The sequence below is a fragment of the Motilimonas eburnea genome (assembly GCF_021295345.1).
GTDB classification, from domain to species: domain Bacteria; phylum Pseudomonadota; class Gammaproteobacteria; order Enterobacterales; family CBDFNC01; genus Motilimonas; species Motilimonas eburnea.
In genome coordinates this window covers 1-57,671 of record NZ_JAIMJB010000010.1, presented here as the reverse complement: position 1 = coordinate 57,671, position 57,671 = coordinate 1, and the positions used below count along the sequence as shown (strand labels likewise).

General features: G+C 46.6%; 51 protein-coding genes (1 of these 51 running past the window's edge). 26 read left to right on the top strand and 25 right to left on the bottom strand.

Translation table 11 applies throughout. From position 1 onward, the window contains the following. The 3 genes from ftsA to lpxC all read left to right on the top strand — a co-directional run. Positions 1-965, top strand: partial view of a cell division protein FtsA gene (gene ftsA, locus K6Y21_RS11395; protein WP_233071974.1) — the 3' portion only. Its footprint begins 292 nt before the window's first position; the window shows 965 of its 1,257 coding nt (coding positions 293-1,257); its start codon lies off the left edge, out of view; it ends in the stop codon at positions 963-965. Positions 966-1,003: 38 nt separating this feature from the next. Further along, positions 1,004-2,176 (top strand): cell division protein FtsZ, encoded by a 1,173-nt coding sequence (gene ftsZ / locus K6Y21_RS11390; protein WP_233071973.1) that lies wholly within the window; start codon positions 1,004-1,006, stop codon positions 2,174-2,176. 166 nt (positions 2,177-2,342) lie between these two features. Continuing rightward, entirely contained in the window at positions 2,343-3,257 is a 915-nt protein-coding gene (gene lpxC, locus K6Y21_RS11385) for a UDP-3-O-acyl-N-acetylglucosamine deacetylase (RefSeq protein ID WP_233071972.1), read from the top strand. Positions 3,258-3,434: 177 nt separating this feature from the next. On the opposite strand, the gene K6Y21_RS11380 is transcribed toward lpxC, so the two are convergent. After that, positions 3,435-3,920 (bottom strand): DUF721 domain-containing protein, encoded by a 486-nt coding sequence (locus K6Y21_RS11380; protein ID WP_233071971.1) that lies wholly within the window; start codon positions 3,918-3,920, stop codon positions 3,435-3,437. A gap of 30 nt (positions 3,921-3,950) precedes the next feature. Between K6Y21_RS11380 and K6Y21_RS11375 the strand changes: the two genes are divergently transcribed. The 6 genes from K6Y21_RS11375 to yacG all read left to right on the top strand — a co-directional run bounded on the left by K6Y21_RS11375 (position 3,951) and on the right by yacG (position 9,790). Next, a complete protein-coding gene (locus K6Y21_RS11375) occupies positions 3,951-4,874 on the top strand; it encodes a M23 family metallopeptidase (RefSeq protein ID WP_233071970.1) in 924 nt (307 codons plus the stop codon). 91 nt (positions 4,875-4,965) lie between these two features. Beyond that, a complete protein-coding gene (gene secA, locus K6Y21_RS11370) occupies positions 4,966-7,710 on the top strand; it encodes a preprotein translocase subunit SecA (RefSeq protein WP_233071969.1) in 2,745 nt (914 codons plus the stop codon). Positions 7,711-7,784: 74 nt separating this feature from the next. Beyond that, positions 7,785-8,177 carry an 8-oxo-dGTP diphosphatase MutT gene (gene mutT / locus K6Y21_RS11365; RefSeq protein WP_233072082.1) on the top strand — a complete coding sequence of 131 codons (393 nt, stop codon included), beginning with the start codon at positions 7,785-7,787 and terminating at the stop codon, positions 8,175-8,177. Beyond that, positions 8,177-8,779 (top strand): dephospho-CoA kinase, encoded by a 603-nt coding sequence (gene coaE / locus K6Y21_RS11360; RefSeq protein ID WP_233071968.1) that lies wholly within the window; start codon positions 8,177-8,179, stop codon positions 8,777-8,779. The genes mutT and coaE overlap by 1 nt, the downstream gene beginning before the upstream one ends. 79 nt (positions 8,780-8,858) lie before the next feature. Then, the gene (gene zapD, locus K6Y21_RS11355; protein ID WP_233071967.1) at positions 8,859-9,584 is read left to right on the top strand and encodes a cell division protein ZapD; all 726 of its coding nucleotides are present in this window, start codon (positions 8,859-8,861) and stop codon (positions 9,582-9,584) included. An 11-nt stretch (positions 9,585-9,595) separates the two neighbouring features. Further along, entirely contained in the window at positions 9,596-9,790 is a 195-nt protein-coding gene (gene yacG / locus K6Y21_RS11350; protein ID WP_233071966.1) for a DNA gyrase inhibitor YacG, read from the top strand. 90 nt (positions 9,791-9,880) lie between these two features. On the opposite strand, the gene K6Y21_RS11345 is transcribed toward yacG, so the two are convergent. The 6 genes from K6Y21_RS11345 to K6Y21_RS11320 form a co-directional block, all read right to left on the bottom strand. Next, positions 9,881-10,765, bottom strand: a complete 885-nt coding sequence (locus K6Y21_RS11345; RefSeq protein ID WP_285229740.1) for a prepilin peptidase — start codon at positions 10,763-10,765, stop codon at positions 9,881-9,883. A gap of 38 nt (positions 10,766-10,803) precedes the next feature. Next, a complete protein-coding gene (locus K6Y21_RS11340; protein ID WP_233071965.1) occupies positions 10,804-12,042 on the bottom strand; it encodes a type II secretion system F family protein in 1,239 nt (412 codons plus the stop codon). A gap of 75 nt (positions 12,043-12,117) precedes the next feature. Further along, on the bottom strand, positions 12,118-13,821 hold the full coding sequence (pilB, locus tag K6Y21_RS11335; RefSeq protein ID WP_233071964.1) for a type IV-A pilus assembly ATPase PilB: 1,704 nt from the start codon (positions 13,819-13,821) through the stop codon (positions 12,118-12,120). Positions 13,822-13,845: 24 nt separating this feature from the next. Beyond that, entirely contained in the window at positions 13,846-14,256 is a 411-nt protein-coding gene (locus tag K6Y21_RS21270; protein ID WP_285229739.1) for a pilin, read from the bottom strand. A gap of 595 nt (positions 14,257-14,851) precedes the next feature. Then, positions 14,852-15,694 carry a carboxylating nicotinate-nucleotide diphosphorylase gene (gene nadC, locus K6Y21_RS11325; RefSeq protein WP_233071963.1) on the bottom strand — a complete coding sequence of 281 codons (843 nt, stop codon included), beginning with the start codon at positions 15,692-15,694 and terminating at the stop codon, positions 14,852-14,854. Between the two features lie 33 nt (positions 15,695-15,727). Next, positions 15,728-16,243, bottom strand: a complete 516-nt coding sequence (locus K6Y21_RS11320; protein WP_233071962.1) for a retropepsin-like aspartic protease family protein — start codon at positions 16,241-16,243, stop codon at positions 15,728-15,730. Between the two features lie 97 nt (positions 16,244-16,340). Between K6Y21_RS11320 and ampD the strand changes: the two genes are divergently transcribed. From ampD to lpdA, 5 genes are all read left to right on the top strand, one after another. Then, positions 16,341-16,889, top strand: a complete 549-nt coding sequence (gene ampD / locus K6Y21_RS11315; RefSeq protein WP_233071961.1) for a 1,6-anhydro-N-acetylmuramyl-L-alanine amidase AmpD — start codon at positions 16,341-16,343, stop codon at positions 16,887-16,889. Positions 16,890-17,246: 357 nt separating this feature from the next. After that, positions 17,247-18,014, top strand: a complete 768-nt coding sequence (gene pdhR, locus K6Y21_RS11310) for a pyruvate dehydrogenase complex transcriptional repressor PdhR (protein ID WP_233071960.1) — start codon at positions 17,247-17,249, stop codon at positions 18,012-18,014. A 92-nt stretch (positions 18,015-18,106) separates the two neighbouring features. Further along, positions 18,107-20,770, top strand: coding sequence for a pyruvate dehydrogenase (acetyl-transferring), homodimeric type (gene aceE / locus K6Y21_RS11305; RefSeq protein ID WP_233071959.1), 2,664 nt, complete (start codon positions 18,107-18,109; stop codon positions 20,768-20,770). 17 nt (positions 20,771-20,787) lie between these two features. Continuing rightward, complete coding sequence (gene aceF, locus K6Y21_RS11300) at positions 20,788-22,737, top strand: pyruvate dehydrogenase complex dihydrolipoyllysine-residue acetyltransferase (RefSeq protein ID WP_233071958.1); 1,950 nt, start codon at positions 20,788-20,790, stop codon at positions 22,735-22,737. A gap of 109 nt (positions 22,738-22,846) precedes the next feature. Further along, positions 22,847-24,274, top strand: coding sequence for a dihydrolipoyl dehydrogenase (gene lpdA, locus K6Y21_RS11295; RefSeq protein ID WP_233071957.1), 1,428 nt, complete (start codon positions 22,847-22,849; stop codon positions 24,272-24,274). A gap of 48 nt (positions 24,275-24,322) precedes the next feature. On the opposite strand, the gene K6Y21_RS11290 is transcribed toward lpdA, so the two are convergent. The 5 genes from K6Y21_RS11290 to K6Y21_RS11270 all read right to left on the bottom strand — a co-directional run bounded on the left by K6Y21_RS11290 (position 24,323) and on the right by K6Y21_RS11270 (position 30,779). Beyond that, complete coding sequence (locus K6Y21_RS11290) at positions 24,323-25,711, bottom strand: O-antigen ligase family protein (RefSeq protein WP_233071956.1); 1,389 nt, start codon at positions 25,709-25,711, stop codon at positions 24,323-24,325. Further along, entirely contained in the window at positions 25,704-27,188 is a 1,485-nt protein-coding gene (locus tag K6Y21_RS11285) for a lipopolysaccharide biosynthesis protein (protein WP_233071955.1), read from the bottom strand. The genes K6Y21_RS11290 and K6Y21_RS11285 overlap by 8 nt, the downstream gene beginning before the upstream one ends. Then, entirely contained in the window at positions 27,175-28,332 is a 1,158-nt protein-coding gene (locus K6Y21_RS11280) for a glycosyltransferase family 4 protein (RefSeq protein WP_233071954.1), read from the bottom strand. Before K6Y21_RS11280 ends, K6Y21_RS11285 begins: the two co-directional genes overlap by 14 nt. Next, on the bottom strand, positions 28,329-29,627 hold the full coding sequence (locus K6Y21_RS11275) for a glycosyltransferase family 4 protein (RefSeq protein ID WP_233071953.1): 1,299 nt from the start codon (positions 29,625-29,627) through the stop codon (positions 28,329-28,331). The genes K6Y21_RS11280 and K6Y21_RS11275 overlap by 4 nt, the downstream gene beginning before the upstream one ends. 135 nt (positions 29,628-29,762) lie before the next feature. Beyond that, positions 29,763-30,779, bottom strand: a complete 1,017-nt coding sequence (locus K6Y21_RS11270; RefSeq protein WP_233071952.1) for a glycosyltransferase family 4 protein — start codon at positions 30,777-30,779, stop codon at positions 29,763-29,765. A gap of 196 nt (positions 30,780-30,975) precedes the next feature. Here K6Y21_RS11270 and K6Y21_RS11265 point away from each other — a divergent pair, with 196 nt between their 5' ends. From K6Y21_RS11265 to K6Y21_RS11255, 3 genes are all read left to right on the top strand, one after another. Beyond that, positions 30,976-33,018 carry a hypothetical protein gene (locus K6Y21_RS11265; protein ID WP_233071951.1) on the top strand — a complete coding sequence of 681 codons (2,043 nt, stop codon included), beginning with the start codon at positions 30,976-30,978 and terminating at the stop codon, positions 33,016-33,018. 82 nt (positions 33,019-33,100) lie between these two features. After that, on the top strand, positions 33,101-34,255 hold the full coding sequence (locus K6Y21_RS11260) for a GGDEF domain-containing protein (RefSeq protein WP_233071950.1): 1,155 nt from the start codon (positions 33,101-33,103) through the stop codon (positions 34,253-34,255). A 99-nt stretch (positions 34,256-34,354) separates the two neighbouring features. Next, positions 34,355-34,885, top strand: coding sequence for a chloramphenicol phosphotransferase CPT family protein (locus tag K6Y21_RS11255; RefSeq protein ID WP_233071949.1), 531 nt, complete (start codon positions 34,355-34,357; stop codon positions 34,883-34,885). Here the strand turns inward: K6Y21_RS11255 and K6Y21_RS11250 are convergent. Then, entirely contained in the window at positions 34,882-35,742 is an 861-nt protein-coding gene (locus K6Y21_RS11250; RefSeq protein WP_233071948.1) for a helix-turn-helix domain-containing protein, read from the bottom strand. The genes K6Y21_RS11255 and K6Y21_RS11250 overlap by 4 nt on opposite strands. A 101-nt stretch (positions 35,743-35,843) precedes the next feature. Between K6Y21_RS11250 and K6Y21_RS11245 the strand changes: the two genes are divergently transcribed. Next, positions 35,844-37,238 carry an MATE family efflux transporter gene (locus tag K6Y21_RS11245; protein ID WP_233071947.1) on the top strand — a complete coding sequence of 465 codons (1,395 nt, stop codon included), beginning with the start codon at positions 35,844-35,846 and terminating at the stop codon, positions 37,236-37,238. A 100-nt stretch (positions 37,239-37,338) separates the two neighbouring features. On the opposite strand, the gene K6Y21_RS11240 is transcribed toward K6Y21_RS11245, so the two are convergent. The 3 genes from K6Y21_RS11240 to K6Y21_RS11230 all read right to left on the bottom strand — a co-directional run bounded on the left by K6Y21_RS11240 (position 37,339) and on the right by K6Y21_RS11230 (position 40,357). Continuing rightward, positions 37,339-38,889: a cryptochrome/photolyase family protein gene (locus K6Y21_RS11240; RefSeq protein WP_233071946.1), complete on the bottom strand. Its 1,551-nt coding sequence runs from the start codon at positions 38,887-38,889 to the stop codon at positions 37,339-37,341. 69 nt (positions 38,890-38,958) lie between these two features. Further along, the gene (locus tag K6Y21_RS11235) at positions 38,959-39,705 is read right to left on the bottom strand and encodes a DUF4397 domain-containing protein (RefSeq protein ID WP_233071945.1); all 747 of its coding nucleotides are present in this window, start codon (positions 39,703-39,705) and stop codon (positions 38,959-38,961) included. A gap of 115 nt (positions 39,706-39,820) precedes the next feature. Further along, positions 39,821-40,357: a DUF3124 domain-containing protein gene (locus tag K6Y21_RS11230; RefSeq protein ID WP_233071944.1), complete on the bottom strand. Its 537-nt coding sequence runs from the start codon at positions 40,355-40,357 to the stop codon at positions 39,821-39,823. 253 nt (positions 40,358-40,610) lie between these two features. On the opposite strand from K6Y21_RS11230, the gene K6Y21_RS11225 reads away from it, so the two are divergent. The 5 genes from K6Y21_RS11225 (at position 40,611) to K6Y21_RS11205 (ending at position 46,132) form a co-directional block, all read left to right on the top strand. Then, positions 40,611-41,183 (top strand): anthranilate synthase component II, encoded by a 573-nt coding sequence (locus K6Y21_RS11225; protein ID WP_233071943.1) that lies wholly within the window; start codon positions 40,611-40,613, stop codon positions 41,181-41,183. Between the two features lie 252 nt (positions 41,184-41,435). After that, positions 41,436-42,653: an aspartate aminotransferase family protein gene (locus K6Y21_RS11220; RefSeq protein ID WP_233071942.1), complete on the top strand. Its 1,218-nt coding sequence runs from the start codon at positions 41,436-41,438 to the stop codon at positions 42,651-42,653. Between the two features lie 86 nt (positions 42,654-42,739). Then, complete coding sequence (gene astA, locus K6Y21_RS11215; RefSeq protein WP_233071941.1) at positions 42,740-43,756, top strand: arginine N-succinyltransferase; 1,017 nt, start codon at positions 42,740-42,742, stop codon at positions 43,754-43,756. Positions 43,757-43,816: 60 nt separating this feature from the next. Further along, positions 43,817-45,274, top strand: coding sequence for a succinylglutamate-semialdehyde dehydrogenase (gene astD / locus K6Y21_RS11210; RefSeq protein WP_233071940.1), 1,458 nt, complete (start codon positions 43,817-43,819; stop codon positions 45,272-45,274). A gap of 51 nt (positions 45,275-45,325) precedes the next feature. Next, positions 45,326-46,132, top strand: a complete 807-nt coding sequence (locus K6Y21_RS11205; RefSeq protein WP_233071939.1) for a DUF1338 domain-containing protein — start codon at positions 45,326-45,328, stop codon at positions 46,130-46,132. Between the two features lie 225 nt (positions 46,133-46,357). On the opposite strand, the gene K6Y21_RS11200 is transcribed toward K6Y21_RS11205, so the two are convergent. After that, positions 46,358-47,716, bottom strand: coding sequence for an aminotransferase-like domain-containing protein (locus tag K6Y21_RS11200; protein WP_233071938.1), 1,359 nt, complete (start codon positions 47,714-47,716; stop codon positions 46,358-46,360). A gap of 126 nt (positions 47,717-47,842) precedes the next feature. Here K6Y21_RS11200 and K6Y21_RS11195 point away from each other — a divergent pair, with 126 nt between their 5' ends. After that, positions 47,843-48,709, top strand: a complete 867-nt coding sequence (locus tag K6Y21_RS11195; RefSeq protein WP_233071937.1) for an NAD(P)-dependent oxidoreductase — start codon at positions 47,843-47,845, stop codon at positions 48,707-48,709. Position 48,710: 1 nt separating this feature from the next. On the opposite strand, the gene msrA is transcribed toward K6Y21_RS11195, so the two are convergent. Continuing rightward, the gene (msrA, locus tag K6Y21_RS11190) at positions 48,711-49,340 is read right to left on the bottom strand and encodes a peptide-methionine (S)-S-oxide reductase MsrA (protein WP_233071936.1); all 630 of its coding nucleotides are present in this window, start codon (positions 49,338-49,340) and stop codon (positions 48,711-48,713) included. A gap of 227 nt (positions 49,341-49,567) precedes the next feature. Here msrA and glpX point away from each other — a divergent pair, with 227 nt between their 5' ends. Further along, positions 49,568-50,578: a class II fructose-bisphosphatase gene (glpX, locus tag K6Y21_RS11185; protein ID WP_233071935.1), complete on the top strand. Its 1,011-nt coding sequence runs from the start codon at positions 49,568-49,570 to the stop codon at positions 50,576-50,578. Between the two features lie 76 nt (positions 50,579-50,654). On the opposite strand, the gene K6Y21_RS11180 is transcribed toward glpX, so the two are convergent. The 4 genes from K6Y21_RS11180 to K6Y21_RS11165 all read right to left on the bottom strand — a co-directional run bounded on the left by K6Y21_RS11180 (position 50,655) and on the right by K6Y21_RS11165 (position 53,565). Beyond that, a complete protein-coding gene (locus K6Y21_RS11180) occupies positions 50,655-51,269 on the bottom strand; it encodes a LysR substrate-binding domain-containing protein (protein ID WP_349629492.1) in 615 nt (204 codons plus the stop codon). Positions 51,270-51,288: 19 nt separating this feature from the next. Beyond that, positions 51,289-51,576: a helix-turn-helix domain-containing protein gene (locus K6Y21_RS11175; protein WP_233071933.1), complete on the bottom strand. Its 288-nt coding sequence runs from the start codon at positions 51,574-51,576 to the stop codon at positions 51,289-51,291. Continuing rightward, positions 51,569-52,489, bottom strand: a complete 921-nt coding sequence (locus tag K6Y21_RS11170; protein WP_233071932.1) for a LysR family transcriptional regulator — start codon at positions 52,487-52,489, stop codon at positions 51,569-51,571. Before K6Y21_RS11170 ends, K6Y21_RS11175 begins: the two co-directional genes overlap by 8 nt. A gap of 116 nt (positions 52,490-52,605) precedes the next feature. Next, positions 52,606-53,565: an OmpA family protein gene (locus K6Y21_RS11165; RefSeq protein ID WP_233071931.1), complete on the bottom strand. Its 960-nt coding sequence runs from the start codon at positions 53,563-53,565 to the stop codon at positions 52,606-52,608. Positions 53,566-53,887: 322 nt separating this feature from the next. Here K6Y21_RS11165 and K6Y21_RS11160 point away from each other — a divergent pair, with 322 nt between their 5' ends. Next, complete coding sequence (locus K6Y21_RS11160; protein ID WP_233071930.1) at positions 53,888-55,219, top strand: TraB/GumN family protein; 1,332 nt, start codon at positions 53,888-53,890, stop codon at positions 55,217-55,219. 67 nt (positions 55,220-55,286) lie between these two features. Here the strand turns inward: K6Y21_RS11160 and K6Y21_RS11155 are convergent, their stop codons facing one another. The 3 genes from K6Y21_RS11155 to K6Y21_RS11145 all read right to left on the bottom strand — a co-directional run bounded on the left by K6Y21_RS11155 (position 55,287) and on the right by K6Y21_RS11145 (position 57,168). Further along, positions 55,287-56,093, bottom strand: a complete 807-nt coding sequence (locus K6Y21_RS11155) for a DsbA family protein (protein ID WP_233071929.1) — start codon at positions 56,091-56,093, stop codon at positions 55,287-55,289. A 142-nt stretch (positions 56,094-56,235) separates the two neighbouring features. Next, positions 56,236-56,658, bottom strand: coding sequence for a hypothetical protein (locus K6Y21_RS11150; protein ID WP_233071928.1), 423 nt, complete (start codon positions 56,656-56,658; stop codon positions 56,236-56,238). 150 nt (positions 56,659-56,808) lie between these two features. Further along, positions 56,809-57,168: a HEPN domain-containing protein gene (locus tag K6Y21_RS11145; protein ID WP_233071927.1), complete on the bottom strand. Its 360-nt coding sequence runs from the start codon at positions 57,166-57,168 to the stop codon at positions 56,809-56,811. Positions 57,169-57,671 lie beyond the last annotated feature (503 nt).

Here is a 57,671-nt window from a genome sequence, read left to right as displayed (position 1 = left end):
CGATTTCTGATGAAGAAGTGACCCAAGATGATGTCGATAACGTGATCCACACCGCGAAGTCGGTTCGGATCCGTGATGAACATAGGATCTTGCATGTATTAGCCCAAGAGTTTGCCATTGACTACCAAGAAGGCATTAAAAACCCCGTTGGTTTATCGGGCGTAAGAATGCAAGCCAAAGTACATCTGATCACCTGCCACAACGACATGGCAAAAAATATTGTCAAGGCGGTTGAACGATGTGACTTAAAAGTTGACCAACTTATTTTTTCTGCCTTGGCATCGAGTTATGCGGTGCTAACCGAGGATGAAAAAGAGCTGGGTGTGTGCGTGGTCGATATTGGTGGTGGCACCATGGATTTAGCGGTATTCACAGGCGGTGCTTTGCGTCATACCGCCGTGATTCCTTATGCGGGTAATGCTGTTACCAGTGATATCGCATACGCATTCGGTACGCCACCGTCGGATGCGGAAGAGGTCAAGGTTAAATATGGCTGTGCCATGGGCTCGTTGGTCAGTCGTGAAGACACCATCGAAGTACCCAGTGTTGGCGGGCGCCCTGCGCGTAGCTTACAGCGCCAAACCTTAGCCGAGGTGATTGAACCTCGTTACAGTGAGCTGCTGGGTTTAGTTAAACAAGAGCTAGACAAGTTACAAGAGAAATTAAAAAAGCAAGGTGTGAAGCACCAACTTGCTGCAGGTGTTGTGTTGACAGGTGGCGCAGCGCAAATTGAAGGGCTAGTTGAAACGGCTGAAGTGACGTTTCAGTCTCAGGTCAGAATTGGTAAGCCCCTAAATGTAAAAGGCTTAACAGAATACGTAGACTCACCCGTGTATTCAACCGTGGTGGGGCTATTGCAATATCAAAGAGCAAACCAGATAACAACATGGCAAGAGAAAGAACAAAGCCATGGTATTGGCTCACTAGCCAAGCGGGTTCATAGCTGGTTTAAAGGCGAGTTTTAAATTTTTTGCGAACAGGCAAAGCAAACGGAGAGAAAGTTATGTTTGAGATAATGGACAGTCATGCTGACGAAGCTGTCATCAAAGTGGTCGGCGTAGGTGGCGGCGGTGGTAACGCTGTTGAGCATATGTTGACGCAAAATATTGAGGGTGTTGAATTTATTTCGGTAAACACCGATGCCCAAGCATTGCGTAACTCCAATGCGGGCACCACCTTACAAATTGGCTCTGGCATCACTAAAGGGCTGGGTGCTGGTGCTAATCCAGAGGTAGGACGTGAAGCCGCCTTAGAAGACCGTGAAGCCATTAAAGAATTACTTGAAGGCTCTGATATGGTGTTTATCGCAGCCGGAATGGGCGGTGGTACAGGTACGGGTGCAGCGCCTGTGGTGGCCAGCATAGCAAAAGAGCTGGGTATCCTCACGGTAGCAGTGGTCACTAAACCTTTTGCTTTTGAAGGCAAAAAGCGCTTGAGCTACGCTGAGCAAGGGATTGAACAATTAGCCACCGAAGTGGACTCGTTAATCACCATTCCAAACGACAAACTGCTGAAAGTACTCGGTCGTGGTGTGAGCTTATTGGATGCGTTTAAAGCCGCTAACAACGTACTATTTGGCGCAGTACAAGGTATTGCTGAGCTGATCACGCGTACGGGTCTTATTAACGTTGACTTTGCCGACGTACGTACGGTGATGAAAGAAATGGGCACCGCCATGATGGGCACGGGTGTGGCTAAAGGTGATGACCGCGCCGAAGAAGCCGCCGATGCTGCCATTTCTAGCCCATTACTTGAAGATGTCGACTTAGCGGGCGCTCGCGGTATCCTAGTCAATATTACGGCTGGCTTTGATATCACCATTGAAGAGTTTGAAACCGTGGGTAATGCCGTTCGTACCTTTGCCTCTGAAAATGCGACCGTGGTAGTAGGTGCCGTGATTGACCCTGAAATGTCAGATGAGCTACGTGTGACGGTTGTTGCCACCGGTATTGGCGGTGAGCGCAAGCCAGACATTACTTTGGTAAACCCAAAACCCGCAGTGCGTGAAACCGTGGGTAATACAGCTGTAGTGAATGAGCCAGCGGTTGCTCCGGCCCCGCAGCCTGCGCAAGCGACGGCACCAGCTGAAGAGCCAAAAGCGAAGCCAGCTGCCGAAGCAAAATCTGAGATAGATTATTTAGATATTCCCGCGTTTTTGAGAAAACAAGCGGACTAAATTATCATCTTATTTGGAAATTCTGTGACATGTGTTAGCATGTTAGGCCATAGTGCGTGAAAAACAGTCTGATTTCGTGTAGGTGTTTTCACATATAGCCGTCATTAATAAATGCTCGTAATATGCGAGTGTGACTTTCTGACAGTGTTGAAATACGGATGACTCAATGATTAAACAAAGAACAATTAAACAAAGTGTAGAAGCCACTGGTATTGGTTTGCATTCAGGTAATAAGGTCACCATGACTTTACGACCAGCGCCTGCTAATACCGGTATTGTTTATCGCCGTGTCGATCTTGACCCTGTGGTAAGCATTAAAGCGACTGCGCAAGCTGTGCAAGAAAGCATGCTTTGTACTTGTTTGGTAAACGAGTCAGGCGAAAAGATTTCAACGGTTGAGCACTTAAGTGCTGCACTCGCGGGTCTAGGTATCGACAATATTGTGATCGATGTTGACGCACCAGAAATTCCGATCATGGATGGCAGTGCCAGTCCGTTTGTATTTTTACTGCAGTCAGCCGGTATTGAAGAGTTAGGTGCAGCCAAGAAATTTATCCGTATCAAACAGCCTGTTCGCGTAGAAGATGGGGATAAATGGGCTGAGTTGAACCCAACCAAAAAAGGGTTTCGCTTAGACTTTGAAATCGACTTTGCTCACCCAGTCATTGAAGGCCAAAACCAGCATATCGTCAGTGACTTTTCTGGTCCTTGGTTTTTGAAGCAAATCAGCCGCGCGCGTACCTTTGGGTTTATGCGTGATGTGGAATATTTGCAGTCGAATAACTTAGCGCTGGGCGCAAGTTTAGATAATGCGATCGGCTTAGACGATTACCGTGTACTTAATGAAGATGGCCTGCGTTACGAGGATGAATTTGTTAAGCATAAGGTACTTGACGCTATCGGCGACCTTTATCTTAGCGGTTACACGATTTTAGGTGAGCTTAAAGCCTACAAAACGGGCCATGCACTCAACAATAAACTATTGTGTGCGCTGTTAGCAGATGAAAACGCTTGGGAAATGGTGAGCTTTGAAGAGCAAGCTGAGCAAGCCGTCACTTATCTGTCGCCCTTGTTGGCCTAAACATCGCCTTTAAAATTAGGAACACGTGTAAATCGTCATCGCGCGTTAATCGTTAAACGAATGGTTATCGTGAATTAAACACAGGGTTTACTGATTGGTTTACACCTGCTCTGTGAGGCAATTCATTTGCTAACACAGCGGTACTGATATGGCTTAGCCATGGCTTAGCCTTTCGTGCTAGTCATCATTGTTTGCACTGGCTTTTCTCTCTGTTGCCAGTGCAGCCAATCTTTCGAGTTTTTCTTTTAAACTTCCCGATGCATGTTCCGCCGCACTTAATATATAGCTAGCCGATGTGTTAGATATAATGCGTGGGTTTGCTTTAAAAGTGGTCGTAGGTGGATGAGATGGAGTTGTTTTATGCGCTAAAGCAGGATTAATTTTTGCCTCAATACTCACAAGGGACGGTAAGTGTTGGCGTAGTTCAGACAAAATATCTGAACGTTTTTGATTGAATCGCGTTAGCCACACAGCACTTGGCAAGGCGATGAATAGGGTCCCAGTTCTGAAATTTGCGATCTTACCATGTTTTATCTGGTGTCGTTCCAGCACGCTTTGTAGTACCCTGTCGAGCGCTGATAATTGATCAGCGCGTTCTTTTAATTTTCTGAAATTAACATCAGAGGCTAATTGAGTCAGCGCACAAGGATGATTTTTACGCATCTTAGTTAGGTCTAATCGAGTAGTATAAGCATGAGTGTAACAGTTATTTACGCCGGTCAAAAACATCGGCATAGCATAGTCATTAAACTAAAGTGGATTTGGTTTTTATTAGTACTATTTGCTTTTATAACCGCCATGGTTGGTCATCGCCTTTATGACGGTTATTCTGCCACGATAATGCAATATAAGATCGCCAGTATTACCGGTAATTTAAGTAAAGAAAACGAGCAGCTAAAGCGGCTGAAACAGCAATCGGACCAGCAGTTAGTGCTATTGGCCACAAAGGTGGGCGAATTGCAAGCGCAAGTGAGCCGCTTAAATGCATTAGGCGGGCGTTTGGCAGAGCAAGCCGAATTAGAAGATGGTGAGTTCGATTTTTCTCAGCCTATGCCGATGGGCGGGCCGGTAGCTGACAATGATTTAGTCTTGAGTGTTGACCTTAACACCTTGACACAGCAGATTGAAGAAGTGGCATTTGAAATAAAAAGTAACGAAGAACAAATGCAACTACTTGAATCTGTGATGATGAATCACCATATCTCCAATGACAGAATGGTCCATGGGATGCCTGTGAAAGGCAAAGGCTATATCACGTCCCTGTTCGGTGTTCGTAGCGACCCCTTTACTGGCCGTGCGCGCTACCATAAAGGCGTTGATATTGCAGGGCGAAACGGTATGCCCATTACTGCAACCGCGGCCGGCATTGTTACTTGGGCTGGTACAAAAACGGGTTATGGTAAATTAGTTGAGATAAATCATGGTGATGGATATACGACTCGGTATGCTCACGCTAAAGCAGTGAATGTCTCTGAAGGAGACGTGGTTACCCGAGGACAAACCATTGCCTTAATGGGCACCACAGGGCGTTCAACGGGGCCTCATGTGCATTATGAAGTGTTAATTGACGGTAAGCAGGTTAACCCCCGCAAGTACATTTACCGCAAAGCTGGCTAACGACCCGAATGCCGGCTTGATACCCATTTAAAATAACTTAACTTGCCAAGGATTGAGCAAGCTTTAATAAAATTTACGCGAGAGTTGATAGATGTTTAACAAAATAATAACCAAAATTATCGGCAGTAGAAACGACAGACTTATTAAAAAATTAGGTAAAGTTGTTAAACAGATCAATGGTCTAGAAGCGGAGCTTGAGGCCTTAACTGATGCTGAGTTAAAAGCTAAAACTCAAGAGTTTAAAGAGGCTTATCAGCAAGGTAAAAGCCTAGATGATATCTTGCCAGAAGCGTTTGCAGTGGTCAGAGAAGGCTCCAAACGAGTGTTTGGTATGCGCCATTTTGACGTTCAGTTATTGGGCGGCATGATTTTACACGATAACAAAATTGCCGAGATGCGCACCGGTGAAGGTAAAACCTTAACCGCTACCTTACCAGCTTACCTTAATGCGATCACCGGCAAGGGCGTGCACGTTATTACCGTGAACGACTATCTAGCCAAACGTGACGCCGAGTGGAACCAGCGTTTATTTGAGTTCTTAGGGTTAACAGTAGGCATTAACTTATCGGGCATGAATCCAGAAGAAAAACGCGCTGCCTACGCTGCTGACATCACCTATGGTACCAATAACGAGTTTGGCTTTGATTACTTGCGCGATAACATGGCGTTTGAGCCACAAGCGCGCACGCAACGTGAACTGTACTATGCGATTGTCGATGAGGTGGATTCTATCCTAATCGATGAAGCGCGTACGCCTTTGATCATTTCAGGCCCAACAGAAGGCAACCAAGAGCTTTACCAACAAATTGATAAGGTGATCCCGCTACTTGAAAAGCAGGATAAAGAAGACACCGAAGAATACGTTGGCGAAGGTGATTACACGGTTGATGAAAAGAGCAAGCAGGTATTTTTAACCGAGCGCGGCCAAATCAAAGTGGAAGAAATTCTGCAAGAGCGCGGTATTTTAGCTCAAGAAGAATCACTGTTCTCAGCATCAAGCATTTCTATCTTACACCATGTTAATGCGGCCTTACGCGCTCATACCTTGTTTGAGAAAAACGTCGATTACATCGTTAACCCTGACAATGAAATTGTGATTGTTGATGAACACACTGGCCGTACCATGCCAGGTCGTCGTTGGTCTGAAGGCTTACATCAAGCGGTAGAAGCAAAAGAAGGCGTTAAGATTCAAAATGAAAACCAGACTCTGGCTTCCATTACCTTCCAAAACTACTTCCGTTTATACGATAAATTAGCGGGTATGACAGGTACGGCTGATACCGAAGCGTTTGAATTCCAAAGCATTTACGGTCTAGAAACCGTGGTGACACCAACCAATAAACCTATGATACGTAAAGACATGGGTGATTTGGTATACCTGACAACCATGGAAAAATACGAAGCCATCATTGAAGATATTAAGGATTGCGTAGCCCGTAAGCAGCCAGTGCTTGTGGGTACGGTATCCATTGAGAGCTCTGAGATCTTATCTAAGTTATTAAACAAGGCCAAGATAAAACACCAAGTGCTTAATGCTAAGTTTCATGAAAAAGAAGCGGATATTGTGGCGCAAGCGGGTACGCCAGGTGCGGTGACCATAGCGACCAACATGGCGGGCCGTGGTACCGATATCGTGCTGGGTGGTAACTTACAAATGCGTTTAGATGATGCCGAAGAAAAAGGGGCAACACCTGAGCAGCTAGACGAAATTAAAGCCGAATGGCAAAAAGTGCATGATGCCGTGCTAGAAGCGGGCGGCTTGCATATTATCGGTACCGAGCGCCACGAATCTCGACGTATCGATAACCAGTTGCGAGGCCGTTCAGGTCGTCAAGGCGATCCGGGCTCGAGCCGATTCTACTTGTCGATGGAAGATCCGTTAATGCGTATTTTCGCTTCCGACAAAGTGTCTAATATGATGAAGAAGCTGGGCATGGAAAATGGTGAAGCCATTGAACATCCTTGGGTTTCTCGTGCTATTGAGAACGCACAGCGCAAGGTTGAAGGCCGTAACTTTGATATGCGTAAATCGCTACTTGAATTTGATGACGTGGCGAACGACCAGCGTAAAGTTATCTATGAGCAGCGCAATGACTTGATGGACAGTGGCGATATTTCTGAAACCATCGAAGTGATTTGGGCAGACGTGGTCAACAACACCATAGATCAGTACATTCCACCTCAGTCCCTTGAAGAAATGTGGCAAATTGCTGACCTTGAAGCGCGCTTAAAGAACGATTTTGCCTTAGATCTGCCACTGCAAAAATGGCTGGATGATGATGACAAGATGGATGAAGAGAGGCTGCGTGAACAGATCCTAGATCAGTCTCGATTAGCTTATGCTGCTAAGCAAGAAGTGGTAGGCAAAGAAGTCATTCAAAACTTTGAAAAGGCCGTTATGCTGCAAACCCTTGATGGTTTATGGAAAGAGCACCTAGCGGCCATGGATCACCTTCGCCAAGGTATTCACCTGCGTAGTTATGGCCAGAAAAACCCGAAACAAGAATACAAGCGTGAATCTTTCGAGCTGTTTACGGAAATGCTTGAAAACCTCAAGCATGACGTGGTCGCTATCTTAGCTAAGGTGCAGGTTCAAACTCAAAATGACGTCAATGCGGTCGAAGAGCAGCGTCGTCGTGAAGCACAAGCGCAGCAAGAAGCTCAAGCATTCCAGCATGCCAGTGCGCAAAGCCAACTGGTCGATGCGGTCGCCGAAGAACAAGCCGAACAAGGTGCTGAAACCTTCGTGCGAGACCAACCTAAGGTTGGCCGTAACGAGCCTTGTCCCTGTGGTTCGGGTAAAAAATACAAACAGTGTCACGGTAAATTAAGCTAATCCCCCTCTATGGAGCACCATAATTGGTGCTCCTTAACCTCTACACAGAATTGCTCCCGAACATTTTAATCAATATGAAACGCATTCACGTTGCCGCCGGCATTATTATCAATTCACATCAGCAAGTGCTCATAAGTCGCCGTTTGGACCATCAACATCAAGGTGGCAAATGGGAATTCCCTGGTGGCAAGGTAGAAGCAGGTGAAACACCAGAGCAGGCCTTGATCCGAGAGTTAAAGGAAGAGGTGGCTATATCTGTCGAGCAAGCCAGGCATTATCAATCGATTAGCTTTGATTACCCCGATAAACAAGTGTTGCTCGACTTTATGCTCAGTCAATCATTCAGTGGTGAGGCGAAGGGGCTAGAAGGACAAGAGGTAAGATGGGTTGCTATCTGCGAGCTAGACCAATATATCTTTCCCGATGCTAATCAGCCTATCGTGACACAGCTGATGGCTGATTTTTAATGCAGATTATTGGCTTAACGGGTGGTATCGGAAGCGGTAAATCGGCCGCTGCCAAGTGTTTTAAGGCGTTAGGAATCCAAGTCGTTGATGCCGATGTTGTCGCTCGAGAAGTAGTAGAGCCCGATTCAACTAGCGGTGCACTCGCGCAGATCACCGCGCATTTTGGTCAACAGATATTGACGGATGCGGGTGAATTAGATCGAGCCAAACTGCGTCAGTTAATCTTTGCTGATGCGTCAGAAAAGCAATGGTTAAATGCCTTGTTGCACCCTTTGATACGACAATCGCTGTTAGCTCAGCTAGAGGCTTGCCAAGGGCCTTACGCCATTCTGGAAGCCCCGCTGTTAATCGAGAATCAGTTACAACAATATATTAGCAAGTTAGTTGTGGTCGATGTACCCGAGGCCCTACAGTTAAGTCGTGCTATGAGCCGAGATAACAATAGCGAAGCCCAAATTCGCTCGATCATGGCAGCGCAAGTGACACGCAGTGTTCGTCTTGCAGAGGCGGACTTTGTGTTGGATAACTCAGGTGATCTCGGCCAGCTAGCGCAACAAGTGACAGCGTTACATCAGCAACTGTGTAATATGAAACTAAATTAATACAGATCAGGCTCAACATTTTGTCATATAAGCGCTACACTCTGTGCTTTGATATCATCGCTAGGTTTTTTATCTCTAAATGGTCATTTTTGAACACCCACTAAATGAAAAAAGCAGAAGCTACCTGCGTCTTGAGTACATTTTTGAGCAAATAGCAAAAAGTCGCCATTTAACCGCACCCAGTGATCCCGAAGCCTTCTTTAAGGGGATCCTTGATTTGCATGAGTTGATGGAACGCTGTGAGGTGCGTAGTGATCTAACCAAAGACTTAGAAAAGCACCTTGCCTCGGTGAATCATTGGGCCACAATTCCAGGTGTGGATCTAAGCCGCATTAATTTGTTACAGCAGCAGTTAAATCAGTTTATTTATCAGTTACCGAGATTAAGTCGCATAACACAAACCTTAAAAGAGGACCGCTTTTTGTCTGCTGTGCGCCAGCGTTTTTCGATACCGGGTGGCCTGTGCAGTTTCGACTTACCTCAGCTTTATTTCTGGCTTAATTTAACAGAGCAAGAAAAGGCGGCAGATTGTAAACGTTGGCTGGCCGACTTTCAGCCGTTAATTGGCGCATTGCAGCTGAACCTAAAGTTATGTCGTGACAGCAGTCACTTTAATTCCGTTGTCGCAAAGAATGGCTTTTATCAAGATATTGCCGAAAATGCAGACATGATCCGCATTAAGATTGCCCCAACCTTGGGCTTTTACCCAACGGTCAGTGGCCATAAAACCCGATATGCAATCCGCTTTTTGCCCCATGGTGATGAGCAAGCACAAGATGTTCCCTTTCAAATTGCCAGTTGTTAAAGGTTGTTACAATGAGCATAACCAAAGTAAATTGCCCAACATGTCAAGCAGAAGTGATTTGGCAGCCTGAATCGCAATTTCGCCCTTTTTGCAGTGAGCGTTGCAAGCTAATTGATTTAGGTGAATGGGCCGATGAAGAAAAACGCATAGCGGGTGAGCCCGCATTCGCCCCAGAAAAACAAGATCAGTGGGAGCAGGATTTGTAGAGCCTGCTCTTGTAGGAACAGCAGTAATTCAGCGATAAATATTAAGACCAAATCGCCGCATGACTGGGGCTCCTACGGGCCCCAATCAACTCACAAAATAAACGAAAAATACAAATCAATCAGCTGTTGCCCATAAACCAAATACAACCAACCGGCACCGGCTAGATAAGGGCCAAAAGGGATCCCTTGATCTCTGCCATTTTTCGCCAAGACCATCAAGGCTATGCCAGCGATAGCGCCAACAAAGGAAGACAATAAGATAATCACCGGCAGCGACATCCAGCCAAACCAAGCGCCTAACGCAGCTAGCAACTTAAAGTCGCCGTAGCCCATGCCTTCCTTACCCGTGAGCAATTTAAATGCCCAGTAAATGCTCCATAAGCTTAAATAGCCGGCAGCTGCGCCTAATACGGCACTTTGCAAATCGGTAAAGGTGCCAAACACGTTTGCCAGAAGGCCCAGCCACAGCAGTGGCAAGGTGAGTTGGTCGGGTAGTAGCATAGTATCGAGGTCGATAAAGGTCATCGCCACTAAAAACCAAGTCAGGGTAAGGGCAAGCATTAAAGGCCAGCCAAAAGGCACCACAAACGCGACTGCCACCGACATCAAGCCTGTTAATAGCTCCACACTTGGGTAGCGTGCAGAAATCGGATTAGCACATTCACTGCATTTACCCTTTAACACTAGCCAGCTGATCACAGGGATGTTTTCAATGGCCGTGATTTTATGGCCGCATTTTGGGCAGGCTGAACGAGGCACAATCAAATTATACCGAGATTCAGCGGTCCCACTTGCGGGGGCTTTTAGCTCATCAGTAAGTAATACGCGACACTCAGACTGCCAATCTTTTTGCATCATAATGGGCAAGCGGTGGATCACCACATTTAGAAATGAGCCTACCATTAAGCCTAGCACCCCTGCAAACACAATAATGGAGGCGGGGTAGGCCTCCATTAGTAATATGACATCTTGCATTAACGCCGATTACCTTTTAATTAAATGCTTAAACACGGTTAACCCACCACTGAGCCAAGGCTAAAGATAGGTAAGTACATGGCAATAACCAGACCACCGACAACCACACCTAACACGACCATGATCATCGGCTCAATTAAGCTGGTTAAGGCATCCACGGCATCATCCACTTCACGCTCATAAATATCGGCTACCTTAGTGAGCATGCCATCTAAATCACCCGATTCTTCGCCGATCATTATCATTTGCGTAACCATATCTGGAAATACGCCGGTGGTACGCATTGCAATGTGCATTTGCATCCCCGCGATAACTTCGTTTCGAACATTTAATATTGCACTTCTGTAAACATAGTTACCCGATGCGCCAGCAGCAGATAAGAGTGCATCGATTAAGGGGATACCCGCAGCAAAGGTGGTTGATAAGGTGCGGGCAAAGCGTGCCATGGCACTTTTATGAAGAATATTACTAATGACTGGTACTTTTAGTACAAATTTGTCAGTGTTATCACGCACACTTTCTGATTTCATATGCGCTTTTCTAAAGAGGAATACAGCAACGGCAATAATAGCAAACATGATATACCACCATTGCTGCAGTAAGTGAGATATGCCAATTACTAATTGTGTAAATGCAGGTAGTTCAGCACCAAAACCATTAAAGATATCTTCAAATTGGGGGATAACAAAAAGTAATAAAATACAAGTAACCGTAATGGCAACAAATACTACCATTGCCGGATAAAACATAGCTTTTTTGATTTTTGACTTTAATGCTTCCGCTTTTTCTTTATAAACCGCGATCCGATCGAATAGGGTTTCAAGTGCACCAGATTGCTCACCAGCTTGTACTAAGTCACAATAAAGATCGTCAAAATATTTCGGATGCTTCCTTAATGAATCAGATAATGGAGTTCCAGTCTCAACTTCCGCAGATATTTGTCCAATAAGGTCTCGTATCGTAGGTTTTTCGTTGCTTTTACCTATCATCTGTAGGCTTTGCACTAATGGCACCCCTGCTTGTAGCATGGTTGCAATTTGCCGCGATATCACGGCAATGTCCATAGGTTTAATGGCTTTACCTATGTTGCTCAAAAATGAATCATTCTTTTTATTTATCTTCGTAATGCTGACACCTTGTCGACGCATTTCGGCTTTCAATTGGAGTGCCGATTCGGCCTGCATTTCACCCGAGACTTTTTTACCCTTACGGTTAACCCCGCTCCATTTAAAGGTAAAAATCTTTGGCGCATTTTTCGCTTTGCTTACTACAGCCATAAATAATCCTTGTTAAGCTTATGCGGTACATAAAGCCTAAGTATAAATTGGGTTTAACTTGTTGGCTAAAAAAGACTAATTATTGGTGACCCGGGTCACTTCCGATAAGCTAGTCACACCTTCCACGGCTTTAATTAGGGCGGATTGCCTTAAGGTGTGCATACCTTCTTTTTGCGCAATATCATTTAGCTGCATGGCATTGGCGTTATCTAAGATGGCGCGGCTAATTGCTTCAGTCATCACCATGACTTCATAGATACCCACTCGGCCTTTATAGCCATCGGTGCACTTATCACAACCTACTGCTTTATAGGTTGTTAGCCCCTTAGCAACCTGAGCTTGGGTAAAACCTAGCTCTAATAGCTCACTAGCAGGAATCTGTTCGGGAACCTTACAGTGTTCACACAAGCGACGCGCTAGACGCTGCGCCATAATTAAGGTCACCGAGCTCGCGACGTTAAACGCGGGCACGCCCATGTTAAGAAGGCGAGTTAGGGTTTCTGAGGCCGAGTTGGTATGTAAGGTAGATAATACCAAGTGACCGGTTTGCGCGGCTTTAATGCCGATTTCGGCGGTTTCCAAGTCACGGATCTCACCCACCATCACGATATCGGGATCTTGACGTAAAAACGAGCGCAGCGCACTGGCAAAGGTTAAGCCCGCTTTTGGGTTAACCTGGACCTGGTTAATCCCCTCAAGGTTAATTTCAACAGGGTCTTCGGCGGTAGAAATATTGCGCTCAGCCGTGTTTAAGATATTTAAACCGGTGTAGAGAGACACTGTTTTACCCGAGCCAGTTGGGCCAGTAATTAAGATCATACCTTGGGGTTTACTGATGGCATCGAGGTACTGTTTTTTTTGCTTTTCACTGTAACCCAGCGCATGAATATCGAGTTTAGCTGCGGAGCTATCCAAAATACGCATTACAATCTTTTCACCCCACATGGTGGGTAGGGTAGACACACGCATATCCATGGATTTGTTTTTTGATAGCTTTAGCTTAATCCGGCCATCCTGGGGAATGCGGCGCTCGGCAATGTCGAGTTTTGACATCACTTTTAAACGAGCAGAGAAACGGTTGGTTAAGTTAACCGGTGGCGTGGCCACTTCCGTTAAAATACCATCGATACGCAAACGTACTCGGTATTTTTTCTCATAAGGCTCAAAGTGTATATCCGATGCGCCTTTGCGTATGGCGTCGGAAAGAATTTTATTAATGTACTTAACTATCGGGGCGTCATCATCGCCCATATTTTGCGCTTCATCGAGGCGAGATTCGCTGTCATCAACGTCGATATCGCCGATTTCACTTTCATCGAGATCGCCTAGGGCCGAAGTATCATCCTCGGTCAACTTTTCTATCGCCTTTTGCAACTTATCTTCTTCAACCAGCAAGGCCTCGGTATGCATGGCAAAGCTAAAGCCAAAGTCTTCCAGGGCACCCACATTAGTGGGATCTGACATGGCGATATATAAGGTGTGCCCTTGGGTATAAATCGGTAGCGCGTGATGCTTTTCGATTAGTTTTTCATTGATAAATTTGTCGGGAATATCTTCTAATTGAAAAGAATCAAGGTCGAGTAAGGGGATGCCGTACTCAGCCTCACAAAAGTCGGCTAACTCTTTAGAACTAATAATTTTGTTATGTACTAAATGAGTAACTAGAGGCTGCTTTTCGGATTTCGCACTAACTAAAAAGGACTGGGCTTTTTCTTTGGGAAAAAAGCCACGAGCGGCTAGATTAGCTAAAAGACCGCTCGTAGACGTATTAATAGACATTAACTATTTCACTTAGCCTAAGTATTAGCTACAGCCATCGATATAGTCACCACAGCTAGGAATGGTTGATGTAATAGTCCAATCAAGAACTGCACCATTGATAACGCCTGTGTATGTTACTGTCTCAGCTGCACCTGCAAAAGTTGTATTAACAACAATGACACCATCGGTTACGCTTGCAACAGGAGCTGCAGCAGGAGGAATGTCATTCTGGCTTTCAGAACAGCCTGTTAATGTTCCTAGTGTGTTGTAGCAAATACCAACAGCCGTTTTATAACCACTAATTCCAGCTATGTCTGAGGTTACTTGCGCGCGGTTAGTGTAGGTTTGATACGCAGGCAACGCAATCGCAGCCAAAATACCGATGATCGCAACCACGATCAATAATTCGATTAGGGTAAAACCCTGTTGTAGTTTGTTCATTTGCTTGTTCATAAAGGACTTCCTTCACTTACGGTTTTTATTAGGGATAAGGGTAGGTAAGTGGAGTTTATTTAAGGCTCCATTACCTGTGTTGTAACATCTCAAGAAAATTGATCTGGCACAAGTTAGCTAGATCATGTTTTCACACTTAAACTTTAGAACACGGTGGCGCATTTCACACTTTCCAAAGATAAACTTGATTAAGTTTCGGTTTACTCTGTTAAGGCAATCACACCTTGTTGTTCTTTTTGCTTATCGGCAATCCGTTTAAGCTGCGCCAATGAATTCAAGGAATCGATTATTTACGAGGTAAATAGCGTTAACTTGTTTCATTTCTGCTGTGTTGATTGTTAGCAACGCAGCGATTCTAATGAAAGGCTCACCTTTTTATCAAGCTATTTTGTGCCCAGATGACAAAATTGCGACTTAGGGCTGCAAAATTTACATATTGATATATATAGGGAAAAAGTGTGGGCCCCTTCGCTGATGGGGTGTAGGAACTGTGGAGCAGCAGCCATGCAGAGATTTAGTCTCAGCATTTATCGCTGCATTACTGCAGCTCCCACAAACTGCAGTATCTATTTCAAAAAGATACAGCCACCAGGGCTTAGCCGATCAAACGCATTGACAAGTCAACGGCTTTGACATGCTTGGTCAGGGCGCCAACCGAGATACAATCCACGCCGGTTTCGGCGTAGCTGGCGATGGTGGTTAAATCCACATTACCCGACACTTCCAGTTTGGTTGCTGTGGTGTTCATCGCGACGGCTTGTTGCATCATAGGGATTGTGAAGTTATCTAGCATCACTACGTCGGCTTGGGCGTCTAGCGCTTGCTGTAGTTCGTCTAGGTTTTCGACTTCGACTTCGACCTTTACTCCCGGATTAAGTTTGCGCGCCTCACTCACGGCTTGGGCTATGCCGCCGCAGGCCATGATGTGGTTTTCTTTTATAAGGTAAGCATCAAATAAGCCGATGCGATGATTGGTGCCGCCGCCGCAGGTAACGGCGTATTTTGATGCATTGCGCAGGCCCGGTAAGGTTTTGCGGGTATCAAGCAATTTACATTTAGTGTGGGCAATTTTGCTTGAATACTCAAAGGTTGCAGTGGCAATGCCTGATAGAGTTTGAATAAAGTTTAACGCGCTGCGCTCACCCGTTAATAAGGTGCGAGCTGGGCCGCTTAGGTAACAAATCACTTTGTTTGGCGCTAGCATATCGCCATCGTTAACCTGCCAATCAATCGTGACCGTGTCACCCAGTTGTTTAAACACTTCATCAGCCCAAGCTTTACCGCAAAAAACGGCCTGCTCGCGACTAATAATACTAGCTTTAGCTTGGGTATCTGCGGCAATTAAGTTGGCGGTAATATCGCCTTGCTCTGCGCTTAGGCCATTTAAATCTTCGTTAAGGGCGAGGGTAACGCTATGGGCGATGTCTTGCTGGTTCATGCTGAGTCCTGTGGCGGCGATGTTATGAAGCGACTAGTAAAAACTTAAGGTTAGCTGGTTGCCTTGTTGCACCATTTTAAATTGCTTTAACACGTTCATGCCTAGCAAAATGGTGTCATCCTTCATATATGGGTTAATTTGAGCGCGCAGATCGTACAATGTCAGTGGCCCTAAGCTCAAGCTTTTAATCATGGTTGCATAGACCTCGATATTGCCATTGGCGGTGCTTACCCAGCTGGCATAGCCTTGCTGTAAACCTAACTGCTGTGCAAGATGGGCTGGGATAACGGTGGAGGTCGCTCCCGTGTCGAGCATAAAGGTCATGGCTTGGCCATTAATCATTCCTGTTACCACATAGTGAGCTTGGCGATTTTGCACTAAGGTGATGCTTTGGCTTTTGCCTTGGCTTAGCTGGGTTAGGTCTTGATTGGGATTGTATTGATTGGCTAACTTGGTATTAAAATATTGCACCAGCAGGGCACCAAGGCAAAGCCAAGCGATCAACCACATCCATTTACTGATATTTTTTGTCGGGCTAGGAGCGTTCATCTTTCACCTGAAATCGTTGCCAACAGCTTAATTAACATTTGGCTTATCATAACACGCTTTGCGACTTTCAGGGTTGATGCAATTTATAGGGAACAAAATGAAATACACGATAAATCAACAAGGTGACATTGACGAGGCGCGTCAAGTGCCATCTCCTTTTTGTGATCCTAGGCCCCTTGGACAGGATATTTCCTTATTGGTGATCCATTCTATTAGCTTACCACCAGCGCAATACGGCGGCCCTTACATTGACCAGCTATTTACCGGTCAGCTTAACCCGGCTGAACATCCTTATTTTGGAATGATTCATCAGTTTAAAGTATCGGCTCATGCGCTTATTCGCCGTGATGGCGAGTTAGTTCAGTATGTGCCGTTAACTAAGCGGGCTTGGCACGCGGGGGTATCAAGTTTTCAAGGGCGAGAGAAATGCAATGACTTTTCTATTGGTATTGAATTAGAAGGCACGGATGACAGCGCCTTTACTGATGCTCAATACCAGACCTTAACTGAGCTAACGCAAGCCATTATGATGAGATTTCCACAAATAACATCAGATCGTATTACTGGCCACAGTGATATCGCACCGGGTCGTAAGAGCGACCCCGGAACCGGGTTTGATTGGAAAAAATATTTGGCTAAGTTGTAAGCGTCCTAGTCATCCGTAGGAGCAGCAGTTATTTGTGGGAGCCCCAGTGATGGGGCGATTTTATCTCACTATTTATCGCTGCATGACTGCAGCTCCCACAGATTGCGGCTCCCACAAACAGCGGTTACAAGAAAACCACCTTTTTAACAAAGTTGTCAAAATGTGTTGCTAGGGTTGATAGAATGTAACGTAAAGTGCATTGGTCTGACCATTTTGTCCTGTTTTGCCTTCAAACAGCCCAAATCCTTTGATCAGGATCAGCTTTTTGGTGGACAAAATGTTAGAGCTTTGCTATTTTTTGCGCCAAATGAAATTGGTAATACCAATTGCTCTAAACATGAGCTTGAACGAGAAAGCATGGCCTATCAAAAAATTAAACAGCCAAAAATTGCCGATGTCATCGAAGCGCAATTAGAAAGCATGATTCTGGAAGGGAGTCTCAACCCCGGCCAGAAGCTGCCGCCTGAGCGTGAATTGGCAAAGCAGTTTGATGTTTCTAGGCCATCATTGCGTGAGGCAATCCAGCGTCTTGAAGCGCGGGGGCTGCTCACAAGGCGTCATGGCGGCGGTACTTTTGTCGGGGCTGAGTTACGTCAAGGGTTAACCGACCCGCTGTATGAATTACTCAACTCCACACCCGAATCGCAATATGATTTGCTTGAATTTCGTCATGCCCTTGAAGGTATTTCGGCATTCTATGCCGCATTGCGTGGTACCGAGGCCGACTTCTCGCAAATTCGCCAAGCCTTTGCTGACATCGAACAAGTACAGCAACAAGGCCAAGACTTAGAAGTGGAAGCTAAGGTGGTCGTGGCCTTTTATTTAGCCATCGTCGAGTCATCCCACAACTTGGTTTTAATGCATTTAATGCGTGGCTTGCTACCTTTGTTAGAGCAAAATGTATTACACAATTTACAACAACTTCAGCGTAAGCCCGAGATAGCAAAAGCCATCAGTGAGCACCGCCGAATGTTGTTGGATGCCATTTTGGGCAAAGCGCCTAAAAAAGCCAGAGACGCATCGGATCGTCATCTGGTTTTTATTGAAGAAACCCTGCTGGAAATCAGCCGTGAAGAAAACCGCCTTGAGCGCTCTTTACGTCGAGTTCAGCAGCCAAAAGAATAACTGGGTGTTAATTAGCCTAGCAAGGCTACAACACTTTCGTTTGTACGTGCCAAAGCAGTCACGTTATCGTGAATAACATATAGGAAACTGCCATGTCAGATATCCAGAAGCAAGATCTCGATCCACAGGAAACTGCGGAATGGTTAGAGGCTTTAGAAGCGGTCATTTCAGAAGAAGGTGCTGAGCGTGCTCACTACCTACTTGAAAAACTTGCTGATAAAACACGTCGTAGCGGTGGTCATTTACCGTTTGATGCGACCACAGCATACGTTAACACCATTCCACCGGGTCAAGAGCCGCATATGCCGGGTGACATGGTATTAGAGCGTCGCATTCGCGCCATCGTGCGCTGGAATGCATTAGCTATGGTGTTACGTGCATCGAAAAAAGACTTAGACCTAGGTGGTCACATCTCAAGCTTTGCCTCTTCGGCAACCTTATACGATGTAGGTTTTAACCACTTCTTCCGTGGTCCAAATGAGCAAGACGGTGGTGACTTAGTTTACTTCCAAGGACATATTTCTCCGGGTATCTACTCGCGTGCTTTCCTAGAAGGTCGCTTGACCGAAGAGCAGCTTGACCATTTCCGTCAGGAAGTAGACGGCAAGGGCTTACCTTCATACCCACACCCTAAATTAATGCCTGATTTCTGGCAGTTCCCAACGGTATCCATGGGCCTAGGTCCTATCTCTGCGATTTACCAAGCGCGTTTCCTAAAATACCTAACGGATCGCGGCATTAAAGACTGTTCACAGCAACGCGTTTATTGTTACCTAGGTGACGGTGAGTGTGATGAGCCAGAATCATTAGGTGCCATCGGCATGGCGGCTCGTGAAGGTCTAGATAACCTATGTTTCGTTATCAACTGTAACCTACAACGTCTAGATGGCCCGGTACGTGGTAACTCTAAGATCATCCAAGAGCTTGAAGGCACCTTCCGCGGCGCAGGCTGGGAAGTGATCAAGGTTATCTGGGGTCGCTACTGGGATCCGCTATTGGCCCAAGACAAGTCAGGTAAACTACTGCAGTTAATGGAAGAAACCGTTGACGGTGAATACCAAAACTTCAAGGCTAAAGGCGGCGCTTACACCCGTGAGCACTTCTTTGGTAAACACCCTGAAACCGCAGAAATGGTTGCTAACATGTCAGATGAAGACATCTGGCGTCTAAACCGTGGTGGTCACGATCCATACAAGGTTTACGCAGCTTACAAAAAAGCCGCAGAAACTAAAGGCCGTCCAACGGTTATTCTAGCGAAAACCGTTAAAGGTTACGGCATGGGCGCAGCGGGTGAAGGTAAAAACATCGCTCACGGCGTGAAGAAAATGGACATCGAGGCGATCAAACACTATCGCGATCGTTTTAACATTCCAATTTCTGATGAAGATCTACCGAATATTCCTTACTACAATCCAGGCCCAGATTCGGAAGAAGTGCGCTACATGAAGGCGCGTCGCGAAGCACTAAAAGGCTTCTTGCCACAGCGTCGCATTAATTCTGATATCGACATGCCAACGCCGCCATTAAACGCATTTGATGCGGTATTAAAAGGCTCTAATGGTCGTGAAATTTCAACCACCATGGCGTTTGTGCGTATCCTAACCGTGCTGCTTAAAGATAAGCAAATCGGTAAGCGTATCGTACCGATTATTCCTGATGAAGCGCGTACCTTTGGTATGGAAGGCCTATTCCGTCAAGTGGGTATCTACTCGCGTCAAGGTCAGAAGTACACGCCACAAGATAAAGACCAAGTGGCTTACTACAAAGAAGACATCAAGGGTCAAGTACTACAAGAAGGCATCAACGAGCTAGGCGCGAAAGCGGATTGGTTAGCGGCGGCAACGTCTTACAGCACCAACAACAGCCCGATGATCCCATTCTACATCTACTACTCTATGTTTGGTTTCCAACGTGTTGGTGACATGGCATGGCTAGCAGGTGACCAACAAGCACGTGGTTTCGTGATTGGTGGTACGGCAGGTCGTACTACCCTAAACGGTGAAGGTCTACAGCACGAAGACGGTCATTCGCACATTCAAGCCAACGTGATCCCGAACTGTATCACTTACGATCCAACTTACGGTTATGAGCTTGCTGTTGTGGTTCAAGACGGCATGAAGCGCATGTACGAAGACAATGAAAACATTTATTACTACCTCACAGTAATGAATGAAAACTACGAGCAACCTGCCATGCCAGAAGGTGCGGAAGAGGGTATTCGTAAAGGTATCTACAAGCTAGATGAAGTGAAAGGTCAAGGTAAAGCTAAGATCCAACTTCTAAGCTCAGGTACCATCATGCTACAAGTGCGCGAAGCAGCACGTATCCTAGCCGAAGATTACGGCGTAGATGCAACGGTATTTAGTGCAACATCTTTCAACGAACTAGCGCGTGACGGTCAAGCGGTTGAGCGTGAAAACATGCTAAACCCGCTGGCTGAAGAAAAAGTACCTTACATTACTAGCGTACTTGAAGCAGGCGTACCAACTGTAGCGGCAACCGACTACATGAAGGCATATGCTGATCAAGTTCGCGCTTACGTACCTGGCTCATACAAGGTGCTTGGTACCGACGGCTTCGGCCGCAGTGACAGCCGTGAGAACTTACGTCGTCACTTTGAAGTTAACGCTTCTTATGTGGTTGTAGCGGCACTGACTGAGCTAGCTAAACAAGGTAGCATCGAGAAGTCGGCTGTGGCTGACGCTATCGCTAAGTACAACATTGATGTTAACAAAGTTAACCCACTGCACGCATAACAATAGGTAATAAGAGAATGTCTGATATTAAAGAAATTCTGGTTCCTGACATTGGCGCAGACGAAGTCGATGTAACCGAGATTCTAGTCGCCGTGGGTGACACCATCGAAGAAGAGCAAGGTTTGATTTCAGTTGAAGGCGACAAGGCTTCAATGGAAGTGCCTGCGCCATTTGGTGGCGTGGTTAAAGAAATCAAAGTCGCGGTGGGTGATAAAGTGTCTGAAGGCACCCTAATCATTACTGTAGAAGCGGCGGGCGGTGTCGCGGCACCGGCTGTTGAACCTGTTGCGGCTGAAACGCCAGCTCCGGTTGCTGCTTCGCCAGCGGCTCCTGCGGGTGCTAGCGAGCTACGCGAAATCACCGTGCCAGATATTGGCGCGGATGAAGTTGACGTCACTGAAATTCTAGTGGCTGTGGGCGACACCGTAGAAGAAGAGCAAGGTTTGATTTCTGTTGAAGGCGATAAGGCCTCAATGGAAGTACCGGCTCCTTTTGGCGGCGTCGTGAAAGAAATCAAAGTTGCAGTTGGCGACAAGGTTTCTGAAGGCACTTTAATCGTTGTTGTTGAGTCGGGCGCAGCTGCACCTGCTACTCCGGCCGCGGCTCCAGCTCCTGTTGCTGAGGCTACACCAGCCCCTGCGGCAGCGGCACCAGCGGCTGCATCAAGCACAGCGCTAAAAGAAGTCACAGTGCCAGATATCGGTGGTGATGAAGTTGAAGTGACTGAAGTATTGGTTGCGGTTGGCGATACCATCGAAGAAGAAGCGGGTTTAATTACCGTTGAAGGCGATAAAGCGTCAATGGAAGTGCCAGCACCGTTTGCGGGTGTGGTTAAAGAGTTAAAAATTAATGTCGGTGACAAGGTATCTGAAGGCACCTTAGTGGCTGTGGTTGAAGTGACGGTAGCGGGTGCTCCAGCAGCTCCTGCTGCCGAGGCTCCTGTAGCAACGCCTGCGCCAGCTCAAGCTGCCCCGCAACAAGCCGCGCCTAAGCCGCCGCCAGTACCGCACCACCCAAGTGCGGCTGAGCAAAAGGGCTCTGGTTTAGTGCATGCTTCGCCTTCAGTGCGCCGTCTAGCGCGTGAATTTGGGGTTGATTTAACTAAGGTTAAAGGCACAGGTCGTAAATCGCGCATCATCAAAGAAGACGTACAAGCGTATGTGAAGTACGAGCTATCACGTCCTAAAGCGACCGCGGCGACGTCTGTGGGTGGCGGTAACGGTCTACAAGTGGTTAAAGCGCCTAAGGTTGATTTCACTAAGTTTGGTGAAACAGAAACCGTTGAAATGTCGCGTATCCAGAAGATTTCTGGTCCTGCGCTACATCGCAACTGGGTAACCATTCCACACGTAACCCAATTTGACGAAGCAGATATCACGGATCTAGAAGCATTCCGTCAAAGCGAAAACGCGATGAATGCGAAAATCGGTAACGGCATCAAGATCAGCCCGCTGATTTTCATCATCAAAGCGGTGGCTAAGGCCCTTGAGCTGCATCCTAAATTTAACACCTCGTTGGCTGAAGATGGTGAGCACATCATCTACAAGAAGTACATCAACATCGGTGTTGCGGTAGATACGCCAAACGGTCTTGTGGTACCCGTAGTTAAAGATGTTAACAACAAAGGCATCCATGAATTAAGCCGTGATTTGGCTGAGATCTCTAAGAAAGCACGCGATGGCAAGCTAACCGGCAAAGACATGCAAGGCGGCTCGATGAGTATTTCTAGCCTTGGCGGTATCGGCGGTACTCAGTTTACGCCAATCGTGAACGCACCAGAAGTGGCTATCTTAGGTGTGTCTAAGTCAGAAATGAAACCAAAATGGAATGGCAAAGAGTTTGCGCCTCGCTTAATGGTTCCACTGGCTCTTTCTTACGATCACCGTGTGATTGATGGTGCCGACGGTGCGCGTTTTATCACCACCATTAATGGTTTACTGTCTGATTTACGTAAATTAGTACTGTAAATGTTAAGGGGTCGGCGTTTGCCGACCTTTTTACTTCCATTTTCTTAACATGCTTGTAAACTTGTTGGGATTTTTGTACCCCGACAAGCCAACAGAATAAGAGGCCAGAATGAGTAACGAAGTGAAAGCACAAGTCGTTGTGCTAGGATCCGGCCCAGCCGGATACTCTGCCGCATTTCGCGCAGCAGATTTAGGTTTGGAAACCGTGTTAATTGAAAAATACTCTACCTTAGGTGGTGTATGTCTTAACGTTGGCTGTATTCCTTCTAAAGCCTTGTTACACGTTGCAAAAGTAATTGAAGAAGCCAAAGCCCTTGCCGAGCACGGTGTTATCTTTGGTGAAGCACAAACAGATATCGACAAAATTCGTATCTGGAAAGACAAAGTAGTTAGCCAGCTAACTGGCGGTCTTGGCGGTATGGCTAAGATGCGTAAAGTTAAAGTGGTTGAAGGTTTAGGTAAATTTACCGGTCCTAACTCAATTGAAGTGGAAGGCAAAAACGGTAAAACCACGGTTAACTTTGATAACGCGATTATCGCAGCGGGCTCTCGCCCAGTTAAACTGCCATTTATCCCACATGATGACCCACGTATTTGGGACTCTACGGGTGCCCTAGAACTGAAAACCGTTCCTGAGCGTCTACTTGTGTTAGGTGGTGGTATTATCGGTCTAGAAATGGGCCAAGTGTACAGCGCACTGGGTTCAAACATCGACGTTGTTGAATTTGCTGATCAGCTTATTCCCGCTGCCGATAAAGACATCATCCAAGTTTATACCAAGCGCGTGAAGAAGAAATTCGACATCATGCTTGAAACCAAAGTGGTTGCGGTTGAAGCCAAAGAAGATGCGATTTACGTTACCTTTGAAGGTAAGAATGCACCTGCTGAGCCAAAAGCATACGACGCGGTATTAGTTGCGGTGGGTCGTGTACCAAACGGTCTCAGCCTAGATGCTGAAAAAGCAGGCGTTAATGTCACTGAGCGTGGCTTTATCGAAGTTGATAAGCAAATGCGTACTAACGTTGCTCATATTCACGCTATTGGTGACATTGTAGGTCAACCTATGCTGGCACATAAAGGTGTGCATGAAGGTCACGTAGCGGCTGAAGTTATCGCAGGTAAGAAGCACTACTTCGATCCTAAAGTGATCCCATCGATTGCATACACTGAGCCTGAAGTGGCTTGGGTAGGTGTAACCGAGAAGGAAGCGAAAGAACAAGGCATCAACTTTGAGAAAGCGGTATTCCCATGGGCAGCTTCAGGTCGTGCAATTGCATCTGACTGCTCTGACGGTATGACTAAGCTTATCTTTGATAAAGACACTCACCGTGTTATCGGTGGTGCGGTTGTGGGTACCAACGCAGGTGAGCTACTTGGCGAAATCGGTCTAGCAATTGAGCTAGGCGCGGATGCTGAAGACATCGCCCTCACTATCCATGCTCACCCAACTCTACACGAGTCAGTGGGCCTAGCTGCTGAAGTTTACGAAGGTTCAATTACCGACCTTCCTAACCCAAAAGCGGTTAAGAAGAAGTAATCAACTTTTCTTCTAATAAAAAAGCAGCTTCGGCTGCTTTTTTTATGCTTACTGATTAGCCTCTTGTGGCAAGTGACAGCGACACCACTGACTCATGGCGGCAACCAGTGCGACCAAGATATAAATAGGCCAAGTAAAACCTTGAGTTAAAAACGTGCCCGATACTACTGTGCCTAATAAGCCAGCAAAAATGGCTTGGGCACTGGCAAAAATGGCAGGTGGAACCGTATCAAGTTGTTGCTGGATCAAAGCTAAAGAATGGAGCGAAGAGCGTATCATTACCACTATCATATAGACAAACACGCCAAGGCCAACAAATCCCGTTTCTGCTAACACCCCAAACCAAGTACTGTGAACGGCATGGTTGAGGCCATCCCAATGCGGGCTATAGTAGTAATAATTGTAATAAAAGTTATCGAGTCCCATACCAAGGATAGGGTGATCTAAAGCCATATTAAAAGCCGCTTCCCACGCGTATAGACGGCCCATGGCTGATTCGTCCACACCTGACTCGGCCGCGCCACCGGAAGCGCGATCAGATATTCCCGCGACCACATATAACAGCAGTAAGCCAATGGCACCAATAGCACCCAGCAGAGCTTTAGATTTAATATAACGATAACCAAACACAGCTAACACAGCTACGATGCCCAACAATCCTCCTCGGCTTTGGGTTGCAATGACGGCGCAAAAAATGGTGATCAAGGCAATCAACCCTAATAGCTTTGAGGTTTTACTCATATTAGGCGAGACAAAGAGTGAGGTAGCAAAGGCGGCAGGAAACATCATGACTAAGGCCAGATCATTGGGATCCCCTAATACAGAGCCCAATTCTCGGCCTATGGTCACGCGGGTTTCTTCTACTAAACCTATGCCATTAGCCTTGTTATTCAGGGCCACGATAGCGACTAATAATCCAGAGATAACATTGACATGGCAAGCGAAAGAAAAATGCTTAGCTTCGCGTGTTAGCCAGGCAATGGCAAAGGTCATCAGGGCAATTTTCCAATAGATATTGTTAAAGTAGGCAATGGCGACCGGACGGTTACCCGCAAACACCACACCAATCATCACCAAAACAAAAAATACACTGATGACACTCAATTCTTTTGTCCAAAACGGGCGTATTTGTTGACTCACTAATAAATGCCAAGCCAAAGCAGCAATGGCACCGAGGGAGAGCATTAACGGAATTTTAAGGTTATAAAGGGCTGGGAACACTTCGTGAAGACGGAAAAATGAGAAGGCAACAAACAGGACCACCATGAAAAATGGGACGTTAAGGACAAACAGCGCAGCTAAAGGTGCAATGGCGAGGGCAACAGCCATCAATGGGTGAGGCGCAAACCACCAAATCATAGCCAACACAGCACAGCAAAGGCAGGCTAATGTTACCTGCCAGCGTTTGCTATTGGTTAGATGAGGGTTGCTAGGCATCGTTTTGCACCTGTGGTTGCCATAGGAGTGGCTTTTTCAGCTTCCAAACAAATCCTAATAGTAGACATAAAATCAATGCTATGCCCGCACGAGCAGAGACGCTCGATAAACTGGCAATAGCAAATAAAGTGGCCAAGGTTAACGAGCCCGCCAGGGCTAACCGCCATTTGGGGTAATTGAGTGGCTCGGCTCGCTGACTATAGTAAAAAAAGAGTCCTAAGCGGATTAACTGGCCAATCATTAAGCTTACCAATACCATGATCATCACTAAATTGGCATCATCAGGGGCATACCATTGGCAAACGACGCAGCTTAACCACATCAATGTGGCGCATAAGATCGCGCAACAGGCATTGATGGTGAACTGGGTTTGCGTCCGAGCACCACTGAAACAACCAATATTCACCAGCTCGCAGGCTTCTTTGAAAAAAACAACGGCCAATAAGTAGGGCATCACAGCGATCGCGCCATGATACTGCTGCGGCAGTAATTCAATCATTAACAGCGGGGCGATAAAGGCAACAGCTAGGCAAATCAAGCACAGTAAACCTAATCCCAGCATTTGCCACTTTAGTGTTTGTTCTCGGCCGTTTGCGCCCGCCAAAACAGTAAAACGTTTTGGTGACCACCACATGGTAAAGGGCTGCAGCAGCAACACGGCGGCAAGGGCAAACTTGGCAGCAATCGCTACATTCGCTAGGGTGGCTTCTGTACTGTAGGCTGCAATTAACCAGCGATCTAACCCTGATAATGGAAAATTGACTAAGCCACTGGCGATCACCGGCAGGGCATAGAGAGTGGCAGGGCGAATCAGGCTAGGTTGTAAAGCAATGCCACTGCTTTTGAGTTGATAATACCCCAACCCTATAGCTTGTAGGGCTGCGGTAAGTAAACCCGCCAGTAAGATACTGCGAATGCCACCCATATAGTGCAGCAGCGCTAGGGTTAACAAGGCTTGAACTAACGCCCTGCCCGCAGTGAAGGCGAAAAACAATGACGCTTTATCTTTCAGCCTGAGCCACCCTAGAGGAACAGCGATGGATGCTTCTAAGGCGACCTGTAATAAAATAAGCTGAATATCTAACAAGGCGATATCACCGGGCAAAAGCCGCCAAGCAAGCTGGCCGATTGCAGGTAATAAAATCAAGGTAAGTCCGGCTAAGCAGATACTTAAACCATAAATGTTGGCGGCTTGTTGGCGCTTTTCTGCCCTAGTTTTAGCAAACCCCACGTGCTTGTAAAGGGTGTCTTCTAACCCAGCTGCGCAGATAATGCTGCACAAAATGGCCAGTGTCGTGAGGGTTTCCAAGCGACCAAACTCGGCTGGCTCAAGTTGATGGGCAATAAAAGGTAACATTAATAATGAGATGCCTTTCATTAGCGCAATGCTGGCGCCATAAAATAAGGTTTGATTCAGTATGGGCCGATAGCGAGTAACCACTTGGTGTAACGAGTGGTTTAGGTTAGTGAGCAGCATAGCGGCCCCCTATTAAGTGTTGCCAGACCATGGCTCTGAGCATTTTCATTAGCAAGGGGCGGTAACATACTTCGGCGCGGTATTGCTGAGCGACTTGTTGAGCTGCTTGGCCAATTTCAATTTGTTTGTCTGGATGCCGTTCTAAGTAATGCAACTGCTTGGCAAGATCTTCGGGATTATTGGCTTGATAAACAATGCAGTTTTGACCATGGCGTAATTCTTGATGCCACCATGCTCCGTCGTCAGGGATCACCGGACATAAACCCGCTGCCATGGCCTCTAAAATAGATAGCCCAAATGGCTCTTGTTGACTGGTGGAAACAAAGATCCTGTGTTGTGCGCGTATTTCATCCAACTCGGCGGGGTTTTCGTGCCATTGAAAATAAGGCAAGTTGACAGGGGCTTGCTCTACCTCCAGCTGGCTACTTTGAGGGCGTATGTAACAAACAGTAAAAGGGATGGGAGTGGGCAGTTGCTTAGCGGCATTAAGTAACAACGAGAGTCCTTTCCATTTCAACAAAGATGCTGCCCACAGTACGCCTTTTGCGTCATCATGATTTGCACGCGGCCAGAAATGACTGGATAACCCATTTTGCATTAGGTGACAGTGCTCTTGTGCCAAAAATATTTCAGCTTGCTGCTCTGTCATTCGAAGACTCAAACACTCAATGAGAGATGCTTTGGTGGCCGCAAGATAAAACAGTAAATCACAGCGCTGCAGGGCTTTAGCTATGGTATTGGATGTTGCCACAGGGCCATGGACACATTGCACCAAGGGGCACTTGAGTAAGGGAGCAATAAGATAGAGCGCCAAGTCAACGCCGGGTCCAGAAGCTGCCACACATAATTCAGGGCGACCACTAAGAAGCCGTAACCAAAGTAATTGCAAAGCCAAAAACAAATGCCGAGCAAAGTAGCGCCAACCTTGTTCGCAGCTTCTCAGCCATTTAGGTTGCCAAAGCGACATGCATTGATAGTTTGATTTCGCTTGCGCCAATGTCTGCCAGTGCTTGGCGTGACTGGTGATCACCCTGATCTGGTAGTGGCGTGGCAGTTGGCTTAATAGGTGAGCGGTGGCCACTTTTGAGCCACCATGAAAATCGATCGGATCAAAAACCCAAACCAAAGGTGTTGATGTTTTCATGCCGTTCTCCATAGCCGTGCGATACGGCATTGAATACGTGTTTTAAGTAATTGTTTAATATGATTAACAGCTTGCCAAAGCTGTTGTGAGCTGGGCCAATGTGTATGCCATGCCTGTTTGGCGTTAGGTTGGTTAAGTAGTTGAAAATAAATTTGGCTAATCCGATCACAGTGATGGCTAATGTCGAAGTGCTGGCGTGCTTTAAGGTAGCCATTCGCCCCTAGCTGATGACGCAATTTGGGCGCAAAGTAGCACTGGGTAAGGGTTTTAACTAAGGTTGGGATATCGCCATCTGGGTAAAGTAACCCGGTTACTTGATGCTCGACCACCTCACTGATGCCGCCGACATCCGGGGCCACTACCGCTAATTTAGCCAATCCCGCTTCTGCGAGCACTAAGCCAAATACTTCTTCGCGAGCACCAGAGACAAACACATCGCATGCGCCTGAAATGAGTCCCACTACATTGTCTTGCTCGCCTAAAAAGGTGACATGGGAGGCTATGTTGAGCTGCTTGGCTTGAGCTTGCAGCGAATCCAGCTCTGGGCCTGAGCCAATGATCGCAAGGTGAGCCGGTATTCCTTGAAGACGCAGTTTGGCGCAGGCATATAGCAGCTGATCCATCCCCTTACGTTTGATCAATGAACCAACACTGACCAGCAAATAATCCGATGGTGCGAGCCCTAATTGATGTTTTAGATTGCCTTGTTTGGGCTTGGTATTAAGCAGTTGCTGGCAATTTATGCCGTTATGAATAAGGTGTACTTGTTGAGCCGAAAAGCCATCATAATGTAACTGCGCCGTGACGGCTTGGCTGACGCCCGCTAATGCGCTACACCATGGTAGGCCAAACCCCCAGCGTTGATACCACGGGTAGCGCGCATGTAAATGACACAGTAGCGGCACTTGTTGTTGCCTCGCTATCACACTGGCTAATTTAACGGGGGCGGCGCTGTTAGCATGAATCAACATAATGGGGTGGTCAGAGCAGAGCTGTTGTGCCCGTTGTAGATTGCGCCAATTGAGCTGCATCGATGGGCTGCAATAAGCATGAGAGATCCCCCTTTGCTTCGCTGCCTCTACCAAGCAAGGCTGATTACACCAAAGAACGGCCACGAATGGCGACGGCAGATGGGCCATCAGATTCAAGAGGCAAATTTCACTGCCACGAAGCCAGTTGTCGCCATAATGCATAAAGAGAACATATATTTGATGCTTCGCATCGGGATCCTTGATGCGCTTATCAGAGGGCTTATCAAAGAACTTATCAAGGAACTTATTTAGTGGCTGGGTCATGGCACGCTCCTAGGGGATGAGTCATTTACTCTGGTATTAGGAGCAATTCCGGGGCCAATTATTATGTTATTAAAATCAGTTGCTTATGTTATGGTGTTTAAGCCAAATGCAAACTGCAATGCAGAGTGCATTGGCTTATGGAGTGCGCTGGATAGCTTGTTGATACAAGTTCATGATTTGGGGCAAAATGGCTTTTGCGCTGAAGTTTTTACGTGCTTGGGATTTTGCTGCCCGTTGCATCGATTGTTTTTGTGAGCGAGGTAAGCCTAGGAATTGGCCTAGCGCCATCTGCATTTGCCCATGCTGTGCAGGGGGGATAAGGTAGCCGTTAACTTGATGGTGGACCAGCTTGTTTAACGCGCCGACATCATACGCTAACACAGGTATCCCATGCATCATGGCTTCAATGGCCGCCATCGGCAAGCCTTCATAGCGTGAAGGCATCACCAGTATGCCTATCTTGGGCCATATTTTGGCCATCTCTTGTTGACCATAAAAGATCACATTGCTACTGGCCATGCTTTGTAAATGCGCCCGCTCAGGGCCATCACCGTAAACGTGAAAGGGATACTGAGGAAACAAGCGAGCTAAATCGACAAAGCGGTCAGCCCCTTTCTCTCGGCTGAGCCGGCCAACAAAGGCAATTTGCAAGCCTTGGCTGATCTCGGTTGGGGCGTGGCTGAGGAAGTTATTGACCACATGGCTAGTGAAGGGCAGGCGTTTCGCTATGATTGGGCTAATGGCGATACGTTGCTGCGCCAAACAAGCGCTGTAGCGATCAATAAAGTCATAAATCGCGAGCTTACCTTTGGGTTTTTCGCCGGCGTGAAAACTGCTGATAACGGCAACTTGGTATAACAAGCCTAACAAGCGGCCCACTATCCCGGCTTTATAGCCATGGGTATGAAACAAGCTGGGCCGGTATAAAGCGATTAAGCTGATCAAGCCAGAGCAGGGGCTGGTGAGCTTGTGACAATGGATAAGTTGCTGTTGCAATAAGGGTTCGAGGGGATGTACCGTGGCGTAGTCTTGTAACAAGACGACATGCACCGCCACTCCTGCTTGCTTAAGGCCTTTTGCTAGCTCTAACACATGGCTTTCAATGCCGCCAAACTGGCGACTGTCGAGTAATAAAAACACGGGATTTTGCATATTGCGATCCTTAGGGGCTAACAAGTAAGCGTGTCAGATGCTTTGCAATATCAATGCCGATATGTGTGGACTTAGGCTCTGCCATTAGAGAGGCTTACTTTATTCCTGCGCGATGCACAACTGCGCGATCCCCTACTTGTTGTTATTGGGTCAAACCGATATGCTCAAAGTTGCATATTTTTAGGAGTGGTAAGAGATGGGCGGGGTTAAAGCATTACAAAAAGGTGTTATTCAGGAAAATACGTGGCTTATTGCCGCTCTATTGCTTACATTGAGTGGCTGTGGTGGTGGAGGCAGCCAACAATCGAGTCAAAACGATACCAGTGATGACGCAACACCTGTTATACCGACCATGGTGCCAACGGTGACCCCAACGGTGACCCCAACGGTGACCCCAACGGTGACCCCAACGGTGACCCCAACGGTGACCCCAACGGTGACCCCAACGGTGACCCCAACGGTTGAGCCAACATCCTTGCCCACAACAGCACCAACAGCTGAGCCAACAAACGAGCCGATTGGTTCTCTTCCCTCGGTTGGTTACGATCTTGGAGTGATGCTACCCGATGCGATTATTCCCACCAGCTTAAATGAGGCACAGGCAGCCTTTGATTGGTACATTCGTCCCGATGGTGGTCAGTGGGGCCAATGTGACGGTAAGTCAAATCAACCTTATCCGGGGACGGGTGAAAACCAGGCGTGTGCCTTGTCGAGTTTACTTGAGCTACTGCCCCCAGGAGAGCCTGCCAATATGCAAGGCGGTGAGTCCGTATGGGTTGCTCAGGGCACCTATAAGATGGGGCGAAGCAATGCATTGTATGATGGCTCCCGCTTCACTGCTTGTAATGAAAATTGGCCCTGGCAGTGTTATATGCAAGGGATCCCGCCCGGTACCCAAGCCAAGCCAACGCGGATATATGGTGAGTCTTGGCAACAAGGCTGCTCCACACCACCGCGTTTACTCGGGGTTGAGCGAGCTAAGCGAGTGATTAATTTGGCACAGGCTGAATTTGTCGAAGTGAATTGCTTTGAAGTCACCGATGGTGAGGCATGTGGAGAGTTTCATTTGCATGCCTTTGCGGCTCCCAGTCACTCAAAGCATGCCTTATATCAGCAACAGGCACAGGCGTGTACCAGAATCAATGATCCCGTGCCACAAGGCGATTGGGCTAGTACAGGCGTGTATGCTGCTGATGCCCGTCACGTGTTACTTAAAAACCTGAACATTCATGGCTTAGCCAACGCCGGTATAGTGGCGCCTCGAATTAAAGATGTGCGTGTTGAGCAAACTAAAATCATTGGCAACGCTTGGGTTGGGTGGGAAGGTGACGGGCATCCCAGTGCTAAAAGTAGCGGGCTGATCCACTTTAAGCACAGTGAAATTGCTTGGAATGGCTGCATTGAACAACTTGATGGCAGTTATCGTGGCTGTTGGGGGCAAAGTGCCGGTGGTTATGGTGATGGTTTAGGCACGGGTGATACCGGAGGCAACTGGGTGTTTGAGGGAGGCAGTATCCACCATAACTCGTCCGATGGCCTTGATTTGCTGTATAACAATGATGGCAACGTGTATCTCTATGGATTGCAAGCCTATGCCAATGCGGGCAATCAAGTGAAACTGGCCGGTGAGCAATTGCTGATTGCAAACAGTGTGCTAAATGGTGAATGCAATTGGTTTCAAGGACGCCAAGAGCTGGCTGATTTAACCCATTGTCGCGCCTCAGGAGTGACCTTGTCATTATCTTTGGCTACCGATGCTGCCCAAGGGGTGCTGGTTAATAACTATGTCACCGGTTTAGGTGATGGCTTGATCTCGTTGGGCAGTGGTCAGCGCCGAGCTAAGATCACCAAGGATAATAAGTTAGCGCTATATAACAACATGGTGATAGGGCAGCCGCAAGCGTCAACCCCTGGTGATAATGCGTTTTACATCTATACTGAATCGGATCCGGATAACGTATTGCAGTATTTTATCGACCATAATTTAGTGGCGGGCGACATAAAATTCAGCGGCGGTTTTCCATATTGCCCCTATGGTACTAATGATATATGTGAAACCCCCACGGGGCTTGAGTTAAGTACAGGTGCGGTGACTGATATAACGGCATTTAATGGAATTGATCTCGGTTTGCCAGCAGATTCAACTATTCTATTTTCTGGGGTGCCAGAGCGCGACATAGAGGGTAACCCGAGGCCACAGGGGCAAGGGGTGGACATCGGCCCCCGTGAACTCAAATAGTGAGGTTTTTATACCCAATCAACCTGTAAATTCTTTCTGAAACATGCATCTTCAAGTTGATTGGGGACATTGGGGGACAACCATGCTGCAATGGATTGAGCGACAACTTATTCGCCTAAGCTTACTTGAGCCGCAAGCAACCGTGGATGAGTCAATACAATATGACTTAAACATACGGGTTTGTTTGTTATTGGCAACGTGTGTGCTAGTGGTGACGTTACTTCGTCCTTTCGTTGCTGACTTGCCTAAGTTTTTTCTTATTGCTGGTTATGTTAATAGTGTTTTGCTGTTTGCCTTATGGTGGGCATTGCGCCGCGGCTGGTGGCTGGCTCACAGTGCGAGCTTAGTGTTAGGGCTATGCATGCTGATGTTGGTACCCATGCAATTGGTATCGGGTGGGGCCAACAGTCACTACAGCCCATTAATTCCGCTGTTTCCACTTTTTGCTGTACTGATGGGCAGTGCAGGCCTTGCGGTGTTGACGACCATGCTGTGGGTCGTGGTGTGGTTTGTTTTTTATTTTTACGGTGTGAGCGACTTAGATCTTACCGTGAGCAACTGGAGTGAAGGTAAAACAGCATCCCGTACCCTTTGGTTAATACTCAGTAGCTTGATTATCTTAATCATCACCATTTCATTTGAAAATCGCCAACGTCGGTTACAGCATTCTTTGCTTCGCTTGGGCTTAACAGATCCTTTAACTCAAGTAGCGAACAGGCGTGCTATGGAACAAGAGCTTGCACAACAAGCCTTGCTCTGCGAGCGGACTGGTGTGGTGTTCAGCGTGATGATGATAGACGTGGATCACTTTAAAAAGTTTAATGATTTACAAGGTCATGATGGGGGGGATGAGGCCTTAAAACAAGTGGCGACGTGTTTGACTCAGTTAGCACGAGAAGGACAAGACTCTGTATTTCGTTATGGTGGAGAAGAGTTTACGGTGATTTTGCGCCATACATCTGCCAGCGACGCGTTTAAGGTGGCACAAAAGTATCGCCAAGGAATTAAAGCCTTGAATTTGAAATATCAAGCGGAGCAACCCGATGTGTTAACCATTACCATTGGTCTAACGGATTCACACCAAGGCACCGACCCAGCAGGCTTGCTCAAGTTAGCGGACCAAGCCTTATACCAAGGTAAACAGCAAGGGCGTGACTGCGTGGTTAATGCTGCACCTCAACGTCACGTGAATCACGCCAGCGTGAGTGTGCAGGAAAGTACGGATATTGATCCCTAATAATTTGACATCAAAGAGAATAAAGTAATTAGCAATAAGATAAAGTCATTAGCAATAAGGTAAAGTAAAGGGCTATTTCTATCCCTAAAGAGGTTCAATATGTTACCCCAAGTTATCCTTCTCAATGGCACTGGTAGCTCTGGAAAAACCAGTATCGCCAAAGAACTACAAGAGTTGTTAGAGGAGCAATATTTAAACTTCAGTATCGATAGTGTCCTTTATGCACTGCCTCCTAGCGACTTACAATGCATGATAACAGGGCAGGACATTGTTCGGGCGGGATATGAGTATGCCAAATTGGTGGACGGCTACCATCGCTGCTTACCCAGTTTGTTAGACGCAGGATGCAAGTTAATTATTGATAATGCTTGGATTGATGCAAACGAAGTGGATGCTTTACTCTCCTTACTTAGCCCCTATCGGGTTTGTGTGGTGGGGGTGTATTGTGATTTGGCCGAAGCGAATCGTCGGGAGCGCGAGCGTGGCGATCGCGCTATCGGTTTAGCTGAATATGAATACCCGCTGGTTCATCAAGTGTTTGATTATGACTACAAGGTAGACAGCACGCACATTACCCCGCAGCAAGGGGCACAACAATTATTGCAACAACTGCTTCAAGGTCAGAGCTAAGCACTAAGCTGACAATGATGCTTTCGGTAATCGGTAGGACTTTGACCGTTAAGCTTGCGAAATCGCGTGGAAAAGTTGGTTAGTTCGCTGTATCCCACCAATTCAGCAATGTCTTGGATCGGCCAGTCCGTCCCACTCAATAATCGTTTAGCTTGAGCCATTCTTAGGCTAATCACATGCTGTAAGGGGCTTTGTTGGTAATACTGCTTACACAAGCGATGAAAGTGAGGCGCGGAAAAATGCGCCATTGCCGCCATTTGCTCCACACTCCAGTCACGATCAAGCTGTTGCTCAACTTGTTCAAACACTTGTTTGATTCTGATGGCTTGACGATCATGCAAGGGTTGCTCGACCAAACTGGCGGTCAGGACTTGGATCATCTGTGCAATCAATAATGGTTGGATTTGAGAATGGGGTAAGGAAGGCATGCTTTGCGCTATCACTAAGCCGTCAATACTGTTTTTTAGTAGTTCACCATAGGGCATGTAGCGCAACTGTAACTGCCTTAGTCCGCTCACCAAGGGAGCATGGGGTTGTATCATCATCCAAGCCAATTGCCACTGTTCGCTGGCCAACTGTATGGTATTGGCAATATTGCTAGGGAGTACCAGCAAGCTTCCAGGCTCTAAATCAAGGCGTTGTTCTTTGGTGATAAGCTCTCCTTTGCCGCTAAAGGTAAAGAGCAAGGTCACAAAATCGGGATCAGGGCGAGAAATACAGAATTCTTCAATGGCTAAGCAACTGCCACACTGCACAATTTGATGCGTAGCTAATGCTGCAAGATCTTCTTGTCCCAATACTTTTTGCTGGCATTTAGGAGAGATAACAAATTGGCATGGTGATAAAGGCATAAACATGATGATAGTTTTTAATAACTAGCTGCAAGTATAGCATAATGCTTTTTCTCAGCTAAGGATTATCCTTTAGCTATTGTTAACCCCCCTTATTCGGAGCACGCATGAAGGCCTTATTTCAATCAGCCGATCGCCAGTTTTGGCGTCAAGTTCGTAGCATTGCTATTCCCGTAGCGGTGCAATCTTTGCTGTTTTCAATGCTTGCTTTGGTGGATGCCTTGATGGTGGCAAGCCTTGGCGATGAAGCCGTCGCGGCGGTTGGCCTTGGCGGTCGGGTGCTATTTTTTAATCTGCTCGCCATTATCGGAAGTAGCGCGGGGGTGGCCATTTTGGCAGCGCAATATTTTGGCGCCAATAACATCGCGGGAGTAAAGCGCACCTTAGCTCAGTCTTTTATTATGTCTATGCTCATTACCTTACCGTTCGCCCTGCTTTACTTGGTAGCGCCAAGTTGGGTGATAGGATTGGCAGGGGGAGAGGGCGAGTTTAACCAGTTGGCGACTCAGTATCTATTGCTAACGGGTTGGACCGTTATTTTTACCGCCATTGCCGTGCCCATTGAATCTATGTTGCGTGCGGTAGGCGAAGCCAAAATGCCCACTTATATCAGTGTGTTTACCGTGTTTCTGAACGCGGCTCTCAATGCTTTATTAATTTTTGGCCTATGGGGATTCCCCGAGTGGGGCGTGATGGGCGCCGCGGTAGGTACGGCTATTTCTCGCTTAGTCCAAACCTTGATGCTGGTTATTTACATGTACAAGTGGCGCGGTCAGTACACTCCGCGTTGGCAAGACTACAAAGATGGCCTAGTGAAAAAAGCACGCCAACGCTATTTGAGTATTGCTTTTCCCGCCATGCTGCAAAATGGGGGCTGGGCCTTAGGTACGGTAACCTACAGTTTTTTATTAGGTCACATTAGCATCAGTGCCTTGGCGGTCATGAGTATTTTAGGGCCGATTGAATCACTTGTGTTATCTGGATTTTTTGGCCTAGGTGTTGCTACCGCAACCTTAGTAGGGCAAGAGCTCGGCGCCGAGCAATATGAACGTGCGTGGAATAAAGCCTGGCTGCTTATTATTACAGGCGTGGGTATTGCCTTGTGTATTGGCCCTATGACGTACTTTGGCTTAGTTTGGATTGAGCAGGGCTTGATCATGCTTAATACACCTGAGCTGGACATGGCGCTACAGGTATTGTTGATCCTTGCATTTGCTATCCCATTACGCGTGTTTAACATGATGGGGATATCGGGCGCATTGCGCAGTGGGGGTGATATGAAATATGCGGCCTTTATCGACATCTTTGGTTTATGGGGCATAGGCATTCCGATTGCTTTGTTTACCATCTTTGTCTTGGGCTGGCCACTGCCTTGGGTGATGATGGCTATTCTCACCGAAGAAGTAGTGAAAATAGTGCTGGTGCTTAGACGTATTCATGGCAAGCGTTGGCTAGCTAACCTCGTCAACGAGCCCGATGCAGTGCCCGCTGCCGCAGCCTAATGTGTTGGCTCCCCCTGTGGCAGCCCAGTCATGGGGCGATTTGGTCACCTTCTTTATCGCTGCATGCCTGCAGCTCCCACTTAGCTGCGGCTCTTACTCGCTATAAATCCTCTATATTGGCTAAATATTGCTGCGCTTGAGCCAAGATGCTTTGCTGTTGCTCGGGCGTTTGGTTATCCCAATTGCGATAGACCATGCCGATGCGTGGGTTGTTAGCTAAGCGCTCGCGGTGCTTTATCATAAATTGCCAATATAAACTGTTAAAGGGGCAGGCGCCTTCGCCGTCGCGTTGTTTGACTTGATAGTGGCACTCTTTACAGTAATCACTCATCTTGTTGATGTAATTGCCGCTGGCGGCATAAGGTTTGGTGGCGATAATGCCGCCGTCGGCAAATTGGCTCATGCCGCGGGTGTTGGGCATTTCAACCCATTCAATGGCATCGATATAGATGCCTAAATACCAAGCGTCCATGGCATCGGGGTGTATGCCGGCAAGCAGGGCAAAGTTGCCAGTGATCATTAAACGCTGAATATGATGGGCGTAGCTGGTTTCAAGGGATTGCTTGATGGCATGGCCCATGCAGTTCATTTTGGTGTTGCCGTGCCAATAAAACGTGGGCAAGGCGCGCTGGGCACCCAGACTATTTAGCTCGCTATAGTTGGGCATATTGGCCCAATACACGCCACGCACGTATTCGCGCCAGCCCAAGATTTGCCGCACAAAGCCTTCCACTTGCGCGAGGCTTATCTGCTCGGGACGTTGCTCAAATGCGCTTATGGCCGCTTGTATCACTTGCATTGGATGTAAGATTTTGAGGTTAAGGGCAAAGGATAAGCGCGAATGATACAAGCTCCATTGATGTGGGCTGTTGGCGGTCATGGCATCTTGAAACTGGCCAAAATTTGGCAAGCAGTGTTGACAGAAATAATCCAATAAGGCGAGGGCTTGCTGGCGATTAATCGGCCAAGGCAAGGGGTCGCTAACTTCCCCTAGGGTGATGACATTGTGGCGCTCAAGGCGAGCTAAAATGCCCTTAATTGGATTTTCAAATAAAAGTGGCGCAGGTATTTTAGCGAGATCGGCGGGCTTAAACTTATTGCGGTTTTGCGCGTCATAATTCCACTTTCCACCTAACGGCTTGCCATCTTCCATCAGCAGGTTAAAGCGTTTACGCAGCTTGCGATAAAAGCCTTCCATTAGTACATGCTTGTTGGGTTTGAAATAGTTACTCAGCTCTGTAAAAGGCACTAAAAAATGCTCGCTGTCCCACTCACTGATGGCGACCTTATGGATTTGCAGATTAAGCAGCTGCTGGCGCAGGCGATATTCATCGGGGCGTTGGTATTGTAACTGCTTGATGCCATGTTGCTGGCATAGTTGCGAGAGTAAATCCGGCAAGTCTTGATAAGCTTGGCTTGCATCTAGGGTTAAATGCAGCACTTGATGCCCCGCTTTTTTTAATGCGCCAGCAAAGCCCTGCATGGCGGCAAAAAATGCGCACACCTTTTGCGCGTGATGGCGCGCATAATCGGTTTCTTGTTTGAGCTCGGCAATAAGATAGAGCACGCCACTGTTTTTTGTTTGGTACCAAGTGTGACTGGCGTTAAGTTGGTCACCTAAAATTAGGCGTAGGGTGTGGTATTGAGTCATTTGTGCAGGCTGCGTTTACATTAATACAGTGTAAACGCAGCAGCAAAAGGGAGGGATCAGTTTGATGATTTACTCTGTCGGCTCTTTATACCGTAATAAGCTGACTTGATTCGAAGAAGGTGATTTTGGCGTCACGAAGACTTGGTAACTGCTTTCATTGTCTAAGTAAATATTCGTATCAAGCAATTGATTTTCTGGTACATCGGGGTTTAGATTGGCTTTTACGACACGTAACCGATAACCACCGCTGGTGCTCACGTTAATATGGCTAGTGACGGAGACTTTGCCATATTGCAAATTGCTTGCGCGTTTGTAATTGTCGACGTACACATCCACATCTTGCCAATACTGTGGGTAAGCGTGAATAAAGCGAAGCCGAATCTGATCTGTGTTGACCTTGCTGGTAAAAATTTGACTGGTACGCATCGACGGTCGAGTTAGCCCGATTTGTTCAACATCACCAAATTGATACAGTAAATACTCCATGCCGCGCTCAAGGGGAACTTGATGGGTTTCAACTATGTCTTCACGACTATTAGAATCAATGGCCTTAATCAGGTAAGTACGTCGCTCGTCACTGCCTAAGTCGAACTTCACGCGCGCTGAGTAATCACCGTAGTTCAGGTTGGTAGCCAAATCTTCGGTCCACACGCCTTTCGAGTCCGTATTTTGCACATCAATTTGTGGGGCGACAAGGTTAACCGCTCTGATGTAGCTGAGGTTTTTCCAGTCATCTGAATCGCCAATGATAAATTCGCAGGCGCTTAGTGTTAGTGCGGTCATACTAACAACGAGTAGTTTTGTGATGTGATTCATACTACTTATTCGATCCTTGTTGAGGCCTAACATCCGGTTAGGCCAGTGGTATGTAGATAGATGATACTAAATCATTTTAGCTGTACTAATGCTGTACTGAAGCTGAATTAAGATACTAATTAGCACGGCTGGTGAAAGAAATGCGACTGCCTTTGTGCTCACCTACCATGACAGCTTCGAAAATAGGCCGAGAGCTTGCTTCATCGGCGCTCCATGACACATAGAAATTGGCGCCCACGCCTCCTGCTATGTCTCGCTTTTCAGATAAAAACTCCGCGGTTGCCATTGGTGCGACTTTTATCGGGTTACTGAGGTAGCTTTTCACTAGCTTACCTTGAGTGTCATAGTACTCAACCGAGTTGATAAGTAAGGGATATTTTTTGTCGGTATTTCTCAGCGTCAACGTGGCTGCCAGCAAAACGGGCTGTCCATCGTCAACATAAATATGAGAATAACTTGGTACGTATGTCGTATTAATGGTGTCGGTAGGCATTGCATCAAGTGGCTTTAAATGATCCAGCTGTGCAACTTGATAGCTTAACTTAGATTCTATGCTTTCAACGGAGTTGATTAAGTTGCCTAGGTAAACACAGAAACTAATGACGAGGATTAATGACACAACGGAAGCACTTTGAAGCAATAGTTTACGCATGTTTTCACCTTTTCCCTGCTAATTTCACTGTGTGATTTTACAGGAGCTATGCCTATTATTGTATAGGTATATATAGCTACATTGAGCCTTATCATGGCTCAATAGCGTGTTGTTAACCTTTGTGTTTCTCTCTATAATTTCCCTTTTCTAATAGCCCGCCAGCCTTTTGGCAACCGCGTCAACGACAATGAGCAGCGAATCAAGGTTCAAGTAACCATTTGTGTATCGTTGCTATACAACTTATAGGCTCTTCATGCTGTTAATGATCGACAATTACGATTCTTTTACCTACAACCTGTACCAATACTTTGGTGAGCTAGGTGTTGACGTGATCGTGAAGCGCAACGATCAAATTTCGCTCAAAGAAATCGGTGACATGACCCCCGAGCATTTGGTTATTTCGCCTGGCCCCTGCACCCCAAATGAGGCGGGTATCTCGTTGGCGGCCATTGAACGCTTTGCGGGGCAAATTCCGATTCTTGGCGTGTGTTTGGGGCATCAGAGTATCGGCCAAGTGTTTGGTGCCAAGGTCGTGCGTGCTAATCAAGTGATGCATGGTAAAACCTGCCCAATTGAACACGATGGTAACGGTGTTTTTACCGGCCTAGACAATCCTTTAACGGTAACGCGTTACCACAGTTTAGTGCTTGCGCCCGAGAGCTTACCCGATTGTTTTGAAGTCAGTGCCTTTACCGAGCACCTAGGGCCGAAAGAGATCATGGGGATCCGCCATAAGTACCTTGCCGTTGAAGGGGTGCAGTTTCACCCAGAGAGCATCTTGTCGCAGCAAGGTCTGCAATTATTAAACAATTTCATACGCCAATAATGAAAGTGTGGGTTTTGAATTTTTATTCATAATTTTTATTTTTTACCTAGATTTAATTGGGGTTATTGGTTACTTTATTCATTAATTGTGATTAAGTATTTTTCTGTAATAGCTCTGATTTGAGGCTGTCAGGCGAATATTTTTTTGCACAAATATTGTCGATTTTTAAAACAACCCACATAATTAACAAATCATTAACATAATATGGTTGTTTATTCTGTCTTTAGGGTGCAAACAAAGAGGGATGTAGTGATGTCAGAACATGAAGCAGTTTCAAGAGCCTTATTTGATCAAGTTATGGTGCCAAATTATGCGCCTTCAGCGGTGATCCCGGTACGAGGCGAAGGGTCGCGCGTGTGGGATCAGCAAGGCAATGACTACATCGACCTTGCTGGGGGCATTGCCGTGAACTGTTTGGGGCATGCCCATCCTGCTTTAGTCGCGGCGCTTAAAGATCAAGGTGAGAAAATTTGGCATGTGAGTAATATTTGGACCAACGAGCCCGCACTGCGTCTGGCCAAAAAGCTAGTGGATGCCACTTTTGCAGAAAAAGTGTTTTTTGCCAATTCGGGGGCGGAAGCCAATGAAGCCGCCCTTAAGCTGGCGCGTCGTTATGCCATTGAGCATTTCGGTGAAGACAAAGTAGAGATCATCGCTTTTAATCAAGGTTTCCATGGCCGTACCTTTTTTACCGTGACGGCGGGAGGGCAAGCGATTTACTCTGATGGCTTTGGCCCTAAACCAGGCGCCATCACCCATGTTGATTACAATGATTTGGCTGCATTAGAAGCGGCAATTAGCGATAAAACCTGTGCCGTATTAGTTGAGCCAATGCAAGGTGAAGGTGGGGTTATCAATGCCGATGCTGAGTTTATTAAAGGCGTGCGTGCGTTATGTAATCAGCACAATGCGTTGTTGATTTTTGATGAAGTGCAAACGGGTGTAGGCAGAACGGGTGAGTTGTATGCCTATATGGGTGCAGAGGTGGTGCCTGATATTCTAACCAGCGCCAAAGCCTTGGGCGGCGGTTTCCCGATTGCGGCGATGCTCACAACCAGCAAAATTGCCGAGAGCTTAAAAGTGGGCACCCATGGCAGTACCTATGGTGGTAACGCGTTAGCATGTGCGGTGGCAGAAGCGGCGTTTGATATCGTGAATACCCCTGAAATGCTAGCGGGCGTGAAGCAAAAAGAGCAAGTGTTTAAAGCCCATTTAGCTAAACTCAATGAGCAATTTAACTTATTTGCTGATATTCGTGGTCAGGGCCTATTGATAGGTGCCGAATTAGTGCCTGAGTACCATGGCAAAGCCCGTGATATCTTAGTCGCCGCAGCGGATGCTGGATTGATGATGCTGGTGGCTGGCCCGAATGTGTTGCGGTTTGCTCCGGCACTAAATATTACCGATGAAGAAATTGAGCTTGGATTTGCTCGCTTACAAACTGCAATCGCTCAGGTGGTAGGCTCATAAATCTGCTGTGCGCCGTCTTAAGGGGCGGCGCAAATTTCAAAGGAGACTGCTGTTACTTAAGCAAGCCCTAAGATGGAGTACAGTTTATGCTCGTGATCCGTCCTATTCAATCTAACGATCTCGGTGCCCTTATGGTGATGGCACAAGAGTCTGGCGTTGGCTTTACCTCTCTCCCCGTCAACGAAGCTCTGCTGCAACGTAAAATTACCCACTCTATTGATTCTTTTGAGCAAGATGTTAAACAGCCCGGTGACCAAGGCTACTTGATGGTGGCAGAAGACACCACGAGAGGTGAAATCATTGGCACCACGGCCATTGAAGCCGCCGTGGGCATGAACGCTCCTTTTTATAATTATCATGTCGGCAAAGTGGTGCACTCCTCCCCTACATTAGGGGTTTATAACCTAGTCGAAATTCTAACCTTAAGTAATGATTACACTGGGGTTTCTGAGCTTTGTACGCTATTTTTACGCGAGCCATATCGCAGTAGCCACGCTGGGCGATTGTTATCGCGTTGTCGGTTTTTATTGATGGCGGAGCATCGCAAACGGTTTGCTGCGACAGTGATTGCCGAAATGCGCGGGGTGAGCGATGAAGATGGCCGTTCGCCATTTTGGGTGTGGTTAGAACAAAACTTTTTTTCGGTCGATTTTCCCACTGTTGATCACCTAACGGGCCTGGGTAATAAGCAATTCATCGCCGAATTAATGCCCAAATACCCTATCTACATTAGTTTGCTTAGCCCGCAGGCTCAAAAAGTCATTGGTCAAGTACACGAAAAAACCTTGCCCGCCCTTAAGTTACTCGAAGGTGAGGGGTTTCATAAGAATGGTTACATCGACATTTTTGATGCTGGCCCCACCGTAGAATGCCCCATTGAGCATATTCGTTCGGTGCGAGATTGTTTGCGTTTGCAGGTGGAAATTGGCGCGCCAATAGACCAAGCTGAATATATCGTGAGCAATATTTCTTGCCGAAACTTTCGTGCCACCGTGGCCTCTATGAGTGTGTCATTGAAGCACCACAAAGCGGTTTTAAATAGCGATGTCGCTGAAGCTTTGCAAGTTGTGGCGGGAGATACGGTGCGAGTTTTGCCTTTATAGCACCAATTAAATTGCGCGATCTTTTTGCTGAATTCTCTGGTAAGAGACCAAGGAGGCATGATGCATTTAATTAATGGAATATGGCTTGAAGGGCGAGGGGAGCCCATTGTCTCAGTGAACCCCGCTAATAACGATATTTGTTGGCAGGATTTGTCTGCCGATGCTGATCAGGTCGCTCAGGCGGTGCAAGCTGCGCGTGACGCTTTCTCGAGTTGGTCGCAAACCTCTTTTGCTGAACGTGAAGTCTTAGTGAGCCAGTTTGCCAATAAATTAACCAAAGCTAAGGGGATGTTAGCTCAAGTTATCGCTAAAGAAACCGGTAAACCCTTGTGGGAAAGTGAAACCGAAGTGGCCGCCATGATAGGTAAAATAGCCATCTCTATTAAGGCCTTTAAGGAGCGCAGCGGTGAGATTGAAAACCCCATCCCCGATGCGCGTGCGTTCGTGCGTCACAAGCCTCATGGCGTGGTGGCGGTGTTTGGCCCTTATAATTTCCCCGGTCATTTACCGAATGGCCATATTGTACCGGCCTTATTAGCTGGCAATACCGTGGTATTTAAACCATCGGAACTCACCCCGCAAACGGCAGAAATCACCTTAGGTTTATGGCTTCAGGCTGGGCTACCAGAAGGCGTGATTAATTTAATTCAAGGCGATGTGGCAACAGGACAAGCATTAGCAAGCCAAAAAGATATTGATGGATTGTTTTTTACCGGTAGCAGCCGAACGGGACTGCTTTTGCATCAACAGTTTGCTCATCAGCCAGAAAAAATATTAGCCCTTGAAATGGGGGGCAATAACCCCTTAGTTGTCGCGGGGGTCACCGATATAAGGGCGGCGGTTTACCATATTATTCAAAGTGCCTATTTAACGGCGGGGCAGCGTTGTACTTGTGCTCGTCGGCTATTTTTACCCAGTAATGAGCAAGGTGATCGCTTACTCAGCGACTTAATTAAGGCGGTGAAATCCATCAAAGTCGACAATTTTGATGCCCAGCCACAACCCTTTATGGGCGCGGTGATTTCTTACGACGCGGCGCAAAAATTGCTCGATGCGCAGCAACAATTACTCAAACTGGGCGGTCAGGCTTTGGTGCCAATGGCCTTGTTACGAAAAAACACTGGGCTACTCAGCCCCGGCTTAATCGACGTGTCGGCCATTGATGAACTCCCTGATGAAGAATATTTTGGCCCCTTATTACAAGTGATTCGTTACCAAACCTTCGAACAAGCTATTGCGATGGCTAACAATACTCGGTTTGGCCTTGCTGCTGGCTTGCTGGCAGATGATGAAAGCTTATATCGCACCTTCTATCAGCAAATACGCGCAGGCATCGTTAATTGGAACAAACCGTTAACGGGCGCCAGTAGTGCGGCTCCCTTTGGTGGGATTGGCGCCAGTGGTAACCACAGACCCAGTGCTTACTATGCGGCTGATTATTGCTCGTATCCAGTGGCATCGGTTGAAGTTGAACAGCTCAGTCTTCCTAGCTCCTTGGTGCCCGGACTCAGCGTTTGAGCAATGCCGCCTTGTTCTAAGGCGGCTTTTTTTAATCATAAGGAGGGCATTATGGCGTGTACACGAGAACAGCTATTTGAGCAGCTTTGGCTGCAATTTCTCGCAGTGACCCCCAGCGCTAAAAAGATCCATCAATTGCTTGGGCACGGTCAGCCGGTGCAAAATGATCATATTGCCTTGCGCACCTTTGACCTAACACCGGTGAATTTAAAGGTGCTGGCGAAGCCTTGGCTCGCTTTGGGCTATGAGGCCAAAGATAAGTATGAGTTTAAGGCTAAGAAGCTCAATGCACAGCATTTTGCCCACCCTGATCCTGCGGCTCCCTTAGTCTTTATCAGTGAGCTTAAAGTGGCTGAGTTTTCCGAGCGAGCCCAAGCCATTATTCGCGATCTGGTAGCGCAAGTTGATCCGGCCATCTTAGGCCAAGCCGAGATGCTTTACAGTGGCGCTTTGTGGCGCACCCAATATCATTGCTATCAGGCTTTACTAGAAGAGAGTGAATATGCCGCTTGGCTGGCGGCTTGGGGTTATCGCGCTAATCACTTTACGGTGAATGTGAATGCGCTAGCCGGGTTTTCCGATTTAGCTCAGGTCAACCAAGCGCTGCATCAAGCGGGGTTTGCCCTTAATAATACCGGTGGGGAGATCAAAGGCGGCCCTGAAGTGTATTTAGCCCAATCCGCTACCCTAGCCGATAGTGCGCAGGTGGACTTTTTGGATGAAAGTCATGTTATCCCAAGTTGCTTTTATGAATTTGCTCAGCGCTACACTTTACCCAATGGTGAGTTATACCGTGGCTTTGTTGAGGGCAATGCCGATAAAATCTTCCACAGCACGGATAATCAACACCGCTTGTAGGAGTAGCAGTCATGCTGCGATTTTGAGTACTTGGTATTACAATTTATCGCCGCATTACTGCGGCTCCTACCTAAATCTGAGGAGGGTGCTTAAGTAGCTTGTTTAGGGTTTCTTTAATATACCATTCCCGGAGCAAGCTCCGGTCCCACAGTTACACAAACTGTCAACACTCATTCTCCCAGTGGGAGGCGAGCTTGCTCGGCGAAGGAGCACAACAGTTGCCACCTAAATCTGAGGAGGGTGCTCAAGTAGCTTGTTTAGGGTTTCAAGGCCTTGGCGCAGTACTTGTTGGCTACTGGGCGCCATCAAGGATAAGCGAACAGCGTTTGCTGCTTGGTGTTTATCGACACTAAAATGCGCCGCGCTACTGACTATTACACCACGCGCCATGGCGGCTTGGCGAAAAGACTCACAGGTCCAAGGGGCCGGTAAATGTAGCCAGCAGTGATAGCTGCGCAGCTGGGACTCAACATGCCATTGGCCTAAAATTTGGCGCATGATTTTTTGTCTTTGCTCGGCTTGTGCTATTTGCTGGCGCATCATTTTACCTAGTCGCTTTTGCTGGTAAAGGCGGGCCATGATTTCAAGGCTTAGGCCATTGTTCATCCAAATCTGATGACGGATTTGGCTGTTAAGTTGTGCGCTAAATTGAGCTGGGGCATAAATAAAGCCAACGCGAAGGCCGGGCAAAATGGCTTTAGATAAGCTAGACACATAAAAGCTTTGCTCGGGGATGAGGTTATACAGCGGCGGATATTGGCCCAAATTCAAGAACCCATAAATATCATCATCGAGTAGCCATAGCCGATATTGTTTCACTACTTTAGCAATGGCTTGGCGTCGCTTGATGGACATGATCGCTGTGCTGGGGTTTTGGTAACTGGCCACCACCAATACCAGTTTAATATTGTGCTTCTCACAAGCCTCGGCCAAGCTTTGCGGGCACATGCCTTGTTGATCCATTTCGATGGGCACCACTTGGCGCCCCAGTTGTTGGCAAATACTTAAGGCACCGGGGTAAACCCATTTCTCCAACGCTATCTTATCGCCCACTTGGGTCAAGGTCGTGATCAGTAAATACAAGGCATGCTGGGCTCCTTGACTAAATACCAATTGAGCTGGATTTTGGGCATTCACACCTAAACTTTGCAGCCACTGACAGGCCATGGCTTGGTAAGGGGTGAGGCTGTGTTCATCTGGGTAGTTTAATAGCGAGGTTGCCATCGGCTGCTCAGCAAAACTGGCCATCACTTGGTCAAAGTCAGCTTGAACTAATTCGGGTAAAGGTTGAATGATGGATAAATTGCAACTTTGCTGCCCGGTTTGGATCACGCTGTTTAAATCTTGCTGACCAGCAACAAAGGTGCCCTTGCCAATGCGACTCACTAAATAGCCTTGTTGTTCGACCAAACGATAGGTACGGCTGATGGTAGTAGGGGTAAGTTGTAATTGTTTAGCCAACTGACGAATGGGGGGTAAGGCTTGCCCTGGCGTTAAGATGCCAAGGTGAATATCACGAATAAGTTGCTCTGCTAAGGCGCGATAGCCAGTTAGGTGTGAAGAGGTTGTAGGTTGCCAGCTCATCTTGTTAGTTGTGTAATACAGTTTTTTAAATTGTATTACCTTTGTCTAACCAATGGCAGTTATTTTCTCTGTTGATTTACGTATTAAAGTTTATAGTCAATAACATAAACGAACAGGAGGTCAGCAATGAAACTAGCATTTATTGGATTAGGGGTAATGGGGTATCCGATGGCGGGGCACTTGCAACAGGCAGGCCATCAGGTCACGGTTTACAATCGTACCCAAACTAAAGCGCAGGCTTGGGCGCAGCAATACGGTGGGCAAGCCGCAACAACTCCTGCGCTGGCGGCGGTTGATGCCGATATGGTCTTAATGTGCGTAGGCAACGATCAAGATGTGCGCGCTGTGGTTTATGGTGAGCAGGGCATTCTAGCGGGTTGTAAATCGGGCGCTATCTTGGTTGATCACACCACCACCTCCGCTGAGTTGGCGCAAGAACTCGCACAGGCTTGTGCGAAGCAGAATATTGGCTTTATTGACGCGCCAGTTTCGGGCGGTCAAGCGGGGGCCGAAAAGGGCTGTTTAACCATCATGTGTGGCGGTGAGCAGAGCGAGTTTGATGCCATTAAAGCCGTCATTGCTGCCTACAGCAAAAGCGCTGCGTTACTTGGCAACCATGGCGCAGGGCAAAAATGTAAAATGGTGAATCAAATATGCGTTGCCGGCTTGCTACAAGGTTTAGCCGAGGGTATTCACTTTGCGCAGCAAGCTGGCCTAGACGTCGAGCAAGTGATCAAGGTGATCCAGCATGGCGCGGCGCAATCATGGCAGATGGACAACCGTGCAAGTACCATGAATAACAATCAGTTTGACTTTGGCTTTGCTATCGATTGGATGCGTAAAGATCTTGGCTTTTGTCTTGATGAAGCCAAACGCAACGGTGCTAAGTTACCCGTCACCGAGTTAGTTGATAGCTACTATAGTGAACTACAACAACGCGGCGAGGGGCGCTCAGATACCTCGGTGTTAATTAAACGATTAAACCAAGATTGACTTAAGGCTGGGGCGGCAGGCAAACACCATTAGCACCTAAGCCACAATAACCATTGGGGTTTTTGGCTAAGTACTGCTGGTGGTATTGCTCGGCGTAATAAAAGCTTTGCCAAGGCAAGATTTCCGTGGTGATAGCGGCGTTCATGCCCTTTTCTTGCAGGGCCTGTTGAAATAAGGCTTGGCTTTGTATGGCAAGGGCTAAATCGGCGTCGTTGTCACAATAAATAGCGCTGCGATACTGAGTGCCGAGGTCATTGCCTTGGCGCATGCCTTGAGTGGGATTGTGCTGTTGCCAAAATAACGTGAGTAATTGATAGAGGCTAACTTCCCTTGGATCATATATCACTTCAACTAATTCGGTATGGCCAGTCATGCCAGTGCACACTTCTTCGTAGCTCGGGTTGGGCGTAAAGCCACCGCCATAGCCAACACTGGTGAACTTTACCCCCGTTTGCTGCCAAAATAAGCGCTCAGCGCCCCAAAAACAGCCCATCCCAAACCAGACCTTGTTTAAATCGGCTACACTTGATAATTGTGTATTAAAAACAAAGTGTTCACTTGGGGTGTAGATGGCTTGTTGACGTCCGGGTAACGCTTGGTCGGCATCGATCATGTGTTGTAAGCCTGCCATATTACTTCCTTAATCTATGAATCGGTTTGAAGCCAAAATTTATCGCAAAAGGATCATATTGGCGTCATTTGGGTATAAGATACGCCTGTTAAAACAGATTAATCCAGTTGTTATACGAATTAATAAGATAAAAAGACTTATTCCTGTATTTATAGCAGCTAATACTATGCCGTTATAAGGTCGTTTTGTGCTAATATCGCGACCGCGGCAACTTGGAGTAGTGAAAGATGAGACGTGAGTTAGCGATCGAAATTTCCCGAGTCACAGAAGCAGCAGCATTGGCTGCGTATAAGTGGGTTGGTCGGGGCGACAAAAATATAGCAGATGGCGCGGCAGTGGAAGCGATGCGTCACATTCTGAACCAAATTGATATTGATGGCGAAATCGTTATTGGTGAAGGCGAGATTGATGAAGCGCCCATGCTTTACATAGGTGAGCATGTGGGTAGCGGCAAGGGTGACGCGGTAGATATCGCGGTTGACCCGATCGAAGGCACGCGCATGACGGCCATGGGGCAATCCAACGCGGTGGCGGTTATTGCGGTCGCTGAAAAAGGCATGTTCCTTAAAGCGCCTGATATGTATATGGAAAAACTAATCGTTGGTCCCGATGCCAAAGATGCCATCGATTTGAATCGCTCCTTGGAGCAAAACCTAAAAGCCATTGCATTTGCACTGGGTAAGCCGCTAGACAAGTTAACTTGTGCGACGTTGGCCAAGCCGCGTCACGACAAAGCCATTAAAGAAATGCAAGGCTTGGGCGTTCGGGTATTTGCTATTCCTGATGGCGACGTAGCGGCGTCGGTGATGGCTTGTATGCCAGACAGCGAGGTCGACTTGCTTTATTGTATAGGCGGCGCGCCTGAGGGCGTGATTTCTGCCGCGGTTGTACGTGCCTTAGACGGCAATATGCAAGCGCGTTTATTACCTCGTCCTTTGGTGAAAGAGCCAACGGAAGAAAATATCCGCATTGGCGAAGAAGAAGAGCAGCGCTGTGAAGCCTTAGGTATTAAAGTGAAAGAGGTGCTTAAGTTAGAAGAATTAGCGCAAAATGATAACGTCATTTTCTCTGCAACCGGTATCACCAAAGGTGATTTACTCGAAGGCGTGGCGGTCAATGGCCGGTTAGCCACCACTGAAACCTTAGTGATCCGAGGTAAATCAAGAACCGTGCGTCGTATTCACTCGACTCATTACCTGGATCGTAAAGACCAAGCACTAAAAGACATTATTTTTTAATAGGCCTTTCTGAGTATAACAACCAGCCCATGTCGGCTGGTTTTTTTATGCCTGTTTTACTGGTTAGTAATACTGCTCAGCAATATTGTTTAATCACATCTAGCCAAAGTTGACGGAACCAGCGGTGTAATGGGTCTTTGTGGCTTCGACTATGCCAGTAAAGCATCAAATCCACAGCCGGAATAGAAGGTATGTCGAGAGCACATAAAGTGTGTTTAGTTGGCTCTTGAGTAGTGAATTCGCTGGGTAATACCGCGATATGTTTACCGGCTTTGAGTCCCGCGATTAACACAGCCATGGAGCTAGTGTGTAATGTAACCTGACGTTTTAGTTTATGTTGCTTAAAGAGGTTGTCTACCTGAGGTTCAACGGCTCCCGCAGGGCTGTAACGAATATGACTGTACTGAGCGATGTCAGCGAGGGTCAGGTTATTTTTTGTTGCTAAGGGGTGGCTTACCATGACAAAAAATCGATAGTTCATACGAGCAATTTGCCTAGCATGAATATTGGCTGGCGCATCGAACATACCTCCTAACACCAGATCTAAATCGCCTTGTTCTAGTAACTCCACTATGTTTTTGGGTCGATAGACAAACTCAACCGCAAGATTGGGGGCGGCTTGTCGTAGCTGTGTTAATACATCGGGCAAGAATTGCGATGCAGCTAGGTCAATAGCACTAAAGCGAAAGATACCATTGGCATTTGCTGGATCAAACGGGGGGGGGCTGTAAAATGCTATTTGCTAAAGCCAAACTACTTTCCAAATGGGGCTTTAGTTTTAGTGCTTTGGCACTCAGCTCAAATTGTTTATTAGCCCGAATTAGAATCGGATCATCTAATATTTGGCGCAGTTTGGCCAAGCGTTGGCTCATGGCGGGTTGCGTTAATTGCAGCCGCTCTGCTGCTTTACCCACTTGTTTTTCTTCTAGGATGACCGCCAAGGCTACCAGCAGATTCATATCAGTTTGCTGCAGTAATAATAGCTCTGATTTAAGCATGGGGCTCCTTGAGTGGAGAAAGTAAAACGTACTGTTGATAGGTAGCAAAAAATATGGCTCGAGCCCATTCATGCATGGGCTGATGAGTTAGGTGCTGTGGCCAAACTAGATAATTATCGACATAACCCATGGGACTATGGCTATAGCTATCATTGTTTGTTTGCTGAAGTAATAAATGCAGCAATGAATTAGGCACTAAAGCACCGAAATATTCAGTTTTTAGCGCGGCAAGCATGACAAGTAATGAGCTAGAGCGAAAGCTTGTTGTACTGCCAAGCTGTTTCGATTCTTGGGTTTGAGCAAACTCCATGCTCTCTGCTAAGGCGTAGCTGGCATGGGTAAGCGGACGGGTTGTTTTAGCATACTGTCCTTGCAATAAGTGCCATGGCTCACTGCCTATGGCGATACTATGACAATTGTCGGGTAGCTGGTTAAATGCTCCAATGGCGAAGTCTAAATGGCCATTACTGAGTTGGGCTGCCATGTGCTCACTGGGAGAGACGAGTTCTAGCTCCAAAAATGGCGCCTGCTCGGCAAAGATACTTAGCAGCGCTTCGATGCAAAGGCTTGCCGCTAGATCATTCATACTAAAGCGGATCACGCCACGGACTCGACTTGCGTCAAATTCTGCGCCTTGAAAAACGAGACTGGTTACTTGAGCAAACTCGGTTAATTGGCGCTTTAGTGCTTGGGCGCGATTAGTCAGGATCATGCCTTTACTGCCTTTGATCAGTAAAGGATCATCGAATAACTCTCTTGCTCGATTCAATACATGACTGATTGCCGATTGGGTCATTCCTAAACGCTCGGCGGCGCGAGAAACATGTGCTTCATCGAGTAACACTGCAAGGTTAACAAGGAGGTTAAGGTTTGATTGGTGCAAACTGGTTAGGGTGGCAGGATCGTTTTTCATTTCCGACAAAGTTAGGGTATTTGTCGGTAAAATAGCAGTAAATGCGTGATTGGGGAATTCTAAAACCTATTTAATCACGCAGCGCGCTAAGCTCGCTGCGTGATAGTGTCTCAAGATTATTTAACTTCGACTTGAGTTTCGCCTGTGATGTCGATGATCACATTACGATCTTGAGCACGTTCGCTCTCGGCAATGCCTTTAGCGTCCGTGTCACCTTTCCAATTAGTGTCGATGTCTTCAAGGTTAACACCTTGTTGTACAAGGTAAGATTGTACTGAGGTGGCACGAGCTTGTGATAGACGCTCGTTATACTCTTTGTTACCTAAGTGATCGGTTGCGCCGATCAAACGAATCTTAGCAGTATCATTAGCACGGTAGAACTCAATCGCTTGATCTAGTTGTTGCTTAGCTGTGCTGGTTAACGCATAAGAATCAAAGCCAAACAATACCGCATCAGAATATTGGTTCACTTGCGTTTCATAAACTGGAGCTGGCTCAATTGGCTCAGGCTCAACGGGTAATGGCTCGATCACTACTTGCTCTTGACCGCGGCCAAAGTGTGCAACTAATTCGATACCAAAGTTATTCACGTCTGTTTTCACGTTGTGTGAACGACCAATATTTTCAATGCGACGGTAGCGAGCCTGTACATCTAAGGTATCGTTGATGCGGTAAGTCGCACCTACACCACCTAGTGGTGATAAACCTTCATCACGGTGACCCAAAGAGTCAGAGCGGTAGCCAAAAGCACCTACTTCACCAAATAGAGAAACATTCTCAGTAAGCGGTAAACGACCGATGATAGAGGTGTTGATACCTTGAAGAATGCTGTCTTCGCCCGGTAGTTCAGTTTTACCTAAGTGGTTGTAACCTGCTTCAATAGCAAAGTTATCGTTAAATTGGTAACCCGCAAAACCATTAAAACTTTGGCTATTGTCATCACAAGATGCTGCGTTCACTTGGTCACAAGTGTCTTCGTGTTGAGCTAAACCGGCACCACCACCGATATAAGTGTTACCAGCGAATGCGAAACTAGACGTTAAAGCTAATGTAATTGCAAGAGATAATTTTTTCATTGTCTACCTTTATATTCTTATTGTGAATCAGTAACTCGCTACTTATATGGAGCGTTTGAGCTGATGGAGGGCAGTTTAGGGGGGACACACAGATAAGAGAATAGAGTTAGATTAATGTGAGATATGAATACGGCTTATACTTGTGTGATCTGTGTCTCTATTTTTATCCTAGTCAAGTTGAGACGACCACCTCAAACTGGTCAAAAAATCGATGAACCAGAAGTGTGAATTGATTTATTTGTTATGTGTTGCGATAGGTGTCAAATAATTTTCTATTAATTTCATTATATTAGCTTCAGAGTTTGCTTTTACTGAGGTTACTATGATTAAAACTTTATTGATTGGCTGTAGTGTACTACTGCTCTGTGCGTGTGGCGGCGGAGGAGGGGGGACTGAAGGAAATTCTGATAATAATGCGGTAACCCCTACGTACACCGCTTTTACCAGTACCCATATGGATGCCGATAATAGTGATATCCAACCTATTATCGATCGGCTGAAAGATTATGATGTGGTGAGTTTGGGCGAGCCCTCCCATTCCGGCTCTGTGGTACACTTTTTAAAAAGTCGATTACTCAAAGGCATGCATCAGCAAGGCCAACTCGATATGATCGTGTTTGAAGCCGGCTTTTATGATGGCTTAGCGGCTTGGGAAAACTATTTAACGGGTAAGCAGCCCTTAATTGAAGCGATTACTGGCCCCGATGCCAACTATATGTATATGCATCGCCATAGTTTAGGTGTCTCGCAGATTGTTAATTATGTGAATGACGTGGATCAAGTTAATGATCCGCTGATCTTAGTGGGCTTTGACACCCGTATAAACAGTGATCCTGCTTGTGTGGTTAAGCCTGAACTTGGCACAAGTGTGATGCTAAATGAATTAGAAACTTATCTCGTTAATGCAGCCATCAGCACCGAAGACATGGCCGCTATTCATCAAGTAGCGCCGGTAATGATGTGCCCTTGGTACACAGATGTGGTTTATCAGGGTGATTATGATTTACATTGGAAGTTGCTGTTGGCTTTATTTGAGCTTGAGGCAAAACTCACCGCGCAAGTCCCTAACGAAACTATTCCAGCTTATGACCCTACACAACCTCGCAACTTTCGCGATTATGCCAGTTTCTGGCTTCAAATCGTGAAAGGGATGCAAGCCCATGCCAAGATGCAATATGAAGATTATTACCCCGTTGCTGACATCAGCTCGGCTGATAACGTGCGTTGGTTAAGGGAAGTTTGGTTTGGAGCAACCCAGCAAACAGCCCTTTGGGCGCATAATATTCACATTTCAAAACACGCCGATACCGTGCCAACAGCCATGAAGCGAAATCAGCCAAGTTTGTCTATGTACAGCATCCTTGTATTAGATAACGGCGGAACGTATGCACCTTACACTCCTGACCATACCCAATGGAAAATTGATACAGAGAGCTTTACATACCCTGATTTCAGCCTAAATGCGAAGCTAGCTGACATGCAATTGCCAAATGCATTTTTTGACTTTGATGCTGAGAATCGCAGTAATCAACTGTTTTCTGGGGGTAATTTTATATATGGGGTACCCCAAGGAGGGCTCGTTGCCCCTCATGAGGTGATGGATGGGATGATTTTTATTCCGGTAGAAGAGGCCACTAAATCGCGTTACGAATAAACAAGGCTCGTTGACAACGAACTAGAAAACAAGCCTATGCCAGTCGCATAGGCTTGTCATATCGAGCTTATTTTTCACTCAGCCAAACAATGGCTTGTTCCATTTGCTCTATGCTGTCAAAGCCACGGTTTAGCAGCACGTATTTACCACCCACCACTAAGGTTGGTACACCGGTACTTTGTAGTTTGCTTTCTACCGCAAAAGAGGCATCTAATTCAGCTTTTAGCTCATCTGACTGGCTGTAAGCTTCAAATTTGGCTTTATCCACACCTTGCTCGGCAAGGAAGGCTTCAAAGCTGGCTTGATCTTTTACCGTGCCATTTTGGCGCGCTTCAAAATAAGCCGGGTGCGCTTTTTCTAGTACATTAAAGTGTTTAAATGCTTGGAAAATCACCGCATCAAATACCCAGTTTTGATTCAGTAATGACGCATTAACCGTCACTTTTAGCGCTTCGTTATCTTTTAACTTGTACATCAATGGCTCGGTGGCCTTACAGGCTGGGCAGCCATACCAGAAAAATTCATGGACTTCGTTTGGCTGCGCCGCAATCGCAGTTTCTAACACACGATAGTGCACATCTTGTTGGAACGGGTCATTGGCGGTAGCAATCGCAGCTTCAGTCAGGACCGGCTCATCGTTATGAGCATGGCCTTCATGTGCATCTTTGGCACTTGCTTCACCTTCTTCAGCTTGCTCAGTTGCCGCTTCTGGCTCGGTAGTTGGCTCATTAGTTGGCGCCGCAGTGGGTTCTGTGGTGGCAACAACTTCAGCTGATTCAGCAGGCTTGGTTTCGGCTGGCGTGGTTTGCTCAGAGCAGGCCACTAGACTGGCGCCGAATAATACGGCAAGGCTTAATTTGGTAATCGGCTTCATAATTCGTCCATTGATGATAGCTAAATAAATAAAGGCCTGATTATGCCTGAGATAAATCCATAAGCCACTAGCTTGACTTAACTTTACACAATTTAGTGCGCTAAGTGGTGAAGAGTGCTAGCTGTAATGGTGCTCGTTTTGGTTATGGCTTTTTTTTCGGGGGAGCCCTTCGCTTCGAATTTTCTTTAAACCAAGCATTAGCGGTAGGGGTCAGCAGATAGATGATACCAATAAAAAACAGCAGAAATTGCATCGCCGATAGTAGCGCGGGGTATAGTTCTGGCTCTAAAAATATCCTTTTGTAGTATGAGTCCAACACTGATAACTGTAATACGATAAATAAAATTCTTGCCCAATTTTCGCCAAAATAAATGGCCAAAAAAACTCCTACATAGATGGCTTCAAACACGATGAATGAAAACATCAGCTTGCCATTTATCAGCATCATTTCAATATTTGCTTTAAAAAGCAGGCTCCAAACAAAGCCAATAATGACGCTAATCGCTACTAAGGTTATCCCAAGGGTTGCATTGTTAGGTTTTAATACTTTTTCTTCGACATCCATGGCATCGTTTTCCTAAGCTTGGCAAGGTTGTAAGAGCCCAAAAAAAGAATAGCTTATCTTAACAGACGCACTCTACTGATAGCAGCGCAGCCATATTAAGGTTACGTCGCTTTTCAAGCACAGTGCGATAAAGGAATCATCTTATTTGTCTTAAAAGCCTAACTGATGTAAGCATTGGTTTTGGCAGTCTTGTTCTTTGTATTCTTTTATCTGGTCTATGATCACATGGTTTGACTTAATTATTTCATTGGGTAAGTGCTTTAAGCTGCTTTCTAGTAATTGCTCAGAGTAGAACAGCGCGTCGTCATACTTTCCTGCCCTGATCGACTTTGCTAACACTAAAAAGTCCTTCGCATGGAGTAGATCCTGGGAATAACTGTCTTCGATGCTTATGTTTAATTGTCTGAGTAGAGCGTACTTGTAGCCCTCTCCGCCAGCTAAAGCGCCGATTCCAATGAGTAGCACCGCAGGCAATAACTTCGCTGGTTTTTTCAATAATGTGTTTTTCATGGGGCCTTACCAAGGTATCGCTGCTTGAAGCTGGTTAACAGTGTTCATCTTCGAAACTTTCTTTTACGCAGAGATAATAGCGAAAATACACCAAGGCTGCTCAATAAGAAGACGAAAAAAGTGAGGGAGCGAAATAGCCATTGTGATGCTTCAATGCTGTTGATTTTATAGATTGTTAAAGTTATTGAAATCAATTACAAGAGGGATAAGTTAAAGCAAAGTACCACATGGCCCACGTTTTTTCCTAACCAAACCAAAACTATTGACATGACAAGCAGCAAGCCATACGTATATGAAAATAGGTTATGGATAAAAATAAAATGAGAAAGCGCAGTTAAGCCACTCAATAAGCAGCCAATTATAGCGCCAGTGTTAATTGACGTGGTTTAATTGATACGACTAACCCAGTTAAGACATAATTGATTTAACTGGAGATTGAAATGACAACACGTAAAACCTATTCAAAAGAATTCAAACTTGATGCCATTGCACTGGTACGAGAG

Bases quoted from the DNA above. Each gene is read 5' to 3' on its own strand.
- pilB (WP_233071964.1), bottom strand. From the start codon at position 13,821: ATGTCTATTAATACGTCTACGAGCGGTCTTTTAGCTAATCTAGCCGCT.
- K6Y21_RS11270 (WP_233071952.1), bottom strand. From the start codon at position 30,779: ATGCAAAATCCCGTGTTTTTATTACTCGACAGTCGCCAGTTTGGCGGC.
- lpdA (WP_233071957.1), top strand. From the start codon at position 22,847: ATGAGTAACGAAGTGAAAGCACAAGTCGTTGTGCTAGGATCCGGCCCA.
- aceE (WP_233071959.1), top strand. From the start codon at position 18,107: ATGTCAGATATCCAGAAGCAAGATCTCGATCCACAGGAAACTGCGGAA.
- K6Y21_RS11260 (WP_233071950.1), top strand. From the start codon at position 33,101: ATGCTGCAATGGATTGAGCGACAACTTATTCGCCTAAGCTTACTTGAG.
- K6Y21_RS11170 (WP_233071932.1), bottom strand. From the start codon at position 52,489: ATGAAAAACGATCCTGCCACCCTAACCAGTTTGCACCAATCAAACCTT.
- K6Y21_RS11340 (WP_233071965.1), bottom strand. From the start codon at position 12,042: ATGGCTGTAGTAAGCAAAGCGAAAAATGCGCCAAAGATTTTTACCTTT.
- zapD (WP_233071967.1), top strand. From the start codon at position 8,859: ATGGTCATTTTTGAACACCCACTAAATGAAAAAAGCAGAAGCTACCTG.
- K6Y21_RS11275 (WP_233071953.1), bottom strand. From the start codon at position 29,627: ATGACCCAGCCACTAAATAAGTTCCTTGATAAGTTCTTTGATAAGCCC.
- coaE (WP_233071968.1), top strand. From the start codon at position 8,177: ATGCAGATTATTGGCTTAACGGGTGGTATCGGAAGCGGTAAATCGGCC.
- msrA (WP_233071936.1), bottom strand. From the start codon at position 49,340: ATGGCAGGCTTACAACACATGATCGATGCCGACCAAGCGTTACCCGGA.
- glpX (WP_233071935.1), top strand. From the start codon at position 49,568: ATGAGACGTGAGTTAGCGATCGAAATTTCCCGAGTCACAGAAGCAGCA.
- K6Y21_RS11265 (WP_233071951.1), top strand. From the start codon at position 30,976: ATGGGCGGGGTTAAAGCATTACAAAAAGGTGTTATTCAGGAAAATACG.
- K6Y21_RS11285 (WP_233071955.1), bottom strand. From the start codon at position 27,188: ATGCTGCTCACTAACCTAAACCACTCGTTACACCAAGTGGTTACTCGC.
- nadC (WP_233071963.1), bottom strand. From the start codon at position 15,694: ATGAACCAGCAAGACATCGCCCATAGCGTTACCCTCGCCCTTAACGAA.
- K6Y21_RS11205 (WP_233071939.1), top strand. From the start codon at position 45,326: ATGGCGTGTACACGAGAACAGCTATTTGAGCAGCTTTGGCTGCAATTT.
- K6Y21_RS11200 (WP_233071938.1), bottom strand. From the start codon at position 47,716: ATGAGCTGGCAACCTACAACCTCTTCACACCTAACTGGCTATCGCGCC.
- K6Y21_RS11240 (WP_233071946.1), bottom strand. From the start codon at position 38,889: ATGACTCAATACCACACCCTACGCCTAATTTTAGGTGACCAACTTAAC.
- astD (WP_233071940.1), top strand. From the start codon at position 43,817: ATGCATTTAATTAATGGAATATGGCTTGAAGGGCGAGGGGAGCCCATT.
- K6Y21_RS11245 (WP_233071947.1), top strand. From the start codon at position 35,844: ATGAAGGCCTTATTTCAATCAGCCGATCGCCAGTTTTGGCGTCAAGTT.
- K6Y21_RS11195 (WP_233071937.1), top strand. From the start codon at position 47,843: ATGAAACTAGCATTTATTGGATTAGGGGTAATGGGGTATCCGATGGCG.
- K6Y21_RS11235 (WP_233071945.1), bottom strand. From the start codon at position 39,705: ATGAATCACATCACAAAACTACTCGTTGTTAGTATGACCGCACTAACA.
- K6Y21_RS11150 (WP_233071928.1), bottom strand. From the start codon at position 56,658: ATGGATGTCGAAGAAAAAGTATTAAAACCTAACAATGCAACCCTTGGG.
- K6Y21_RS11145 (WP_233071927.1), bottom strand. From the start codon at position 57,168: ATGAAAAACACATTATTGAAAAAACCAGCGAAGTTATTGCCTGCGGTG.
- K6Y21_RS11280 (WP_233071954.1), bottom strand. From the start codon at position 28,332: ATGAAAACATCAACACCTTTGGTTTGGGTTTTTGATCCGATCGATTTT.
- K6Y21_RS11160 (WP_233071930.1), top strand. From the start codon at position 53,888: ATGATTAAAACTTTATTGATTGGCTGTAGTGTACTACTGCTCTGTGCG.
- secA (WP_233071969.1), top strand. From the start codon at position 4,966: ATGTTTAACAAAATAATAACCAAAATTATCGGCAGTAGAAACGACAGA.
- mutT (WP_233072082.1), top strand. From the start codon at position 7,785: ATGAAACGCATTCACGTTGCCGCCGGCATTATTATCAATTCACATCAG.
- K6Y21_RS11220 (WP_233071942.1), top strand. From the start codon at position 41,436: ATGTCAGAACATGAAGCAGTTTCAAGAGCCTTATTTGATCAAGTTATG.
- yacG (WP_233071966.1), top strand. From the start codon at position 9,596: ATGAGCATAACCAAAGTAAATTGCCCAACATGTCAAGCAGAAGTGATT.
- K6Y21_RS11375 (WP_233071970.1), top strand. From the start codon at position 3,951: ATGAGTGTAACAGTTATTTACGCCGGTCAAAAACATCGGCATAGCATA.
- K6Y21_RS21270 (WP_285229739.1), bottom strand. From the start codon at position 14,256: ATGAACAAGCAAATGAACAAACTACAACAGGGTTTTACCCTAATCGAA.
- ftsZ (WP_233071973.1), top strand. From the start codon at position 1,004: ATGTTTGAGATAATGGACAGTCATGCTGACGAAGCTGTCATCAAAGTG.
- K6Y21_RS11165 (WP_233071931.1), bottom strand. From the start codon at position 53,565: ATGAAAAAATTATCTCTTGCAATTACATTAGCTTTAACGTCTAGTTTC.
- ampD (WP_233071961.1), top strand. From the start codon at position 16,341: ATGAAATACACGATAAATCAACAAGGTGACATTGACGAGGCGCGTCAA.
- K6Y21_RS11175 (WP_233071933.1), bottom strand. From the start codon at position 51,576: ATGCTTAAATCAGAGCTATTATTACTGCAGCAAACTGATATGAATCTG.
- K6Y21_RS11320 (WP_233071962.1), bottom strand. From the start codon at position 16,243: ATGAACGCTCCTAGCCCGACAAAAAATATCAGTAAATGGATGTGGTTG.
- K6Y21_RS11155 (WP_233071929.1), bottom strand. From the start codon at position 56,093: ATGAAGCCGATTACCAAATTAAGCCTTGCCGTATTATTCGGCGCCAGT.
- lpxC (WP_233071972.1), top strand. From the start codon at position 2,343: ATGATTAAACAAAGAACAATTAAACAAAGTGTAGAAGCCACTGGTATT.
- pdhR (WP_233071960.1), top strand. From the start codon at position 17,247: ATGGCCTATCAAAAAATTAAACAGCCAAAAATTGCCGATGTCATCGAA.
- K6Y21_RS11290 (WP_233071956.1), bottom strand. From the start codon at position 25,711: ATGCCTAGCAACCCTCATCTAACCAATAGCAAACGCTGGCAGGTAACA.
- K6Y21_RS11345 (WP_285229740.1), bottom strand. From the start codon at position 10,765: ATGCAAGATGTCATATTACTAATGGAGGCCTACCCCGCCTCCATTATT.
- K6Y21_RS11250 (WP_233071948.1), bottom strand. From the start codon at position 35,742: ATGTTTATGCCTTTATCACCATGCCAATTTGTTATCTCTCCTAAATGC.
- K6Y21_RS11230 (WP_233071944.1), bottom strand. From the start codon at position 40,357: ATGCGTAAACTATTGCTTCAAAGTGCTTCCGTTGTGTCATTAATCCTC.
- aceF (WP_233071958.1), top strand. From the start codon at position 20,788: ATGTCTGATATTAAAGAAATTCTGGTTCCTGACATTGGCGCAGACGAA.
- K6Y21_RS11225 (WP_233071943.1), top strand. From the start codon at position 40,611: ATGCTGTTAATGATCGACAATTACGATTCTTTTACCTACAACCTGTAC.
- astA (WP_233071941.1), top strand. From the start codon at position 42,740: ATGCTCGTGATCCGTCCTATTCAATCTAACGATCTCGGTGCCCTTATG.
- K6Y21_RS11380 (WP_233071971.1), bottom strand. From the start codon at position 3,920: ATGCGTAAAAATCATCCTTGTGCGCTGACTCAATTAGCCTCTGATGTT.
- K6Y21_RS11255 (WP_233071949.1), top strand. From the start codon at position 34,355: ATGTTACCCCAAGTTATCCTTCTCAATGGCACTGGTAGCTCTGGAAAA.